Here is a 57,671-nt window from a genome sequence, read left to right on the forward strand (position 1 = left end):
AGTTCCAGTTGAAAAAGTGAGAGCTTTTGAGAAGGAATTTGCCTTGATAATGGAAAACCAAGAGAGAGAAGCACTTGATGCTTTCAAATCTGGTAAAATTAGTGACGAGCTTATCGCAGTAGTGAAGAAAGTAGCTGACGATTTATCATCAAAATATTAATAGATAATAGGAGCTTGAAATAGCAGCTCCTGATTTCATTTTTAAGATTAACTTTTTCCTTTAATATATAAAGGTCAAAATAGACATAAGGCTGTATGGCAAATCTGAAGGAAGTAAAAAATAGGATTAGTTCAGTTGTTTCAACACAACAGATCACTAAAGCCATGAAAATGGTGGCAGCTGCAAAGTTGAAGCGAGCACAGGATAGGATCACCATGATGCGTCCATATTCCCAAAAACTATCTGCTATTTTACAAAACGTAAGTGGTAGTGGAGAGGAAATGAATAATCCTTATGCGAAAGAAAGAACAGTGGAGAGCGTCTTATTAATTCTGGTCACTTCTGATAAAGGGCTTTGCGGTGCCTTTAACAGTACGGTAACTAGAAGAGTGAAGAGCTTAATGGAAGGTGAGTATGAGTCAATTGCAGAGAAAGGTAATTTACATTTCATGACTATCGGAAAAAAAGCTGCCGACTTCTTGAAAAGAAATAAGCTTTCTAATAATGCTGATTACATTGATTTATTCAACAGATTGAATTACGAAGAGGTGAGTGAAGCAGCTCAATTTGTGATGGATGAATTTGAGAAAGGTACTTATGACAAAGTTGAAATCATTTACAATGAATTCAAAAATGCTGCAACGCAATTACTTAATCAAGAGCAATTTCTTCCAATTGCTAAGGCTGATGATACAGGAGGCAAGGCTACCGATCACGATTATTCTTATGAGCCATCAAGGGATTATATTGAAAAGGAATTAATTCCAACTTCTCTAAAAACGCAATTGTTCAAGGCACTTTTAGATTCTAATGCTTCAGAGCATGGGGCTAGAATGACAGCTATGGATAAGGCTACAGAGAATGCTGGAGACCTGTTGAAGGAGTTGAGATTGACTTATAACAGAACTCGTCAAGCAGCTATTACTACAGAAATATTAGAAATTACGGCTGGAGCCGAAGCTTTAGCGGCAGAGTAATTTGAAAATAATCAATATATGTACAAAGCCGAAAATCTAAGTTTTCGGCTTTTTTAATGTTTCCAGTTCACTTCTTGGCTATCTCTTACTGCACGCATGATATCGCGTTGACTAATTTGACCAATTAATTTACCTTCCCTTATCACAGGAAATCTTCTAAAACGCATTCTTAGAAACATATTGGCTGCCTCAAAAATATTAGTCTCGGGTGCAATATGAATTACATTTGTTGCCATATAGTCTTTCACCAATCCAGGCAGTTTTGGTGAATTGTTATATTTCCCTTTGACAATTTCTTTAAGACAGTCACCTTCTGAAATTACACCGATTAAGTTATTTTCTTCATCTACTACCGGGCCACCTGAGATTTTCTTTTTCATGAGTATATCCATCGCTTCGTAAATGGTTTGATGCTCATTGAAAGTAATAAGTTTTTTAGCCATATAGTCTTCTACTGATATGCTTTGCTGCTCTTCCTGCTTAGATTCTTTTTTAATGAATGCTCCTTGATAGCTTTTTACCATGATTGAAAAATAATTTAGTGTTGTATAATATACACCTTTAAAAGATCAAATCAAACATAAGAGGCTAAAAATCAGTATTTTGATTAGAGGCTTAAGGTGGTAAGCCGTTCTTCAAATTCTAGTGATTTGAATAGAAATGATTTCTTTATCCAATCAAAAGTAAATTGATGATAGAAGAAAACATGAGTCATGTCATTTTTATAATACCAGGAATCGAATGGCGTCTTTTCGCTAAAAAGATTGGTCATAATGTACAGTTTTCCACCGGGCTTTAGCAAAGAACGGAGTCTTTGAAATTCTAAGTCTGGGGTATGAAAATGCTCAACTACCTCGCAACAAGCGATGAAATCATAGGTTTCCTTAAGAACTTCAGGCCGATTGTCAAAAAACGGATCATAAGTTTCTAGTGTATATCCCTTCTCTTTTAGCACCTTCGTAATGACAGGTCCAGTTCCCGAACCAAAATCTAAACCCTTTTGGTCTTTACTGAAGTTTTTATCTATAGCATCGGTTATTGGTGAAACAAACTTCTGATAGTTGGGGTCGGTTACATCATTATTGTGTGCTTTATAGCGATCAGCCTCAATGGCATCATTAGGTAAGAATGACTTAGCCATAAATATACCATGGCAGCGTGGACACGTGAAGTAATACCTATTTGCACTAATGGTAAACACAGGACTTAGAGTTTTGCATAATCTGCAATTTTCTAGTTCATGTATCATTATTTAAGCTGTTTTAATTAATCATTTCTCTTTGCGAATTGAACTACTCTTTCCATCAGTTCTTCTTTGTCGTTCCAAAAATTTCGACTTTTGATTTGGATATAGGGCCAATTCATTTTCGACAATAAAAAAGGGGTGTAGGCAAAGATGTCTTTTACAGATGGATTGTCATAAAATAGATTGTCATCTGAAAGCAAGAGACCTTTGTACTGATTATTGCTTTTAAAGCTTAGATCTGCAAAAGGCAGTTCTTCTTCGGCTTTGATACTTTTAACAGTACCTTCTAGTTCTTCTCTAACTTTTGTTTTTAAGAACCAACTACTTTGAAAGCTAATGGAAGGTTTTGGTTTTGGTTTAAAGTTTCCTTTTGATACATCTAATGCATAGTGCAAGTAAGCTTTTAGAAGCTTTGGACCATTGTTTTTCGCATCATCAACTTTTAATTGATCAGGATAGAGACTACTTACGATGACTACCTTTTCTCGAGCTCGAGTAATCGCTACATTCAATCGGTTTTCACCTTTTGGAGCATTGATGCTTCCAAATTGCATCCGTAGTCTGCCAGCCTTGTCTGCAGCATATCCAGTACTAAAAATGATGATGTCTTTCTCATCACCTTGAACATTCTCAATGTTTTTAACAAAAAATTTGTCAGGCAAGGTGATGTTCCCTAGAGCGATTTGATCTTCCAATATATCCCATATGAGGCCTTGTTGTGGGGCATTGAAAGTAACTACCCCAATTTCCTTTTCTGGATCATTTTTTAGGTATTCTTTAATGAGATCTACAACATTCAGCGCTTCTACTTCATTGGCATTTTGCTCCCAAATCCCGTCTACTTTTATATAATCAATTCCTGGATCTGCATTATTGATATAATGAAAATCAGGTAATAATCTTAAACGATCTTTGTAAAAATGATGATTCGAAAATTCTATCAGATCTAAAGACTTACTTCTGTAATGCCCTGAAAGCTGAAGGTTCATCACATATTTATTGGCTAAATCAAGTAACGAATCGATTTCCAAATCAGGATGATCCACTTCCTCTTCTTCCCAGCGGACCTTATATAAATCGTTCGGACTTAGTTGTTTATCGTCACCAGCTACAACAACTTGTTTTCCTCTGTACATGGCGGGTATTCCCTTTTCTACGAAACACTGAGAAGCTTCATCAAAAATGACTAAATCAAATATTTCTTCCATCGGGAAAATAGCAGAAACAGATTCAGGACTCGCCATCCAGCAGGGAATTAGATCAAACAGTTCATCTTGAAATTCTTGTATGACTTTTCTAATAGGCCAAATTTGTCGTTTTTTGGTTACTTGATGGCTAAGGTCTCTGTAGGTGATTCTATTACTTAAGCGATTGTATTCTACATTGCTAAATGTTCTTTCGCGAACCTTTAGGTTTAAAATTTCAGTACTTAATTGTAATTTATTTTCAATTGCATACTGTAAATCATCTGTTTGTTTATCGAATTTTCGAGTAGAAACTTCTCTTAATATTGGATGTTTAGTTTCGATATGATCGATCCATTCCAAGTAGATGCTGTTAAGGAAGGTGGACTTAATATTTTTATGGTCAATGGTTATGTCACTTTCATTAAGGAGCTTCACAACCTCTTTCTCATAATCTTCTAAGCTTTCATAAAGTTGATCGAAATGAACCAATTCATCAAAATATCTTTGAAAGGTTTTAATGTAACTTGAGGGTAATCGTTCTTGCTCTAGCTGGTCAATTTGTGTTCTAGTTAGGTATTTCTTCCATTTGTTTTTTTCTTCAACAGTAGCTCGAGATAGTTCAATAATGGCGCTGATTTTATCTAAGAATTCAGCCAAAGTTTTCCCTTCAATTAAGGAGAAAGCTTTAAAATTGGTGAAGGATCCGATAATTTCTTTGGCTTTAATGGCCTGTGTTTGTTCTTGAAACCAGTGATTTAATTCAATTTGGTTTTTTGTCTCCGGAATTTCTTTTAACCATGTTTGCTTCTTAAGCTTGGTCATATTATGCTCAAAATTCAGTCGATTATCGAGTCGTTTTTCTAATTCTTTTATACCGGCATTATTGACAGTTAAATTGTTAGCGACCAGCACCTTTTTTAGAAAGAATTTTTCTTTAGCAAATAGCAGCCAATGGATCCATTTTGTGGGTCTTTTTCGAGATTGTCGTCTTAACTGGATGGTTTTTTGAAGTGTTCCTAAATCTTTAGATGCTAAACTACTTTCAATTCCCCCATCTTTGAAACAGTCATTTATTACTCTTTGCACATTGCTCAACCATAAAGCATTGGTATTGTCGTCAGGGTAGTTGAACATATAAATTAAATACGGATAGGAGGTAGTATTCAACAGCTCTCCTAAGTTATTTAACTTTTCCTGATGCTCCACTACATCTTCGAATTCTTTTAAACTCATAGATGAGCCCACCAGATTCTTTGATTTTTCAGTTGTATCTTGAAAGTAGGCAGGAATCCTCTCTAATAAATGAACAATCTCAGTTTTATCCTGTAATCCGAAATCCTTGAAATTTACTCGGTCCTGCCAGATGAAATCGTCCTTACTAAAGTCATCCACATAAGTCTGAAAATTCACTAGCGTATTGGCAAACTCCTCAATCTTCTTTTTATGAAAATGTCTGTGAATTTGTTTTAGGTTGATTTTTGTTTCGTTGAAATCACAATTCAGGTACAATTCTTTGGCGGAAATACCACATTCTGATTCATCAAATAGTGCCAATCGATATTCTTCTTTTTCTTCTACGATTTGATCTATTATTCTGCTAGATTTTAAAAATTCTCTTTGAATTTGAACAGAGTCTAAACCATTATTTTTTGATTCGTATTCTTCAATTCTATCAATTTGGTTTTGTATCTGCTCAAAAATTGCTTTGCGATCATTTTTAAAATCGTGAACTAAAGCCATAAATGGTTGCATATCTATACTCTTCATCCGATCGTAGATCACATCTAATGCGGCCCTTTTTTGACATACTACCAAAACACGTTTTCCCCGTGCAATAAAGTCAGTCACTAGGTTACTGATGAGTTGAGATTTCCCAGTGCCGGGAGGCCCTTGTACCACCAAGGAGTTTCCTTTTTTCACAGCCTTTAAAGCATTCTCTTGATAGGCGTCCATTGGGAATACCGAGAAGGTTTCTTCTTCCTTGACGCTTTCGATAAAGCGATAGCGCTGGGAATAGTCTGAGGGGTCATCTGCTTGCTTGTCAGGATTTCTACTTAAAAAGAACTCTTCGATATCTTGAACTTCTTGCTCTTTATCGAGCATATAAGAATAATCTGGTACTAAGTAGGAACCACTTTGTGGAAAAATGCCAATTGCTGCTTCTGGAAAGAGCTTTAATTCGCCTTCTTTTTCAGTTTCTTCAAAATCAGTTTTCTTGAAATTTTTAAATGGATGTAAAACATCCATGAAATTATCTTGATTGAAATTTAATTCAACTGCACTTTCTTTGAAGATTTGATATAAGTCAGTTCTAAATACGCGGCTATCCTGATCGTATATCTCAAATACTTTTTCGATTAATTCATCACTTATTTTTATACCATGAAAATGAGCATAGGCCAGTAGGAAAGATTTGTTGAAAGTGATATTGACATCCTCTCGTAATTCCATCACCCATTGATCATTTACGATCTTAATTTCTATAGGAAAAAAGATAAGCGGGCAGCGAACAGATGTTCCGCCATGGAATTTACCTCTGACAAATGGCCAACCAACATAGAGGTCCTTTGCACCTCTTTCATCATAGATGAATTTTTCAATTCTTTTTAGCTTCTTTAGTTTCTGGCTCATGATATTGTTGAGCTCAAGACGAGAATCTGATACTGCGGCTAATGGTATATGTTTCTTTCTGGCAATTAAATCTTCAATTAATGAAAAGGAACTTTTATTAAGTAGAAAATCGAAATCATGTAGGTCTAAGGTTTGATCAGAAATTAATCTTAAAAGCAGTAATGACCGGTTGGTTCCGGAAAGATTTGTGAGTCGCTTTAAATAGTGCCTTAGTATGTCGTGCATGTAATAAAAATTAGCAAGGAATCAATTTAAGAAATAATTGTCTTAATTGTAAGTAATTAGTAATTGCTTATTCAAAAGAGATATAGGGTTTGACTTTATTAACCCATGAACTGTCTAAAATTTTGATAGATAACAAATCGGATACGGATTTAAATTTTCCATGTTGTTTCCTGTAATTGACTAATATGTTTGCTTTTTTATAAGAGATATAGGGATGTTTCACTAAGCTGTCGGTACTTAATTGATTAATATTTAGTTGTTTTAGGTGTAATTCCTTTGTTGACAGATGTACGTGTTTTTTGAGTGAATCAAGATTTTGTTTCTGTAGACCATATACTTCATCCAGTTGCTGAATAGAGTGAAAGCCTCCTAAATATTCTCTGTATTTGATGATCCTGCTAGAAAATGCTGGACCTATTCCGTGAATTTCTTGCAACTGTAAACTATCTGCTTTATTAATATCAATTTGAATCTGAATTAATTTTTCATTTGTTAATTTGGGAATTTTATCGAGCTGATATTGACTGGGTTTGGAGTTTTCTTCCGGTAATTCAAAATGAGACTCCGAAGGCACTTTAGTAACGCTCATATAGGGATAGATTTTAGCATAGAAGGAGCTATCGATACCATAAATTTTCAAAAGCTCTTCCTTCGATTCGAAAGGGCTTACTTTGTTTCTATATTTCACAATTCTTTCTGCCAGGTACTCTGGAAAGCCAGCTTTGATCAAATGTGGAACCTTCGATTTATTGAGGTCGAAATGTTTAAAGTTTTCTTCATTACCTATTTCCTTTTTTATAATAGTGGCATCTTCAAGCTCTGAGAGTAATGAATCTAGAAGGGCTTTATCCTGTTGTGTTGGAAGGGGGTGTGCATAAAAGGAGTATAAACTTTTTGAAATAAAAGGGATCGCTAATATTATAATCATCAGCAAGATGAGAATAATAAAGCCGTTTGTTTCGGTTCTTGAAAAGCCAAAGAAATTACGAAGCCAAATTCTAATCTTATGCTTCATTGCTTTAGTAAGGTTTCAGTTCAATACTAAAGTAATAAAGCGGAATATAATCTCCAATTTTAGAGACCCTCTAATTTTAATTCTTTAAAAATATCCCATGATTTTCCATTATGTTTAAATATTACGACAGAACGGGCAGTAAAAACTTCTCTGAATTCTCTGTTTTTTACTTCATCCCAAATATTATAGAAAGTCTGTTTTTTCAGATCACGAAATGCAACAGTTATATGAGGATTGAATCCGTTATTCTTGTGTGTACCATTGAAAACCTGAAACCCTTTCATAAAACGCTCCACTGATTCCTGGAGAGCATTCAAAGCAGTATTCTCTTGCACATTTATGTAAATTACACGGGGTTCAAAATTGCCAAAATCATCTAGTTGTACATCGAATGCTTTTTGATTTCTCAAATATGCCATCAAATCCTTCAAAAAATCTTCTTGTCGCTTAATCGGTAAATTAAAGGGCATTTGTAGTGTAATATGTGCTTTTGACCGAAATGCGCCTTGGATTCCATATTTTTGACGAAGCTCCTCTTTTATCCTATGAATCTCCTGTTCAAGCAGATGAGGAGGGCAAATACCGATAAAAAAAGAAGACTTCTCCATATATTTTAAGTTCTATATATTATAGTTATCGTTCAATTTTAAGTAGATTTGTACAAAATTAATTAATATGAAGCGAATTTCCGGAAAATCAATTTTCTATTTAGCTTTTATGGTAGTAATATCATTTGGGGGTTGCTATTCGGAATTGTCTGATATAAAATTTGAAAACTTGAAGTGGAGTCCAGAATTAGGAGTTCCGTTGGTAGATTCCAAATTTACTCTAATTGAGCTCTTGGAAGCTAATGCCGATGATATTGATTACACTACAGATTCCAACAATACAATTGTTTTATCCATCTCAGATGATAGTTTGTTCAGTCAATCCGCTTCAGATTATTACTCATTAAGCGATCAAGCTTTAGATGTTCCTCCAATATTTTTGACACAAGATGAAATTGAGGAGTTTAATTCTACAGGTCAAGTTACTGTTTCAAGAGATATATTGGTAGATTATCCTAATCAAGGCAATTTAGATGAGATTATCATAGATCAAGGTAGAGTTGAGACTCAAGTGGAAGAGAATTTTCCAGCTATAGTAGACTTGTCCTTTTCCCTAGAAGATCCAAGCAATACAGCCTTCCTAGACTACAATAATGAGTTTAACTATAGTGCTGGGAACGATCCTGTTTCGACTGATGAGTATGCTGATCAAATTAACAATATTGGCTTCAGATTTGATGGTGATCCACGTCTACGGCAAATTATGTTTTCATTTCAGATTTCATTAACTAAAGTAGATCAAAACTTGGTGTTTGGTGGAAATAGTATTGATTTGGAAGTTGGATTTCAGGATTTAGAATTTGAAGGGCTTTACGGTGATCTAAGTTCTCAAGATATCAGCACTGAAACTAATACGATTAGAACTGACTTTCTTAATGATAATGAGCTGATAAATGATATTGATTATTATTTTGAGAATCCTCAGTTTCGAATGATTTTTACTAATTCGATGGGAGTGCCTATTCGTTTTGATGTAAATAATTTCACTACCTATAAGAATGGGCAACAAACTGAACAACCTATCAATAATTCCATTGAATTAGAATCAGCCTTGGAAGGCTCAGCGACACGAACAGAAACTAATTTTGATGCTAATTTTAAGAACATCATCAACAATACTCCAGATTCCGTTTCCTTGCAAATAGATGGGGTACTGGATCCCGAAGATGTCTCTAATAATTATGTCACTAAAGATTCTGAGATAAGGGTAGGGTATGAAATCAATCTCCCATTAGAATTTAGTTTAAGTGGTTTAGAAATTAATGAAACGGTTTCTCTGGAAGGAATTGATCCGCAAGAGTTGCAGTATGCTTTATTTAAATTCACATCAGAAAATTCATTACCCATTGATTTAAATTTCAGAGCTGATTTATTGGATGAAGATAGCGCTTTAGTAATGAATTTATTTGATGGTAAGTTCTTGGCAGGCGGAACAGAAAGCCAGCCAGCAACTATTTCAGATATTATTAGATTGGAGGATAATCCAGATACAAATTCTAATGAATTAGATGAGCTGAAAGGGGTTACTAGAATTGGTATAAGAGCAACTGTTTCAACTACCAATAATGGAAGCAGTGTGGTGAGAATTACTTCGGATGCTTCGGTGCAATTCAATTTAGCGGTGCAAGCAAAATATAACGTGAATTTATGATAGAGAAGAGTATAAGAAAATTTGTTTTCGGTATCATACTTATCATTTCCTTTTTAGGTAACGAAGGATTATTGGCGCAATCAGATATGATTTCATATGGGCTAAACAAGACATTACCTCAGGCCAATAATTTGAATCCAGCGATTTTGCCAGATTATAAATTTTCATTTGGGCTTCCAGGCTTATCTGGTTTTCATATTAATACAGCTCAGAATTTTACAAACTTAGAGCTGCTCAGCTCGAAAGATGAAAATGGAAATATCAATACCGGCAGGATTATAGACAACCTTCGAAGAAATAATAGAATTAGTTCCAATAGTTCTATAAATATATTGCACTTGGGAATTCGTGGTGCTACTAGTTACACCGCATTTAGTGTCACTAACAGAATCAATGCTAGAATAAGCTTCCCAAGGGAATTCATTCAATTTATCGCCCTCGGAAACGCATCTGATCAACTAGAGGATGGGCTCCTTGATATGGGAAGATTTTCAACAAAAACAACTGCGTATACGGAAGTTGGGCTATCGCACGGGCGGGAAATTCTTAATGGAAAAATGACAGTTGGAGTTCGTGTCAAGTATTTGATAGGGCATGCTTATGCAGATATCAAATCATTTGATGCGCGACTGCAGACTTTCGGTAATGCAGACTTTCGAGGTGATTCACTCGCAATGAATGTCAATGAATTTGATATTAGAAGTGCTGGAATAGCAGGAGCATTATTCGATGAAGATTTTCAGGATGAGGATATTCGGAAGTCGGTGCTATCTAATCGGGGTTTTGGGCTAGATTTGGGAGCAACTTATGAATTTAGTAAAAAGATCAAATTTTTTGCAAGTGTGAATGACTTAGGTTTTATACGTTGGAATCAACAATATGCAAATCAACAAACTATTCCAGCTTTCCAATATGAATTTAGTGGAGTGGATGTTGTAGAACTGATAAATGGTGAAGATCTTTCAGTAATTAATGATTTTGATAGTGTTATCAACAATTTGGAAATAGCAGAGACTACCGGAGAAGCATTCTCCACTTCTTTAATAGGAAGATTGTATGCAGGAGCATCGTACCAATTAACAAGAAGACAAGCTGCTTCGGCTATTTTATATTCTGAGTTTTACAGAGGCGCCTTAATTCCTGCTTTAACAGGTATGTACAATTTTCAAGCAGGAACTTTCTTTAATTTTGCTTTTTCAGCAACCATGATGAATGGCAGAGTCAATAATTTTGGCACTGGGCTCACTTTAAACCTGATGCCATTCCAAATTGTATTGGCAACTAACGATTTATTATCCCTTGTCAACCCTATGAAAGCACGGGCTGTTGACTTTAGATTTGGAATAAATCATACTTTTGGTAATGTCGGAAATGCTAAATCAAGAGCTAAAAAGGATAGTAAGAATACAATTGAGACAATTGATTTAGGAATTGACTGATTTTTCAAAAAAAATCCCCTAATTTGGAAGAAATTAGAAACGTATTTTATAGAGATAAAAAAATCTAATTATTGATGATAGATAACATAAATGAAAATAAGATGGATTTAAATGTAAATTTCATCAAATCAGTACTAAGTCTGTTTTCTGAAATGCAGGGAAATGGAATATCACTAGTCTATTTGGGAGAATTCAATCACGAGATAACAAAAATGTTTACCTCCATGGCGGAATCCGATATGGAGCGTAAAAAGGAAGATAGATACGTAAAGAAGAGAGTATATCATGTAATGGTAGAAACTCTTCAGAACATGAACAAACATTCCGATGAGATTACGGATGCTCAAATTGGGAATGGTTTATTTGTGATCGGTAATAAAGAAGATATCTATTATGTTATTACTAGCAATAAAGTGGCAAGAGATAAAGTTGATGATTTAAGATCTGCTATTGATGAGGTTAATGCTGCGACTGCTGATGAATTAAAGCAGATGTACATGCAGCAGATTAAACACGGAAAGCTTTCCGACAAAGGGGGAGCGGGTCTTGGTTTAATCGATATTGCTAGAAAAACCGGTGAGAAGCTAGTATACAAGTTTTTACCGATTGATGAAGAGTTTGACTTATTCATCTTGAAAGTGGAAATCAATGCTGATAAAATTAAAGATGTAAAAAGTAAGTAATTTCTGTTTTAAGTAATTTATTGAAGCCTTTTCAGAAACGAAAAGGCTTTTTTTATGACCATCAATATTGAATTCCCATAATTCTCGTCCAATAAATAGTATATTTGCCTATTGTTTAATTAAGTTTTACTCATGAGTTTTAATACAGATTTAGTAGTTGGAGTTTTAGGAGGAGGTCAACTTGGGAGAATGTTGTTGCAAAGTGCGATCAATATCAACGTTGACCTAAAGATGATGGATCCTGACCCAAATGCTCCTTGTTCCACATTAGTTTCTGATTTCAAGGTTGGTGATTTGGAGGATTATGATGCGGTTTACGAATTTGGTAAACAATGTGATATATTGACAATCGAAATCGAGAAGGTAAATATTGATGCAATGAAAAAGCTTCAATCTGAAGGGGTGAAGGTTTTTCCGCAGCCTGAAATCATTGAAATGATTCAGGACAAGAGAGTTCAAAAGCAATTTTACAAAGATAATAATATACCAACTGCCGAATTTGTATTAACAGATACTAGAGTTGATCTAGAGAAGTTGATCAGTAAATTTCCTGCAGTTCATAAGATCGGAAAAGGAGGATATGATGGCAGGGGAGTCCAAGTTATAAAATCCAAAGAGGATATAGAAAAGGGTTTTGATGCTCCCGCCTTGTTAGAAGATTTTGTTCCTTTTAAAAAGGAATTGGCTGTAATAGTGAGCAGAAATGAGGAGGGAGAAGTAAGCTCTTTCCCGGTGGTAGAAATGGTTTTTCATCCAGAACATAATTTGGTAGAGTACCTGCTTTCCCCTGCAATTATTGATAAATCGGAGGAGGAAAAAGCGAAACAAGTTGCAACAGATATTATCAAGAAACTTGAGCTTGTAGGAATATTAGCAGTTGAAATGTTTCTTACAAAAGACAATGAAATTTTGGTAAATGAAATAGCGCCACGTCCGCATAATAGTGGTCACCAGAGTATTGAAGGTAATTTTGTTTCGCAGTATGATCAACATTTGAGAGCCATTTTGAATCTTCCTTTAGGAGATACGAGGACCAAAATTAGTTCGGCAATGGTAAATATTTTAGGCGAAGATGGTTTCACAGGTGATGCGAAATATGAAGGAATGGATGAGGTGATGAAAATTTCTGGTGCCTCCGTTCATTTGTATGGGAAAAAACTAACAAAACCTTTCAGGAAAATGGGGCACGTCACCATTACTGATCCTAGTTTAACCTCATTAAAAAAGAAAATTGAGGTAGTTAAGTCCACTTTAAAAGTAAAAGCATGAGTAAGGGTAAGATCGCAATCATAATGGGTAGTCAGTCTGATTTAAGAGTGATGAGTGAGGCAGCTAAGGTTCTAGAAGAGCTAGAAGTTCAATTCGAATTATCAATAGTTTCAGCCCATAGAACTCCTGAGAGAATGATGGACTTTGCCAAATCAGCAAGAAAAAATGGTTTCCATGCTATTATCGCAGGGGCTGGAGGAGCAGCGCATCTTCCAGGTATGGTAGCAGCTTATACTACTCTTCCAGTTATAGGCGTGCCTGTAAAGTCAAGCAACTCAATAGATGGCTGGGACTCAGTTTTATCAATTCTACAAATGCCTAGTGGGGTTCCAGTTGCCACGGTGGCATTAGACGGAGCAAAAAATGCGGGGATCTTAGCAGCACAAATTATTGCTAATTTTGACGATGATGCAGCAAAAAAATTAGACAATTATAAAAGTGAAATGCGTGAGAAGGTTTTGAAATCAGCGGAAGTAGTCGAAACTAATGGGTGGAAGTCTGGCAAAGTGGGATTCTGATTATTCTTCTAGGAAAGGGAAGTATAAAGTGAATTCGCTGTACTTCCCTAGTTCAGTTTGCAAATCAATTTTACCCTCGAGTCGATCCATTAAAGTTTTGACAATTGCTAAGCCTAAACCATTCGAACTTTCCCCTCCTGTGGGTTTAGCGGTTAACTTTTTAAATTTTTTGAACAAATTATTCTTATCTTCTTCTGTAAACCCTGGTCCAAAATCTTTTACACTAATCCAGAAATTATTTTTATTAACCCCTGCTCTTAAGATGACTTCTGATTCTAGATACGAAAATTTGATAGCATTTGATACTAAATTTTCAAGTATTCTATTTACATAGTTCAGGTCCGTTCTGACCAAAAGGTTAGGCTCACATTCAATTTTACATTCAATCTGCTTATTTGTTAATTCAATGACAAAATTGGAGGCAGTGTTCTCCAACAGCTGTTTAAGCTCAATTCTCTCAGATTTCAACTCTTCTTTTTCAGTTGCCATTGAATTCACGTCCAATAAATCGTTGATTAGGTAAGCACCATGTTTTGCATTATTTCTAATCATAGACACATACTGATTTTGCTCTTCTCTTAAACCTGATAATCGCAATAGCTCTGTTAGACCTGTGATTCTGTGAAAGGGTGCCTTCATATCGTGAGCAACTAAGCTCAACAAAGAATCTTTTTCGTTATTCAAATCATCTAACTCTTTGTTTCTAATTAGGAGCTCATCATTTTGACCTTTAATTTCTTTGTTCTGAAGTGTGATCTTCTCTTGTTGATCTTGAATCTTATTATTTTTGAGCTGTAATATTTTATTGTGTTTCCTTCTTCTATTTGCTGTTATCCAGATGATCACCAATAGTATGAAAGCAAGCAAGATAGTGGCTGTAAGCGCGATATTGAATGCTTTTTGTTTCTGTATTACTTGCTTGTAAGTATCTTCATTTTGTTTCAAGAGGTTATTTTCTTTTTCCTTAGCTTCAAGTAATAATCTACCCTCCAGCCTTTCAATCTCACGTGCTGCATTTACATTTTCAGTTTTTTCTTTTAAAACGGAGTACATTTTGAAGTAATCAAAGGCCTCTTGAACATTAGCTTGTTTTTCAAATATCTTAGATAGGTATAGATAAGCATCACGTTCGAAAGTGACATCATTATTACTCGCTAGATCATTTACCTTCAAGAAATAGTTTCGTGCTTGATCATACTCATTCCGGTAAAAGTGAATCTCACCTAGTAAAGAGTAGATCTGAATAATTAGATTAACATTTTTTGCCTGAGAAGCAAAACCTAGAGCCTCATTAGCATTCGTCAAGGCAATTTTCAATTGACCTCTTTTTGCGTTCATACTCGCAATAGATAATTTTATAATTGCTAAATTTGCCTCGTCATTAATCTTAGCGGCAACTTCATAAGCTTCAGTGAAATATTTAAGGCTATTATTATAGTTTTCCATCTGGCCATAAATATCAGCTATTTCTAAGTAGATAGAGATAATACCAGAGGGGTCGTCAAATGATTGCCGTATTTCGGCGGTTTTTAAAGACATTTCTAGGGCTTTTTGTAAATTATCCTGCGATTGATAAAGCTCAGCCAAGCTTTTATAGCCGTAGCTTATAGAAACATCGTCTCCGATTCCTTTGAATATCTCTAAGGCTTTGAAAAAGTTATCGTAGGCTGCCACATAGTTTCCTTGATTAAAATATAGACGACCTATATTATTAAGTGAATAACCGTATTGCAAGGAATCGCCATAAATCAAAGCGGAATCTTTTGCTTGCTGATAGTAATCAAAGGCGATGATATTTTCACCTCCATAGAAATGTCCAACCCCTTTGAAGTTTAATGATTTAACGACTTTTTCATTCAACTCAACACTTTCTGAAGCTATTTCAATTGCTTTTTGACTAAAAATAACCGTGCTGTCGGGAAATGATTTTCGATACTCCCAAGCCAGTTGATTATAGGTGTCAATTTTTTCTGAAGGTCCTGCACCTTCTAGCGTATTTTTTAAACTGTCAATCACTGCTTGGTTTTGCCCCTTTAAACTATAGGGTAGCGCAGTAATTATGAAAAAAAATATGACAGAATTTTTGAATTTCACTTTAAACAATTGTTTATGCAATTTAATGTATTTCCGCTGTATTTTTACAAATTCGTGTTACCTTATTAGTAAATTTAATTTAAATATTGTCAAGAAGTAATTAATATGTCATCTCATCATATTATAAGGGACGAGCAAGAGCCTCCGGTGCTCGTTTTTCAACTACATCAGAATTGGGGGCAATTGTCAGAGTTATTGGGTTGGTCTCCTATAGTGCTGGTTAAACCTGAGTTGGCAGATTTTTTTCATTCTAAGCAAACTAAGATTGATGGTTATTTGCTGAAAGAGGAATTATATACTGATACCCAGTATAATGACTTTGTGTACTCAGATCAACAATTAACAAACGCTTTACTAATTTGGATCAGAAGTAAGAAATATACAGCAGTTAACATTTTTTGCGATCATAAATTGATGTTGGAGCTGTTTCATGATCTAAAAGGTGAACAATTAGCTGTTCCTCTGATTTTCTTTACTGAATCAGGTAAGTGTATTTTGAAGTCAGCTTCAAATTTTAAGAAATGGTACCCTTCTCAATTTAGAATTGAAATTCTAAGTGAAGGTGTTAGAGATTTCAGAAACCTGAGAAAAGAAGGAGATATTTATAGTGTAGAAAAGGAAGGCTTTGTATATGTCGAAGTTGAAAGCGACTTGTTATTGATAAATGAGAAAGATGTTGAGTCTTGTGATTTGTAAGATTATTCGACTGGGTTAGAATTTTCTCATGACTTTATTGTTGATATTATTGGAAAGCAAGTACTTTAGCAGTTGAATGAAAATCCTTTACATCCATCAGTATTTTAAGACTCCAGATGAGGGCGGTGCAAATCGTTCTTATTTCATGGTTCAGGCTCTAAAAGCGCAAGGACATGAGGTAGAAATGCTAACTGCGCATAATGAAAAAGGTCGCATCTCTAAAAGTGTTGACGGAGTAAAAGTGCACTATTTACCTGTACTTTATGAAAATCATTTTGGTTTTTTCAGAAGAATAAGAGCCTTTCTTCTCTTTATAGTTCTTTGCAAAAGCTTCATTGTTAAGCGAAATAATTTTGATAAAATAATTGCAACAAGTACGCCTCTCACGGTTGGGTTTATTGCCTTATGGGCAAATAAAAGATTCCAAATTCCGTACGTTTTCGAAGTGCGTGATTTATGGCCAGAGGCTCCCATCCAAATGGGGGCAATTAAAAATCCGCTATTAAAAAGCTGGCTCAAACAACAAGAGTTGAAATTTTATAAGAATGCAGAAAGAGTGATTGCATTATCTCCAGGAATGCGAAATCATATTGAAAAAAGAGCACCTGAAGTAAAAGTAGAACTTATTCCAAATGTTGCGGATTGTGAATTCTTTGAGAGGGTGGAAAAAAAAGATGAAGATTTAGTGTTGCAGTATGGTGTTAAGAATAAATTTGTCGTTAGTTACTTCGGTGCTGTGGGTCCTGTTAATGATTTAATGAGCCTAATTAAATGTGCTGAATTAAGCGCAGATTTGCCAATCCGCTTTTTGATTATGGGAGAAGGGGCAAGTTTGGGAGGCATAAAAGAATATGTTGCAAAAAATCAGTTGAAAAATATCTTCTTTATTCCTTATGGAACAAAACAAGAAGTACGAAATGTGATGAATGTAACAGATGCGTGTTATGTATCTTTTTTACATAAGCCGATTCTCCGAACCAATTCACCTAATAAGTTTTTTGACGCCATTGCCTCAGGTAAATTAATTATTACCAATATACAAGGATGGATCCGAGGGTTGGTAGAAAAACGGCATATCGGATTTTTTGCTGATTCTGATTTTCCAGCTGAATTTGGAGAGAAAATTAAGCCATTTATTGAGTCAACTGAGCTATTGCAGAAGTATCAAAGAGCCTCTAGAAGTACAGCAGAGCAATTTTTCAGCAGAAAGGAGCTAAGTCATCATTTTGTACAGGCGATTGAGGGTAAAAATTACCAACATGAGGCTGAAATACGATCGATTTTTAGTCTTAGCGCTTGATTAATACTGCTCAAGACTTTCAATGATTAAGTCATGCAATCCGTCAAAAGCTTCGAGGCTTAAATCTGCTCCATTGTCATAAATATCGTGATAGGCTTTCTTACCACCCAAGGTATAAATAAATACAGCTGGAACACCAATTTGATCGAATAGACAATGGTCACTATTGCATGCTTCTCCTCTTGCTTTTATTTGGACTGTTCTCTCATTGTTTAGATTTTTGAGTAAGTCAAAATAGCGTTGATGTTTAATGGCATTTACTACAGTAATTCCTTCATCCCCGGTGCCAACCATATCTAGATTAATTAGCATCTTTACCTTACTTAGATCTAGTACTGGATTTTCTAAGAAAAAGTAACTTCCTAATAAGCCCACTTCCTCAGCTGTTGTAAAGAGAAAGTAAGTATCGAAGGGCGGTTTATTTTCGCCATAGTACTTTGCTAAAGCGAGGAGCATTGCTACTCCCGAAGCATTATCATTTGCACCTCGAAAGATTGCATTACCCATTTGTCCTAAATGGTCATAATGAGCCGAAAGCATTATCACAGAATCACTTCTTTCGCCCTCTACCTTACCGATTATATTGGAAGATTCAAAATCCGATACAAATTCAGATTCAGTTTTGGCAGCAACTAGTGCATTCTTGAATAGTTGATCTTTCACATATAAAACAGTGTTTTCAGATTGCTTTGAGGATGGAAACCAACTCCATTTACTACTGTCCTGAATAATTAATAAATTCTCTTTGGTCGTGGATTCAAATAAAAATGATTGTATTAGTTCCTCTATAGCCTTTGTGTTGTGCTTATTTTTTTCAGTATAAAAAATCTGATTTTTAGCTTTTTTAGGGAATTCAAAATCAGCTGAGATCTTTTGGATTTGCCCTTGAATATCTGTCGGTGCTGAGGCTGAGTGGAAGAGAAAGTCTTTTCCAGCAGCAAAAATTTTTACCGTCTTTTGATTTGTAATAGAAAATTGAACGCTTCCTGGAAATGTGTTAACGGAATAAGAAAGCTTTTGCTTGAATCCATTGCTGCCATTAGCCTTCACTTGGAAGCGCTTGAGTTCTTTAATGATAAAGTCTGCTGCCTTCTCCTGCCCATTTTCAGTGAATCCTCTTCCTGCTAGTGAATCTGAAGTTAATACTTCAATGTGGTGTTGGGCTAGATTGTGTTGACTTGAACAAATCGAGATATTCAGGAGGAAAAAAAGAATAAAAAGTGGGCGCATTTAATTACAGCTTAATTCGAAATTCAATTGAAGGCGAATATCCATCTTTTCTGCCTTTTTTAAAATAGTACAGGCTGCCTTTTTATTACCTAGTTTATAATAGCATTCTATTAGATATTGATAACCTATTCGTTTTTCAGGATTGAAAAAAATAACCCATTCAAGGAGTTTTGATGCTTCGATATAATTGGCATTCTTGAAATAAATATCAGCCGAATTGAAGTAGATAGACTTATAGCTTTCGGGGGTTCTTTCGGCAGAAACCAATAGTCTATAGGCATTGCCATAGATACTTTTAAATTCTGCGAGAATACTGTTTAATCCCATTTGATAATATTGCATGGCTACCTCCTGATCTTTTAATTCTTTCTTATATATTTCTGCAATGAGGGCAATCATTCTCATGCGTTTGTAGTCATTATTCATCAGACTATTGAGAATGTAAACAGCTTTGTGAGGATTATTCAGATTTCTGTAGCAAACAGCCAATCTGTACTGCATGTCTGGATTTTGGCTTTGACTATATTCCATAAAAAACAAATATCCCCATAATGCATCTTGAAATGCTTTATTTTTATAGTCAATGTCCGCTTGTTCCCGGCGGAATCGTAGATAATCTATTTCATATCGCTTAATGGCTTGGTATTCTTTGTTTGATGATTTTATGTTATCAATAAAATTTAAAGCTGCTTGGACTTTTCCAGAATAGTAAAGACTATCAGCATACTGAACTTGTTGATCGAATTGGCTAATTTTATTTTCCAATTTTCTTTCTTGAAAGTAATCTAGCAAGGATACGCCAACATACAATAGGATAGCTACTGCGGCTACAATTCCTACTGCATAAAAAGTAGCTTTTCTTTCCGCGCCTGCATCTGCAGCAGGTTTATAGACTGGTGGTTTATAAGTATAATTCCGATAAGGGTCTCGATATGCGTTTTGTTTTTGTTCCTGTGCACGAATGCTGGCTCTTTTCGCGTTTAAACGTATTTGCGCTAATTTTAGATCATATTTCTGCCTTGATTCAGTTTTGCTTAAAACTGCGTATGCTGTCGAAATTTGTTTGAATTTTTCTTCCGCAGCGGCAGATGAATTAATATCAGGATGATATGCTTTTGCTAATCTTTTGTAAGCAGACTTTATCTCTGACAAAGTAGCCATCTCACTTAATCCTAATATTTGATAATAATTTTCCATTGAAGAGAAAATAGTTTAACAATCTTTAAACAAACATAACAATTATTTATTGCTATTTTAGTTCCAATTAAAAGAGAAACTATGGCGTATTTTAGTAATGACTTCAAGAATTTTTTTGAAGAGCTAGAAAAGAATAATCATAAAGAGTGGTTTGATGAGAATAGGAAAAGATATGAGAAAGAAATTAAGAACCCTTTCAAGTCTTTTGTAGACGACTTAATTTTGGCTATTCAGAAATTTGATCCGGAAATTATGATTAAGCCAAAAGATGCCATTTTCCGCATCAATAGGGATGTGCGTTTCTCGAAAAATAAGCAACCCTACAAAAATAATGTTGCCGCTTTTATCTCAAGAGTTTCTAAGAAAGAGCAATTTCCAGGATACTATGTACACTTAGATAAGGAAGGGATTTGGTTAGGAGGGGGCCTTTACGATCTTTCAACAGAAAACATTTATAAAGTAAGACAAGAAATTCTATATAATGAATCAGGCTTAGAAAAGGCTTTGAGCATTAACGGGTTTGAAAAAGAATTTGGAGCAATTCAAGGAAAGAGAAATAAGATATTAAAACCGCCCTTCAAAGAATTCGGAGAGAGTATTCCCATTCTATTTCAAAAGCAGTTTTATTTTATGAAACAGTATCCTAATAGCAAAATAAATTCTGATCAATTGGTGGAGTTTTGTGCTGAGAAATTTCAAAAAGCGTATCCAGTAAATCAGTATTTGCGGTTAGCAATAGATCATGTAGAATAAAAAAAGGGAACCTCATTGAGGTTCCCTTTTCAACTAATTGTAACTAAAAAATTGAATTAGGCTGATGCTTTAGCTCTTTTAGTTTCGCTCATTGCAATACCATAAACTACTAAACCGAATCCGATTTTGTTGATGGCATCACCAATATTGTAAATTAAATCTAGACTTGATGGTTGTAATAATCCTAAACCGTCTTGTCCAAGCCATCCACCAGGCATTGCCATGTAACCAATTGGATAAATTGCCCAACCTACTAATACAAACCACGCTAATGCTTTGATACCTTTCTGAACTGCTTCGTTACCACTAGCTTTTGCTAATTGTGCTGCTTCTCCTGCCCATGCAGAATACAAAATGTAAACATAACCTACAGTAGAAATAACTCCCCAAAGAACTGAATGGAACATTGTACCGTCAGTGAAGGCTTCACCAATATAACCTGCAACTAGCATAACAACTGAAGCGAAGATTAACTTCCACATAAAACTTTGTTTTGCGCCTGCTGGTCTTAGCAATAAATAAAATTCCACACACATCAACGGAACTGTTAGAGTCCAATCAATATAACGTAGAACAGTTGGGTTCATTCCTGTTGCTGCGTAGTAATCGCGCATGTAATAGTAATGAACTGCCGCAATCATGGTAATTAAACCTGATACTAAAAGTGAAGTTTTCCACTTACCATCAACTTGTTGTCTTTCGAAAAAGAAGAAGACAGAAGCTGCGAACATTGCCATGTAGCCCGTAAAGAACGTAAATGCTACTGGATCGTCTGCTTTGATGTCCATGACATCTGCTAGAAATAGTGTTTCCATAGTGTTTAAAAATTAGTTATAAATGCTAAACACGATAACCTCTAAAAGGTTTTAATAACCGTATAATGTTTAAGAAAAAGTTTTATATGTTTAACAAAAATTCTTAAATACTCGAAAAAGTTAAACAAATATTTGGTTTTCAGTTAATTAGGGTATAAAATTTATTACAAGATAATCTGAGAAAATATACCCTTTAAAAAGCTTATATTTTTTACTTTTGTGATCAGATGGAAAACAGCATGGATCAATTAAAACATATCGCTATAGCCGGAAATATTGGTGCCGGTAAAACTACATTAGCTAATAAATTATCACATCATTACGGATGGAATACAGAATTTGAAGCGGTTGAGGATAATCCTTATTTAGTTGATTTTTATGATGATATGAAGAAATGGGCTTTTCATTTACAAGTTTATTTTTTAAATAGTCGATTGAAGCAGGTCAAAAGAATAAGGGAAAGCGAACATACTGTAGTTCAAGATCGATCCATCTACGAGGATTGTTATGTTTTTGCTAAAAATTTACATGAATCAGGTAATATGTCTGATCGAGATTATGCTAATTATTTAGAATTATTTGATTCTATGTCCTCTGTTATCACACCTCCAGATTTACTCATTTATTTACGAGCAGATATTCCGAAGTTAGTAGGTCAGATTGAAAAGAGAGGTAGAAATTATGAAGAGACAATCAGGATTGATTATTTGAAAAATTTGAATAAGCATTATGAGGCATGGGTGAAGCAATATGATATTGGAAAATTGGTAATTATTGATGTAAACCAGCTAGATTACCTGAATCATGTTGAAGATTTTGCTTTAATCGTGAGTAAAATCGATACTGAAGTTCATGGTCTTTTTTCTAATCAATAAGCTTCTAAATTAATGTTGCCTCCACTATTTTTAATACCTTTAGGACTTAATGGAAGTGTAGTCATTACATTTATTTTATGTTGAAAATAGGAATTATCAGAGAGGACAAGGTACCCGTTGATATGCGCTCCCCCTTAACCCCAGCGCAATGTCAAAAAGTGGCTACAGATTTTAATGTGGAAGTTAAAGTTCAAAAAAGTGATGTAAGGGTCTTCAAAACCGAAGAATTCTCCCAACATCTTATCCAAACGGTGGACGATATTAGCAATGCTGATATTTTGTTTGGCGTAAAAGAAGTCCCTGTTGACAAGTTGATCTCAGAAAAAACTTACTTCTTCTTTTCTCATACCATTAAGGAGCAAGAGTATAATAGAGAGTTGCTTCAGGCGATTATTAGAAAGAAAATCCGATTAGTAGACTATGAATGTTTAATTGATCCTGAAACAAGTCAGAGGATTGTAGCTTTTGGGCGTTTTGCTGGAATAGTTGGGGCATACAATACGATTTGGACCTTTGGTCAACGGTATAACTTGTTCAATATCAGAAGAGCACATGAATGCTATGATTTAGCTGATATGAAAACAGAATTTGCAAAAGTTGAATTACCAGCTATCAAAATTGCTATAACAGGTGGCGGAAGAGTAGCAAAAGGGGCTATGGAGGTGATGTATGGAATGGATATCTTGCAAGTTTCACCTCATGAGTTCTTAAATGAAAGATTTGATAGGCCTGTTTTTACACAACTGAGTAGTCATACCTATCATAAGAAAAAAGACGGGAGTCAATTTAATAGAAGTGAATTCTATGAGAATCCTGGCCTTTATCAGGGTGATTTCTTGAAGTATACCAAAGTTGCCGATGTTTTAATTGCAGGAGCTTTCTGGGATCCAAGAGCTCCAGTTCTTTTTACGAAAGATGATGCTATGAGTCCAGAATTTAAAACGAGAATTATTGGTGATATTACTTGTGATATTGAAGGCTCAATTCCGAGTACTAAAAAGCCTGCTACAGTTCACGAGCCAGTTTATGACTATGATCCCACTACTGATAGCATTCAGCCAGAATTTAGTGAAGAAAGTAATATTACTGTCATGGCAGTAGATAATTTACCTTGCGAGCTTCCTAGGGATGCTTCTGAAAGCTTCGGTAATGAGCTAATCAGTAATGTATTGCCCCATTTATTAGGTGATGACAAGGAGGATGTAATTAAAAATGCCACCATTGCCGAAAATGGAAGTCTAACGGAAAAATTTAGTTACTTGCAAGGATATTTGGAAGGAGAGTAGAAGCTAGTTAAAGTCATTACTCTTCTTTTATGATTGTTGAAGTTTTATGAATTTTACCAGTAGAAATACACTCGATGCAGCAATAATTGTTCTCTTCCCAGCGAATTTCTTTTACATCTTCTTGAAAGGCAGTTGCATCGGTGATACTGAACTCAGTGATCAAAGATTCTTTACTTTCTGATTCCACTGTTTTGGAAGAACTGTCATTAAATATTATAGTAAATTTCGGCATAAGCATTTGGATACTAATTGATATGAAAAAAATGCTTTGTGTAATCTTATTGTTTCGTGTTAATAGAATTATATGGTAATTATTCCATAAAACATAATAATATTTCGATTGATAAAGATTATTGAGGGGTTAATTTTGTGTTTGTAAAATCAGCTCACTATCTAAAATTGGGAGATGGAAGTATAGTGACAATCATTAATATAAGCGAATAAGCTATTCCATTTGATTTGCTAGAGCCTTAATTCCCTCTTCAAATGTATTAGGTTTGTAACCTAGTTCTCTTTTAGCTTTATCTAAAACAAAGCCTGTTTTTGGTGGCCTTTTGGCAGTTTGTGTAAATTTTGTGCTATCTGATTTTGTCATGGTCGTTTGAGGTAAATTGAAAAATTCAGCAGTTTTAACAGCCATTTCATAAGGTGTCAATAAATCATCACCTGAGATATTATAAATACCTTTTGCTTTCTTTTCGGCAATTAAAAAGCAACCCATCGCAAGATCTTCAGCAAGTGTAGGAGTTCTCCACTGATCATCTACAACCTCAATATCTTTACCTTCTTCCAAGGATTTTTTGACCCACAGAATAATATTTGAGCGACTCATATCATGGGCAATACCATATACTAACACGGTGCGAGCGATCGCCCACTGAATCTTACTTTCTGTTATGAGATTCTCTGCAGCTAATTTACTTTCCCCATAATAGCTGATGGGGTTGGCTTCTGCCTCTTCCGAGTAAGGTCCATTTTCCCCATCAAATATAAAATCGGTGGAAAGCTGTATCAAAAACGCGTTATGTTTCTCAGAAGCTTTAATGAGATGTTTTACAGCCGTTACGTTTAATTTCCAACAGTCTTGCTGCTCAAGTTCGCATTGATCAACATTGGTCATGGCAGCGGTATTAATGATAACCTCTGGCTTGTGTTTTTCAACAGTGGCCATAACTTGATGCTCATTTGTAATGTCTAGACTTTCAAAAGTATATCCTTCTTTAAATGGCAAACGGTTTTCGTTTCTGGCGGTCGCAATTAGATCATGATTGCTTTGCGCGGTTATTAACTGGACTAACTTTTGTCCTAATAGACCATTGGAACCTGTGACTAGAATTTTCATTTTTCTTCTTGTGGGTATTCGTATCCGTATTGCTCAGTAATTTTCTTTTTTGACATTTTTTCAATTTCTGCAGTCAAGAAAATATCCTTCACTGGCTTATCAGCCCCAGCAGTCCTAACTGTTGCAATTGAATCTACTACATTTAATCCTTCAACTACTCTCCCAAAAACAGTATATTCTCCGTCCAGATGCGGAGCACCCCCAATATTTTTATAGTCTTCTATCTGCGCCTCAGAAAATTCATAAACCTCTAGTTTTCCAAATTCTTTTTCAACTATAGAATCTGCTGTTGTCTCCATAAAGTTTTGCAGTCCTTCCATATCTTTGGCTTTTTGCATTTCAATTACTTCATTTCTGAGGTTTGCATATTTCTTCATACCCAAACATTCACGTAATTTCATTTGCTTCTGCTGGTAAACTCTCCCTTCTGCCATTTGCAATAGATCAGTTTTTTCAAATTTTTGTCCATGAATAATATAGAATTGTGAACCGCTTGATTTTCTTTCGGGATTAACATTGTCTCCTTGTCTAGCCGCTGCCAAAGAGCCTTTCACATGCCAAAAATCGGGATGAATTTCAGCATCAATAGTATAATTTACCTTATCTTCCTCTTCTAAACCCTCTTTTTGATTGACATCTCCACCTTGCACCATAAAGTTTTCTATTACTCTATGGAAAATAGTGCTGTCATATTTTCCTGATTCTACTAATTCAAGAAAATTTGCTTTGTGCTTAGGGGTTTCTTCATAAAGAATGGCAGTCATATCACCGTATTGAGTGTGAAATACTACTACAGAATCCTTTGATGTTTGGCAAGAAGCCAAAATCACTAATAAAGAAGCTGCTAAAATTAATGTACTCTTGTTTATCATTGCTTTATTCTTCTGAAAGTTGTTCTCTAATTTCTTTTAATATTCTGTCTCCTCCCTTTTTTAATATTTGGCGAGCAATAAGTGTCCCCAATTCTTCTGCTCGAGAGGTCTCATCTGTCAATTTCATGGAAATTCTCTCTTGACCGTCTAAGCTAATAATTCCTGCTTCCATTTCAATAGAGTTAGTGTTCAGATTAGCCAATCCGAAAACCGGAATGCTACACCCTCCTTGAAGATAGCGCAAGTAGGCTCTTTCTGCTAATAAGCAATATTCCGTATTTCTGTGGTTAAGTGCAAATCGTAGCATTTGCTTTTTCTCCTCGCCTATATTTTTATGTACCTCTATTGCAACGGAACCTTGGCCTACCGCAGGAATGAATTCTTTTGTAGAAAGTTCTAATTTTATTTTTTCATCATATTCCATTCTATGGACGCCTGCATATGCAAGCAATATAGCGTCACATAATCCTTCCTCCATCTTCCTTATACGCGTTTGCAGATTACCGCGGATATCTACTGTTTTGATATGTGGGTAAAAATGTTTTAAAGTAGCAATCCTGCGAGTAGAAGAGGTGCCAATAATTAATGGGTTGTCCTTGTTGTGAATGTCAACAGATTCTTTGTGGGAAACTAATACGTCATTTACTTTTTCTCTTTCGGTAAAAGCGATCAAATCGAAGCCTTCCGGTAATTCTGATTGCATATCTTTGGCACTGTGAACTGCAATGTCGATATTTCCTTCAGCAAGTTGAGCTTCGATTTCTTCAGTAAAAACGCCTTTACTACCAATTTTCGAAATGGCTACATCTAAAATCTTATCTCCTTTTGTCTGAATAATGTTGATCTCTGCAGTGTGACCCGCCTTTACGATTTTATCTTTTACGTACTCTGCCTGCCATAATGCTAGTTTGCTGCCTCGAGTGCCTATTCTAATGTTCATCTTAGCTTTTCTGTTATTTTTGATGGTATTCAAAAGAAAGGTTTTCTTCTGTTACATCGACCACAAATCTACCACTCAATAATTTTCTACCCAATAAAATGGGGTTTTTCATGTGGCTGCGGTCGGAAAGGGAGAACTCAGTATTATAGATTTTATTAAAAATTTTAATTTTTGTTTTTATCACATAGCGTTCTTGAACTTGACCATTAGAACTTTTAATTCGTTTTAATTTAAATTCAGAGGTTTTGAATTTTTTAGCTTTCATGCCCTGACCTAGTCGTTTCCCGCTTATGGTATAAACCAAAAAACCTGTTCCTTCCTTAGTCTTTTCTATATGAATTTTAGAACAATGGATGGCAGATGTATAGGCTCCTGTATCAATTTTAGCCTGAACTTTGGATAAACCCAATTCAGGTAAATCTAGTTTATCAATTCTACCGATGATTTTCTTACTCTTCAAATCTGAGTCTTACTTTAGCTAAATATTAAATTAAAAAAGCGCAGAAGTACTGCGCCTTTAAATATATTAAAATTTATTAGATCAATGAATCAATACCCACCACGATATTTATAAGTCTGTGCTACTTTATCGATTGCTACGATATAAGCTGCAATTCTCATAGGTACATTATATTCTTGAGAAGTTTTATAAACTGCTTCAAAAGCATCTTTCATAATCCTATCAGAACGTCTATTCACTCGCTCTCGAGTCCATTTGTATCCCAATCGGTTTTGTACCCATTCAAAATAAGAAACAGTAACCCCTCCAGCATTTGCCAAAATATCTGGTGCTACCATAATTCCCTTTTCATTTATAATATTATCGGCCTTCGCTGAGGTAGGACCATTTGCTCCTTCCACTATCAGTTTAGCTTGAATTTTACTGGCGTTATCATGTGTAATAACATCTTCTTTTGCAGCAGGAATTAAAACATCCACTTCTAAAGTCAATAAATCATTACCATCGATTTTTTCAGCACCTTCGAAACCTTCTAAGGTTCCATTATTATTGTTCCGATATTCAATAGCTTTCTTAATATCAATTCCACTATCATTAAAATATGCGCCAGAAATATCAGAAATTGATTTAATGGTTGCACCTCTTTCTTCCAATAGCAAAGCGGCAAAAGAACCTACGTTACCGAATCCCTGAACAGCCATAGTAGCCTTATAAGGATTGATTTTCAATTTTTCCATAGCAGCTAAAGCTGATACCATCACACCGCGACCCGTAGCTTCAGTCCTGCCTAGTGATCCACCTAAAACCAATGGTTTACCAGTAACTACGGCATTTACCGTCATACCTTTGGATCTAGAATAAGCATCCATCATCCAAGCCATTTCTCTCGGTCCAGTTCCCATGTCTGGTGCTGGAATATCTCTGTCTTCGCCAAAAACATCTACCATCGATTCTGTATAGGAACGAGTCAATCTTTCAATTTCTCCGGCAGACATTGCTCTTGGATTACATTTAATACCTCCTTTTGCACCGCCATAAGGAATATCAACAACTGCACATTTCCATGTCATCCAGGCTGCTAAAGCTTTAACTTCGTCAATATTCACCCCCATATCATAACGAACACCACCTTTGGATGGTCCTAAAATAGTAGAATGAATAACGCGATAGCCTTCAAAAACCTGAATGGAGCCGTCATCCATCGTGATGGGAAGATTGACAATAACCTGACGAGCAGGTGATTTCAATACATTGTAAATTTCATCGTCTAAACCTAAGTGTTGAGCTGCGATGTGAAATCGCGACATCATAGACTCAAAAGGATTTTCTAAGTCTTTAATTGGAGCCGGTTCGATATAACCCATAGTAGTATTTGTTTTTTTTAAAAACTTTGCGGTAAAATTAAGTATTTGTTAACTGATTTTTACTTTTTATGATGCTAATGTTGTAAAAATCATTCAAAAAGCATCAAAAAAGCAGAAATAAATGGTGCGGATAACAAAAGTCCATCAAATCTATCTAAAAAACCTCCATGACCAGGAATTATCGAGCCTGAATCTTTTACTTCAATGCTTCTTTTGAAAAGTGATTCGACTAAATCACCGTAAGTTCCAGCAATTACAATTATCCCTGCAATACAAAGCCATTGCCAATCTGCAATTTCATCAAAATTTGCTGCCATGATAATAGCAAAAACAAAAGCTAAAATAGTTCCGCCTAATGCTCCTTCCCAGGTTTTCTTCGGAGATATTCTTTCAAATAATTTGCGCTTTCCAAATTTCACTCCGGCAAAATATGCGCCTGTATCACTTGCCCACTGAATAAACAGGGCTCCAATTATGATTTGGAAGCTATAGGTGTCATTGTAGAAAACGGCAATATGCAAAAGAGCAAAAGGAACTGCCACGTAAATAATACCTAAAAAAGTGTAGGCAATATTGGTGAAAGGCTTTTTGTCGTTCTTTTTATAGAGTTTCACAAAATAAACAGTGGAGGCTATAGGGGCTATTGCAAAGTAAATGCGAGGATCCAAGTGCTCGGCATGAACTAAGAAGGTGATGCTATAGATGGATAAGCCAGTAATTGTACCCCAGAATTTCAGGGGCAACATTCCATCCATACCGACCAACTTATAAAACTCTAATTGTGTCATTGCACATAAGATGAAAAATACAGCGAAATAGGTCCATTCACTGTAAATGATAGCTGAAAGAATAATTGCTACTCCTAATAAAGCAGCTATTATCCTTTGTGTTAAATTATTGTATTTACTCAAATTTGATCTCATCTTCAATTAGTTTAATCGCACGCATCACTTCCTCCACAGTAACCACGATTTCGTAAAACCCTAGCTGATAAGCAGAATCCTTCTTATCTACAATAATGGCATGGAATTCCTTGTCCTGCAAATAATCTTTTACGATTTGTGCTTGATAAAGCTTTTCTGTTTTAAAGACTGTTTTCCAGTTTTTCATTCCTCAGCAGCTCCTTTCATTAATCTCATAAAGTAACGGAAAAATATTAAGCAGCTAAAAAGTCCAATGATAGATACATAGATAGGGACGGCCGTATCTACCTCAGAAGCATCAAAATCGTCTATATACTTCGGACCAACATACATTACTACAACCGCTAGACCATTATTTACAAAATGCGCTAAGATTGGATACCAAATATTGCCTGAATAAAGATAAATGTAGCCAAATAGAGCACCTAATAGAATTCTTGGAACTACTCCAAAAAACTGCATGTGGAATGCACCAAAAATAATGGCACTTATCCAGATGGCAAGATGCGCATTCTTTGTAGCTGTTTGTAATTTGGTTTGTAATAAACCTCTGAAAACGAGTTCTTCACCGACTGCAGGCAGAATACCGATAATGAATAAGGCAATCAACATTTCCCCAAAGCTTCCGTACGAGCTAAAAAGTTCTGTCAATTCCATTAATCGATCTTCCATATTTCTTGCCCATTCTCCGAAGCCTCTTAGAAACTCTGGAAATTCTACATTCATATTCCATTCAATGATAATAGAATTAAAAATCATAAAGGAGAATGTGCTCAATACAATTAATATTGAAGGTTGAACTGCAAGATTTTTCTTGTTGATATATGATTTCCAGCTCATTCGATCAATCGTTTTAATAAAAAACAGTGTGAATAAGGTGAATCCAAGGAAATGACTTAGACCTTGAGCCACATACATAAATATTTTACTTTTTGGGCTAAAGGGAGGTTCTAAGAGTTTTTGACTTTCCATAAAATCAACTCCTGTAGCCAACACAGCTATACCTGTGCCAATTAATTGACTGAAAAGATTCCATGCTAAAAACAGCAATACGAGGTAAAAAATTGAAGTCCAGGGATTTTTATGGAGAATTTGTGGGTTGTTATGCTTTAAAGAATTCATATAGTGCGTAAATTTACACCAAAATTAAGATTATCAAATTGGTAAAGATAGGAAACATATCATTAGGCGAATTTCCATTGCTTTTAGCACCCATGGAAGATGTAAGTGACCCGCCTTTCAGAGCAGTATGCAAAGAAAATGGTGCGGACTTAATGTACACTGAATTTATTTCTTCGGAAGGTTTAATTCGGGACGCCATTAAAAGCAGGCAGAAACTAGATATTTTTGATTACGAAAAACCGATCGGCATTCAAATTTTTGGTGGTGATGAGGAGGCGATGGCTATGGCAACCAGTATTGTTAATGTAACACAACCTGATTTGGTCGACATCAATTTTGGGTGTCCTGTCAAAAAAGTAGTGACCAAAGGAGCAGGCGCTGGAGTTTTGAAAGACATTGATTTAATGGTCAGGCTCACTGAATCTGTTGTAAGATCTACCGATTTGCCGGTTACGGTCAAAACGCGTTTGGGATGGGATGAAAGTTCGAAAAATATAGAGGAAGTAGCTGAAAGATTGCAAGATGTGGGAATAAAAGCCTTGTCTATTCACGGTAGAACTCGCCAGCAAATGTACAAAGGGGAGGCCGATTGGTCGTTGATTGCAAAGGTGAAAAACAATCCAAGAATTAATATTCCTATATTCGGAAATGGAGATATTGATTCTCCTCAAAAAGCATTAGAATACAGAAACAGATATGGTGTTGATGGGCTGATGATTGGACGTGCAGCCATCGGATATCCTTGGATTTTCAATGAGATTAAGCACTATTTTGAAACGGGTAAAGTATTACCTCCACCCAATTTGGATGACAGAGTAGAGACAGCTAAAAAACATCTTAAGTTTTCAGTGGAATGGAAAGGGGAAAAGTTAGGAATCTTTGAAATGAGAAGACATTATACCAACTATTTTAGAGGTATTCCTCATTTTAAACCGTATAGAACCCGTTTAGTAGAAGGTGAAAATTATCAAGCAGTATTAGATACTTTAGATGAAATAAACGAAGTTTTTGCCGATCAAATGATGGAACGGATATGAGCGAAAAAGAATCTGTAAGTCCTTTTTTAGTTTATGGCTTACTGTTTTTATTGGCACTGATTTGGGGGAGTTCATTTATCTTGATTAAGAAAGGATTACTGGTTTTTTCAGCCGGAGAAGTTGGCGCTATCCGAATATTTTCTGCTGCTTTAGTATTAACACCACTCTCTTTACCGAAGCTCAAAAGCCTAAATAGACGCCAATGGAAATGGTTATTTATTTCAGGGATGGTAGGGAGCTTTGGTCCAGCCTTTTTGTTTGCCTATGCTCAAACGCAGTTAGAAAGCGGGATTACTGGGGTGCTCAATGCTTTAACCCCTATTTTTGCGCTTTTAGTCGGAGTGTTATTTTTCAAAGGCAGTTTAAAGCTAAGAGATAGTCTTGGAATAGCCTTGGGATTTGGCGGAACAATCGTATTGATAATAGCAGGTTCAGGAGGGGAACTTGGAAACTTTAACTTTTATGCGATTTTCGTGATTTTGGCAACGCTTTGTTATGGTTTTAACTTGAATATTCTAAAAACACAATTCAGTGTTTTAACCCCGAAAATAATTACCAGTATTTCTTTGGTTCTAATAGCACCTTTAGCGGGTGGCTATTTATTTGGCTCCAGTGATTTTGTGCAAAAAATGCAATATGAGGAAGGTGCTTGGTTAGCACTGCTATATATTAGCATCTTAGGTGTAATAGGAACAGCCTTCGCTTTAATTCTTTTTAACCGACTTGTCAAACTAACTTCACCCGTTTTTACCAGTTTTGTTACTTATATAATTCCGATCGTTGCTATTATTTGGGGTTTATTGGACGGAGAAATCTTAGTTTTTGGTCATTATATCGGAATTGTATTAATTATATTAGGGGTTGCTTTTGCTAATCGTCCTAAAAAATAATATTTGGACGATTCTAATATTAAGAAAATATTCCATCGATTTAAATATAATTAACATTGAGAAAACACTTTATTTATTTAATAAATAGTTTTTGTTTTCAGTTAAAGCATTTATTTTTGCCGCAAATAAACTAATCTAGAAGTGTTATGAGTGATAATGAGAAAACCCGATACAGTGCTGATGAGTTAAAAGAATTTGAAGATTTAATCACTAGCAAAGTAGATAAAGCAAAAGAGGAGCTAAAATATATTAAATCCACCATTACTCGATCTGGAGATTCTGGTACGGACGGAACATCAGGAAATGTCAAAGTCTTGGAGGATGGAGCCGACACAATGGAAAAAGAGAGCATGAACCAGTTGGCAGCTCGCCAACAAAAATTTATCATTAATTTGGAGAATGCCTTAGTTAGAATAAAAAATGGCACCTATGGTATCTGTTCTGTGACTGGGAAGTTAATCTCAAAAGAAAGATTAAGGGCAGTTCCGCATACTACTCAGTCCATTGAAGCAAAGCTAGCTCAAGATAATTAATGGATTTTTTACTCAACCATATTGAGGCATTGATTTTCTGTGCCACTTCACCCTTGAAGATCCAGGAAATCCAAAAGTGCTTGTCAGAGATGTTTGAGGTAGATGTACCGAAAGAAGATATAGAAGGTGCTCTGGAGAAAATTCTCAAAAAATATGAATCAGATGAATATTCCTTTCAAGTAGAGCATATTGGAGGCGGGTATCAGTTTATGACCAAACCCGCCTATCAAGCCAGTATAGGTATTATGCTAAAGCAGCAGTCTAAAAAGAGATTGTCGACCTCAGCACTTGAAACGCTGTCTATCATTGCCTACAAGCAACCGATCACCAAAGGTGAAATGGAGCAGATAAGAGGAGTCAACTGCGATTATACTGTTCAGAAACTCCTAGAGAAAGAATTGGTAGAAATTAAAGGGAAGGCAGATGCTATTGGAAGACCTATTCTATATGGGACTAGCCAAAATTTCATGGAATATTTTGGGATCAATGATCTAAAGGATTTACCAACCCCTAAGGACTTTTCGCAAGAAGAAAATCAAATAGGAAAAGAAAACGAGGATTAGTCAGAATAGAAGCGTAGTTTTGTAATTGAAATAGTGATTGACCTTTGTTAATCGCTCAAAAATTTCAAGGCTATGCGTAATAAAAAGTTCCCTAAGGATCAGAAACCCAAAAAATCTCATCAAATAAAAAAGTTTTCAAATCAGAAGAAAGCAGAAACTCCTCAGTATGATATAAGTAAACTTAAATCAGCGGAGGTAAAAGAAAAGGAACTTAAAGAAGGTATACGTTTAAACAAATACATCGCTAATGCAGGTATTTGTTCCAGACGAGAAGCTGATCAGCACATTGCAGATGGTAAAGTTAAAGTCAATAACAAAGTAGTTAAAGAACTTGGCTTTAAAGTGAAGCCAATGGACGATGTCGCTTTTGAAGGCAAACCTATAAAAAGAGAAAAACTCGTTTATGTTTTGCTGAACAAACCAAAGGGGTTTATCACCACCATGGATGACCCTAAAGGAAGAAAGACTGTCATGGATTTAGTTTCTGCTGCTGGCGATGAACGTATTTATCCTGTCGGTAGGTTGGATCGAAATACCACAGGACTTTTACTTTTTACAAACGATGGAGAATTAGCTAAAAAGCTAACCCATCCTAAACATAAGATAAAGAAAATTTATCAAGCGGAATTAGACAAACCCATAACAGAAGAAGATTTTCTTAGAATTGAAGCTGGCATCACCTTAGAAGATGGAGAGGTGAAAGTAGATAACATTGCTATTCTAACGCCAGATGCCCGAAGTATAGGTATGGAAATCAAAATGGGCAGAAACCGAATTGTAAGAAGGACATTTGAGCATTTAGGTTACGAAGTAGTCAAATTAGACAGAACCACCTTTGCTGGATTGACCAAAAAAGACCTAGCAAGAGGTAAATGGAGATTTTTAAAAGAAAAAGAAGTCATTAATTTGAAGCATTTGAGGTGAGATTTAGCAATACTTTTTTGTAGAGAAAAGCTGTATTAAATAAATAACAAATAAGACTTTTGTAAGTGTGTCTTCCCCGCTCGCTGGCGGGTTAGGGGGCTAATCATCCAATTTCACCCCAGCATTTTCAATGATCACTTTAAAAATACTGCCTTTTCCCAACTCTGAAACTAAAGTGATACGAGCATTGATTTTTTCCAATGCTTGTTGTACTATAAATAGACCAAGACCAGAGCCTTCAGCCTCACTTGTAGCCCTGTAGAACATATCAAATACTTTATGCTGGCTTTCTGGAGCAATTCCGATTCCATTGTCTTCTACAGAAATGTGCACATTCCTATCTACTTTTTCAAACCGAATCGCTATAAATTGATCAGGTTTTTTCGAGTCATGATATTTTACTGCATTAGAAATCAAATTTCCCAATACTACTTTGAGTTGGTAGTAATCAGTTCGTAAAATATGGTGAATATGTTCGTCATAATCCAATCGAATACTGTCGGCACCCTGATTGAATTTTACATCAGTAATCACATCTTCTACTATTTCACCTAATCTGAAAGTTTTAAGGTGTATTTCTGTTTTGATATTCCGTGAATAATTGAGAATATCACCAAAAATTTGGTCCAGTTTTTTCACTCTTTCTTCCATCATTTTCACATACTTTTGACCTGATTCATCTTTAATATCATGTTTGGCTATGTTAATTAAGCCCAATAAAGATGCTACAGGGGCACGTAGATCATGAGAAGTACTGTACAGAAAGCTATCTAATTCCCTGTTAGTTTTTTCTAGAGCTGAACGTTCTTCCTCCAGCAACCAAATAATCATTCCAATGCCTATAAAAGATAGTAATAGAAAATCGATTACGCCTAAAGTGTTATCAATTTCCAAAATGAAACTGTCATCGAAGATCATATATATCCCTCCTAATGCGAAATTAAGATTTTCAAAGCCGTAGAGTAAAAAGGCAATCCATAATAACTTCTTACCAACTGCAGTGTCCCGTCTCCCTATTCTCATAATCTGAATACCAGCATAGATGAAGGCAGCACCCACTATTAATGATTTGATAGTAAAAGGTATAACCAAGGAGTAAATATATCCTCCATCATGCTCAAACATGAAAAACAAAGAGCTCAAGAGTGCTATAATTACGACTAGAGTGTATTGGATATACTCTTGCTTTAAGCTTAATGACTTTTTATGGATTAAATGGTTAGCTCCTTGCAGAAGCCAAACCACCTGCATCAAACCTGCTATCTGGAAAAGAAAAGTGAAAATATTTTGCCAAAAAGAACCCGCTACTTCGCTTTGAGCGATGAAAAGAGTTAAAAGAGATAAGAAGATATAAGAAGCGAAAGCAATCCAACTGAACGACCAGAGCTTCAGATGCTTTCTTTGATATAAGTTAAAGAAATACCATAAAATCAAAGCAAGAGTTAGTCCCCAAACTGCTTGACCTGAATAACTTATGAGAATACTTTCAAAATATTGATTGAAGGTAGATTGATTAATCAATGTTTAAATGGTTTATATTTACTAATGTAGTAACTAAAAGCTTATAAGTAAATAAAAGCTTATCTGTATTGATTTTAAATTGTAACAAAAATAGTATGTATGCATACTATTTTTATACTCAACTATTATTTTTAAATTTCTTGTGTAGTATATTTATATTCTAAAGTCACAAGTCATTTATATAAATCTGCTTATTCGTTGCTTGTCCTGAATACTACTGGGACCAAGTCTTCTGAATTTAAATTTAGGTCAGGTTTTGGAAGAAAATTGATAGAAAAATGGGAGTAAATAAAAATCACATATTAAACATAAAAAAAGCCTTGCTTTTGAAGGCAAGGCTTGTGGTGCTGAGTGGATTCGAACCACCGACTCACGGATTTTCAGTCCGATGCTCTACCAACTGAGCTACAGCACCGTGATTGAGTGGTGCAAAAGTAGGTGAAATATTTATCCTGCAAAAGGATTTTGAAAAAAAATGATAAAAAATTTTTAACGATTAAAGAACAACTATGGAATACATCTCACAAATAGCTTTCTTACTGGTACTTGCAGTTGCAAGTTACTTTCTAGCGCAAAGGATAGGAAGCATTAAGAAAAATATCAATCTCGGGAAAGATGTTGATAGAAGTGACAACAAAGGGCAAAGATGGAAAAACACTATGCTGATTGCTTTTGGACAAAAGAAAATGTTCAAAAAATTTATACCCGCTATTTTACACCTGATGATTTATGTAGGCTTCTTGGTCATCAACTTAGAAGTTTTGGAGTTCATCATTGACGGAATAGCAGGAACACATAGAATTTTTGCTCCAGTGTTAGGTGATGCTTACAGTGTAGCAATCAATATTTTCGAGTTTTTAGCAGTAGCAGTACTTGTTTCATGTGTGGCATTTTTATGGAGAAGAAATGTTGTGCCGGTAAAAAGATTAAAAACACTAAGTGGCTGGCCCAAATTGGATGGTAATTTAATATTAGTGATTGAAGTTATCTTAATGTTTGCCATTTTGACCATGAATGCTACTGATCAGCTTTTACAAGGAAAAGATGACCATTATGTTCAAACAGGAAGCTTCTTCTTTAGCAGTTTTTTAATGCCACTTTTCGAAGGGATGAGCGTGGATGCCCTAGTGTTTACTGAGCGTTTCGCATGGTGGTTCCATATCATAGGAATCTTAGCATTTGCAGTTTACGTAACCTATTCCAAACATTTACATATTTTCATGGCGTTCCCAAATACTTATTTTGCACGAATTACTCCTCAAGGGCAAATGAACAATATGGACGAAGTAACCACTGAAGTGAAAAGCATGTTGGGTATGGATGCTGGCAATCCGCCTGCAGAGGTAGCTAGATTGGGAGCAAAAGACGCCAATGACTTAACTTGGGTGAATCTAATGAATTCTTACGCTTGTACTGAATGCGGAAGATGTACTGCTGAATGTCCTGCCAACTTAACTGGTAAAAAACTCTCTCCTCGTAAAATCATGATGGATACCAGAGATCGAATTACTGAAATTGGAGAAAATATTAAAGCGGGCAAAGAAGCCGAAGAAGGTAGTGCATTATTCAGTGAAGATTACATTTCCGCTGAAGAACTAAATGCTTGTACGAGCTGTAATGCATGCGTAGAAGCTTGTCCTATCAATATCAACCCATTGGATATCATTTTGCAAGGACGAAGATATATGGCCATGGAAGAAAGTAGTTCTCCGCAGTCATGGAACGCCATGTTCCAAAATGTAGAGACCAGCTTTGCGCCTTGGAAATTTCCTCCAACTGACCGTTTCAAATGGGCAGATAAATTAAAAGAAGAAGAGAAATAAATTTTAGGAAACGAAAAATTATAAATCAAGATATTATGAGTGATTCAACATATAAAGTCCCAACCATGCAAGAAATGAGTGCCAAAGGAGAAGCTCCTGAGGTGTTATTTTGGGTGGGTTGTGCCGGTTCTTTCGATGACCGATATAAAGCAGTAACTATTGCTTTCACCAAGATTTTGAATAAAGTAGGAATCAATTTCGCAGTTTTAGGTCCTGAGGAAAGTTGCACTGGAGATCCTGCCAGAAGAGCCGGAAATGAATTCCTGTTCCAAATGCAAGCCATGAGCAATATCCAAGTACTGGATGGCTACAACATTAAAAAAATTGTTACGGCTTGTCCTCATTGCTTCAACACCATTAAAAACGAATATCCTGAGTTAGGGGGAAATTATGATGTAGTGCATCATTCCCAATTCTTACAAGGATTGATTAATGAAGGAAAAGTCACTTTAAAAGATGGAGGCGAATTCAAAGGAAGAAAGATCACTTTCCATGATTCATGCTATCTGGGCCGCGCCAATGGAGTGTATGAGGCGCCTAGAGACGTGATCAAAGCATTGGATGCCGAATTAGTGGAAATGAAAAGATGCAAAACCAAAGGCTTATGTTGTGGAGCCGGTGGAGCGCAGATGTTCAAAGATGCTGAGAAAGGCAATAAAGAAATTAATATTGAAAGAACCGAAGAAGCCTTAGATACAGGAGCTGAAGTAATAGCAGCAGGCTGTCCATTTTGCATGACCATGATGACGGATGGTGTGAAAAACAAGGAAAGAGAGCATAATGTAAAGGTCTTTGATTTAGCAGAGTTAATTGCTAAAAATGAAGGACTTTGATTAGTTATAGGCTTTAAGTTATAGGTAATGAGACATCAGGGCTGCACTAGCTTTGATGTCTTTTTTTTTACACGAGCCAACTTGATAACTTGTCAACATGAAAACCTCTTCACCTAGAAACTTAATCACCTAAACACTTTCTACTCCATCTCATTAATCCACTGCTTTACCAAAGCCAACCCCTCTTTATGCACCATTTTCCTGCCTAATTCAGGCATCATAATTCCAGGATCAGTAGATTCCATTCGATAAGCTAGAATAGATTGCTCAGGATGGCCTGGAACTATATCGTATTTGAGTCCCCCTGAACCTTTTCCTGCGGCTATTGGTGTTTTACCCACTCCCCAGGCGGCAGGATTATCCACTGAAGCCATTAAGTGCAAGGCAGAGTTTTTAGCAGGGCCTTCAGGACGATGACAATGCCCGCAATTGATTTCCAAATAGGCCCTGGCTCGATCTGCTAAAGCTTCAGAATCGTTTTCATAATTCACTAATTTTGGCAAGTTTTCTATCGGCAAATTCGACAATAATCCATGAGCTTGCCAATACTTCAATTGATTCATTTCACCTTTGTCTGCATAATCAAAATCTCCGTTGAGCTGTCGGGTTGATGGACCTATCGGCATTATTTTACCATCTTTTAAATGGCAGCTTCTGCATTGGTTCATATTGGGGATGCTATAATTTATTTTTTGCGTATTGCCCTCCACATCTCTCCAGCTTACGCTTTTGGTAGCTCCGGCTACTTCTAGAAATGCTTCTGTTTGTTCTTGATTCCAAACGTACGGCAAAGCTTTCCAACCTTCTTCTTCATGAATCAATAATCTGGTTTCCAAAATTCTTCTTTCACCATCTGGTTTTGAAAAATCATTCGGGTAATAGAAATTCTTAATTAAAACACTACCTATAGGGAACTCCATTACTTCTGTTGGGTGATAATCTGCAATTTTTCCTTCGGGAATTTGTACGAAGCGAGCTTTATGAGCGTAGTCTGAAAAAAGCGCTGAATTTAATTTATAGGGATGAACATCTTCTTTGGGAGATAAATCTGCTAGTTCACCTTTGAAAAAGCCATATTCTGAAAGCTTTTCCTTACCTAATGATTGACTGGAAGTAAAACTAAATGAAGATGGAGTGCTTTCCTGAGTTTCTTGTTTTTGATTTTCCTTACTTCCGCAAGACAGCAAAAAGACAACACCTATTCTAATGAGTAAAGAGTCTTTCATTTTAATCACAAACAAATTCATCTAAGTTTTCATTCATATTCTCTAAATCGTTGGGTGCATCCAAGTTCACAAAATGCACATCCTTTTGGTCAATGCATAGAACATCTTTTGGCGTTTTACCTTCCGCTATAAATCCATCGAAGATGATATCCGGAGGATTGAAAGGGTAAGTATAGTTGAATAGCAATCCAAAATCATGTTGAAAAGTAGCAAACCACTTATTGTTTTTGATCACATTGCTATGAATGCTGATTTGCCATGGAAAAGGATTGTAGTTTTCATCTAAATCATAATTACTATTGACTCTCTGAGCAGATCCTGCCTGCTCTTCATTGGCCTCTTCCGTTTCTTCCTCACTTATTGCAGCGACTAGTTCATAACTGATAATAGCTACTCCTGCGGAGCGATTATCTATTATTTCATTTTCGTAAATATCGACATTACGAGTGGCTAAGATCATTATTCCTGTGCCCGGGGGGACAACACCAACTATATTGCCTTCAGGGGCAAAATTCCTGTAATTGTTTTCGCGAACCTCATTATTATAAACTTTGATATTTTCTCCGTACTGTGTCAGTCCAGGTAAATCAAAAACCAAGATTCCACCTGTATTATTAATTGCTTTATTTCTATAGATTTCTACAAAATTGGAATTTTCGCTTTCAATACCTGCTACGTTTTGATAGGCTTCATTATTTCGGATAATCACCGAATCAGATTGACCAACATAAATGCCTGCATCCGAAGAACCGATGGCAATGCAATTCTCGATCAGCACATTTTTACAAAGCACCGGGTAAAGTGCGTAAGCACCATTCTTCTCACTTACTTTACCAGTCCATTGAGCCTTCACTTTTCTAAAAGTGATGCCGTCTGTATCGGTCACTTTAATATTATCTCCTGCAGCATCCTCAACAGTGAACCCTTCCAATAAAATATTATTACAATCTGCTATTTTCAAACCTTCGGCTCCCTCCTGTTGATTTTTAAAGGACAAAACAGTCTTATCTATTCCAGCACCTTTGAATACAATATTGGATTTTTCATCCAACAATAAGCTTTTGGTAAATTTGAAGTAGCCTTCTGGTATATTGATGGTATCTCCGTCATTTGCCATAATCAAAGCCGTTTGCAAATCTTTTTCGATGTTTTGCCAATTGGCATTACTTCTGTCTGCCACCTCAGATTCGAAGTTACAAGCTGCTAAAAGCAGAATAGGTAAAAAGTAAATTAGTCGTTGCATATCAAAAAATTTCCATCAATATACTAAATCTTGCGGATAGTGTATAAACTTTCTAAATTGAGCAGATATTTTAATGCAAAAACATGAAAAATCTAATTTTTAGCGCAATTCTGATATTCACTTTTCATTTGTCTCAAGCACAGGTTAAATTAAACCACATAGCAGTTTATGTGGAAGATTTGGCTGACAGTAAATCCTTCTATTCGGACATTATTGGACTCGAAGAAATTGAAGAGCCATTTAAAGATGGCTTGCACATCTGGTATAAACTAGGCAGTTCACAATTGCACCTGATTGAAGGAGAATGGGAAGAACCCACCATCAATAAAAACAACCATTTGTGTTTTAGCATAGAAGACATGGAGGGTTTTATAGAAAATTTAAAAGCTGAAAAAGTGCCTTTTGAAAATTGGCCTGGTGAAAGTGGGAAAATTACTAATAGAGTAGATGGAGTTCAACAAATCTACTTTCAAGACCCTAATGGTTATTGGGTGGAAGTAAATGATGACTATTAAAAAACTATACAATTATGAAAACTTTAATTTTAGGAATAAGCGTTTTTTTATTAACCGCCTTTAGCTATCAAAAATCGAATATTTTAAGGGGAGGTTGGGAGACTAAAACAGATGAAGGACTGATTGGGCAATGGATAATGGCCGAAAACCATTTTGCCGTTACCTTTTATAACGGTAATGAATTTAAATACACTTATGGAGGAAATTGGAATCTCACCGATAATAATCAAATCCAACTTCATTACGAATTTCATTCTGATGACAAAGACAAAGTAGGTCAAACAGCAAAGTTGGATTACGCTTTAAAAGGGAAGAAGCTTGAAATTGGAGGTCGAACTTGGAAAAGAACAGATAACAATAAACCAGGAGATTTGGCAGGTGCTTGGGTTATTACCGGAAGAGAACGTAACGGAGAAATGAATACCATGACTCCAGGAGCCCGCAAAACTATGAAAATCTTATCTGGCACTTATTTTCAATGGATAGCTTACAATAGTGAAACAGGGGACTTTATGGGGACAGGTGGTGGAAACTACACCACCAAAGATGGTCAATACACGGAAATCATTAAATTCTTTTCCAGAGATAGCAGCAGAGTAGGTGCTGAGCTAGTTTTTAGTTATGAATTGAAAGATGGCGAATGGCACCACAGCGGGAAAAGCAGTAAAGGTGATCCTATTTATGAGATATGGAGTGACAGGGTTGATTTGGGGATTTAACATCAACAAGAATATAAACAAAGTGCGCACATCTGTATAGTGACCCCGGCAGGAATCGAACCTGCATCTAAAGTTTAGGAAACTCCAATTCTATCCATTGAACTACGGGGTCATTTACTAGCTATCAATAAAAAACAAAGCTATATCAGTAATAAGTGTTTTTCAAATAATTAGGAAAGATTGTGAAATGTTTAGCTTCTACCAATTTTCTTAATTTGGCTTTAAGCTCTTCAATATTATCCTTATTGGTAGCCGAAATGAAAACTACATCATTTTGCTCTTTATTCCAATAAGTGTTTTTCAAGTTTTTAATTTTCTCATCTACACTTAATTCTTCTTCATCTTCTAATAGATCCACTTTATTGAAAACCAATAGGGTCGGCTTATCGCTTGCATCTATATCTGTTAAGGTTTGATTCACTACACTAATATGATCTTCCAGAGTTTGGTGACTGACATCCACCACATGAATCAATATATCGGCCTCTCTTATTTCATCTAAAGTAGATTTAAAAGATTCGATCAAGTGGGTAGGTAATTTTCGTATAAAACCTACCGTATCGGATAAAAGAAAAGGGATATCCTCAAAATTGACTTTACGAACAGTAGAATCTACAGTAGCAAATAATTTATTCTCAGCCAAAATATCTGATTTTGAAAGACGAGTCATCAAAGTGGATTTCCCGACATTGGTATAGCCTACTATAGCTACTCTCACAATTTTACCACGAGACTTCCTTTGCGTCCTGCTTTGCTTTTCAATTTTTGTAAGCTTTTCCTTTAACTTGGTGATGGTATTTCGGATCATCCTTTTATCAGTCTCAATCTCTTTTTCACCAGCACCACCACGTGTTGCGGTTCCACCTCGTTGTCTTTCTAAGTGTGTCCACATTCTAGTTAATCGTGGCAATAAATATTGATTTCTAGCTAATTCCACCTGAGTTTTGGCCTGAGCAGTTTGCGCACGACTTAAGAAAATATCTAAGATCAGTAAACTTCTATCGTAAATTTTAACATCCAACTCTTTCTCTAAATTCCTAAGTTGTGAAGGTGTTAAATCATCATCAAAAACGACCCAATCTGCATTTTCAGCTTTAACATAAGCGCTAATTTCCTCTAATTTACCTTTACCTATAAAACTTCTAACATCAGGCTTTTCCAGTCTTTGAGTAAATCTTTTTATAGTTTTCGCACCTAAAGTAGAGGTCAAAAAAGCCAATTCATCTAAATATTCATTGACTTTTACCTCGTTTTGATTTTGAGTAATGATAGCCACTAAAACGGCTCTCTTCTCATTATTTTCTTCTGCAGAATTATTTTGCATATTTTATTTTAATTCTTCCAAATAAAGGGCCACAGCTTCTATCTCTGTTTCTGAAAGTTCATTTTCATAAGCAGGCATAACTCCCTTTCCTTTCTTTATCCACGCTACTCTTTCTGAAAGGTTTAATTTGCTTTGAGTTAAATCAGGTGATTTGAATAAACCTTTTTTGCCATCCTTACCATGACATTTTTTACATTCAGCCAAATAAACTTCTTTTCCGGTTTTCAATAAATCAGCAGTACTCCCTTCAATCACTACCTGTTCAGCACCCTGAACTGGATTATTATCAGAATCAGCCACTGATTGATTTTTTGAGAAGGTAAGACTTCCAGCTTCAGAGGCGCCATAAATGTAAAAGGTTAACAATAATGCGATAATAGCCATAGCTTTGTTTTCTTTTTTAAAAGCAATAATTCCAATCGGAATTATGATCAATACTAGAACCAATTTTACCCACAAATAAGTAGGGGCGTCAGATCCATATAAAGACAATAAGTATCCGCCAGTTGCGAGCATTAACACGCCCAATATTGGATCAACCATTTTAAGTTTAGTCTTAACTTTGGTAAGTAGTTCTTTTTTATTGACCACCAATAAAACGGTTTTGAATAATAAAAATAGTAAAAATAAAGTAACCACTAATACGTGGGAGTGCAGCATTCCGATTTCCATAACTAATTGTTTTTTGTACAAAAATAATAAAGGCAATGGGAAATATTTCATATTGTCCATTATATTTGAATTTTATAGGTATTTCGAAGTAAATTAAATTAAACTAGTCCTTATTAAACTAATTCCCATCGAAATTTCCCCACCAAAAAGAACCATAAGTTTTATTATTTGTAGATTTGTTATCACAATAAGATATGAGAATACATTTTATTCATCTTTGAATGGGATCCTATTTTATTGTTTTTGAAAAAACAGTTAGAAAAACATGAAGGTTGCTATTACTTTAAATACTTCTTGGAACATCTATAACTTTAGGATGTCACTTATTCAGGCTTTGATAAAAGATGGCCATGAAGTAGTGGCTATTGCTCCTCATGATGAATTTACTGTAAAACTTATTGAAGCAGGATGTGATTTTGAAGATGTGACTATGGATAGCAGAGGTGCTAGTCCTATTCGTGATACAGGGCTGACTTTTGAATTGTATAATATTTATAGTAGGGTCAGGCCGGATGTTATTTTGCATTACACAATTAAACCTAATATCTACGGAACCTTAGCAGCTGCTATATTAGGCATCCCTGTAATTAACAATGTGAGTGGTTTGGGTACTATTTTTCTAAATGAGGATTGGATTTCAAAAATAGCCTTAAGCCTCTATAGATTTTCTTTTAGATTTCCGAAAAAAGTATTTTTCCAGAACCAAGAAGATTACCAGCTCTTCATGGATAAAAACTTAATTCAACGAAATATTTGCGAGGTAATTCCAGGGTCAGGTATCGATTTGGATCAATTTACTCCCCAACCTTTCAGAGAAAAAAAAGAGGGGGAAGCTTTTGAGTTCTTAATGATTTCCAGATTGATTATTGATAAAGGGATTCGTGAATATGTTGCTGCTGCTGCTATTTTGCAGGAAAGAGGAATGAATGCAAAATTTAATTTATTAGGTAAGTTGGATGAATTACATTCTAGAGGGATTTCTTCCGAAGAATTGAATGACTGGATAAAAGAAGGGTACATCAACTATTTAGGGAGTACAGACGATGTCCGTCCATTTATCAATAAAGTTGATTGCGTGGTTTTACCAAGCTATAGGGAAGGAACACCAAGAACATTGTTGGAAGCCGCTGCAAGCGCCAAGCCAATAGTGGCATCAAATGTTCCTGGGTGCAATAATATTGTAGATCACAGATTGAATGGTATTCTTTGCAAGGTTAAGGATGAAGATGATCTAGCTTTGAAAATGAAGGAGATGTATTATATGGCTCCAGATTTACGAAAAGAAATGGGTCTGAGAGGTAGAGAAATCGTTGAAAGGAGATTTGATCATAATCTAGTAATTGAAAGATATTTAAAAGCTATTGATCAAAACGGTAACTTAAAACCGAAATTCAAGCCCGTTTACGTAAATAATTCGTAAGCATTTCCAATAAACTATGGTCTTTTGCTTAATTGGTTATATTTTTACAAGTAGTGAATAAAGCTATCAAAAATTTCTACCTATATTCTATTATTTTTCTTGCCCTTGCAATCACCATGAGTAGTTGTAAAGTGTACAGGCAGAATATTATTCTTCAAACAGAATCAGATATTAATTCCGATAATTTTAAAGAAGAAGTATCGAAGATTGAAGGGGCTTATAAAATTCAGTCAGGGGATAAGCTGAATATAGAAGTTTATACGAATAAAGGGGAAAGAGTACTTGATCCTAACCTAGAGCTCAATGCTATTACAGGTGGAGGCGGACCTGGTGGTGGTCAATTTATGCCGGATAAAGAATTTGAAGTACTGCCCAACGGAACCTCCATTTTACCCCTTTTAGGAGAAACCAAAGTTGCAGGCTACTCCATTGCAGGTTTGCAGGATATGTTGAAAGAACAATATTCAGAGTACTACATCCAACCTTACATTCGGGTTCGTCATTTAAACAGAAGAGTAGTAGTTTTGGGAGCCTTGGGTGGTCAGGTTATTCCACTTGAAAACGAGAAAATGACTGTTTTAGAGGTTTTGGCATTGTCAGGTGGCTTAAATAGAGACTCTAAGGGTAGGAACATTCGCTTAATCAGAGGGCCGTTGGATGAGCCCTCGGTACAAGTGATCAACTTGGCCACAATTGAAGGAATGCAAAAGGCTAATCTGCAGGTTTTGCCCAATGATATTATTTATGTAGAACCAATCCGCAGAATATTTAATGAATCGATTAGGGACGCTGCACCTATCATAGGCATAGTATCAAATTTAATTACTGTATATATCGTGATTGACAATATCAGAAGAAGTAATTCTGATGATAACCAATAAGCATGAGCAATCAGCAAACACGATATCAAAGAAATCTTGAGGGGAATAATTCCCACAGGCCTCAAAACCAAGAAACTGAAGTAGTTGATTTTTTTAAGTTAAAAACCATTCTTAAAAAGAATTTACCTTGGGCCATATTGTTAATTATTATTGCTGTTTTTGTTGCTTTTCTTTATGTGAGATATACGAACGTTAAGTTTCAATCATATGCAGAATTGAAGCTAAATAAAAGAAGCGAGGCTAGCGTTTTTGGCTTTAATCCGTTAAGTGAAGAAAGTTCTAACTTGAATACACTTTCTGGTGAGGTCGAATTAATTCGATCAAAGCTTTTCTTAAAACAAGTGATAAATAAACTGCCCTTAGATGTTACTTATCATGTAATAGGACGGTTTAAAGATGATGAGCGCTACAGATTCACTCCTTTTACAGTTAGCTATGATAAATCTTGTGCTGCCTATGGAGAGAAATTCTTTGTAGACATAATCGATAAAACAAATTTTAAAATCTCAACTAATCAAGATGGAGAAGAATGGGTGTCACAGAAATTTGGACAAGAATTTATAGTTGACGGATGTAAGTATAAATTAGAAATTACTCCACATTTCTTTAATACTGAGAGCTTGACTTTTACTATTTCTACTCCGGAAAGCTTAATGAGCTATGTGGAATCAAATCTTTCAGTAGCTCCTGAAAATCTAAATGCCAATACCATAAAGATTACTTTTGAAGATTATAATCCTTACAAAGTCCAGGAAATTGTAGAAACAGTGAGTGAACTCTACACTGAATACAGTAAAGAGCAGAAGAATAAAGCAAATCAACTTAAGATTCAGTTTTTGAATAAGCAGTTGAAGCAAACTGAAAGTGAGCTTGCGAATTACGAGACTTATATCGAGGATTTTACGATAGAGAATAAAACGATTAATCCTTCGGATGATGTAAGCAGGTTAATAGCTGAAATGGTTAAAATGGATTCTATTCTTTACGGCATTAATTATCAGCTTGGAGAGATAGAAAATATTCAAAAGCAGCTTGAAAAAGATACTCTCAGCTTTGATAAAATAAATTATTTAGTACTTCCTTCCAATATGCAACCTCTGTTTGAGGAATTTTCTGAACTCAAAGAAGAGTATCAATTGTCTAAAACACGTTACAAGAAAGAAAGTCAAGTTTTACTTCAAAGAAAAATAGAGATCAATGTTTTAAAGGATCGAATTAATAATTATTTGAGCAGTAAAGTAAGTATTCTTAAAGATAGAAAAGTAACTGCCTTAGCTCGAAAGCGAAAAATCGAAAGTAATTTTAATCAGTTGCCAGCCAAAACAAATGAGCTAAATCAAAAAATGAGATTTTATTCTTTGTATGAGGAGCTCTATTTATCTCTGATGCAAAAGAAAACAGAATTTGAGATAGCTCAGGCAGGAACATTATCTGAAGTGGACATCTTAACGCCCGCTAATTTGCCGAAAAATCCAATTGGTCCCTCGACTAATCTGATATACATAGGCTCTTTTGCAGTTGGCTTTATATTAAGTTTCATATTCATAAGTTTCAGGTATCTACTTTATGATGAAATAAATAGTATTCATGAGCTAGAAAGATTAACTACTATCCCAATTATTGCAAAAATTAGTCGCCTGAGCAGGTATGTTGCTAAGAAAAGCGGTGTGATTGTTTCCGAAAAGCCAAGATCTCAGATAAGTGAAGCATTCCGGACTCTAAGAACAAGCTTGGACTTCATTGGAATTAAAGAGGGTAAGAAAGTGCTTTCTATAAGCTCTACCACTAGTGGCGAAGGGAAAACCTTTGTTTCTGTGAATCTAGCAGCTATACTGGCGATGTCTAATAAGAAAGTGATTATCCTTGATTTAGATATGAGAAAGCCAAGAGCCCAATACGCTTTTAATTTGGATCAAAATGAAATGGGTGTTAGCTCCATTTTAAGTGGGGGTATTCACTGGAAAGAATGTATCAATAATACAAAAACTGAAAATTTACATTTTATTCCTTCAGGTATTATTCCGCCTAATCCGGCCGAATTATTGGAAGGCGAGTACTTTGATCATCTGTTAAAAGAATTGAAGGAGGAATACGATATCATATTGCTAGATACTCCACCAATAGGGTTAGTCTCTGACGGAATTATTGCCTTAAAAAAGGCCGATCATTCTTTGTTCGTTGTAAGAGCAGACTATTCAAAAAGATCATTTATAGATGATTTACATAGAAGTTTGAATTTGAACAAAATTCAGAATATTTCCATCATATTTAACGCTGTTAGAAAGGAAAACAAAGGCTATGGTTACTATCAAGATTATTATAATGATAATAACAGCAAATCTATTTCTACGCTAAAAAGACTCTTCAATATTTGATTTGATGCATATTAAAACGGTTCTAGTTACTGGAGCTACAGGTCTTTTAGGAACGCAGATTTTACAAACGTTAATTGCCCAGCACTTTAAAATTTATGCCACTAAAAGAGTTCATTCCAAAATTCCTTTTGATTCGGGAGGTATAAACTGGGTGGAGATAAGCTCAGCTGAAGATAATATAGTGGAGGTTGTTCCTGAAACACTGGACTATGTAATCCATGCTGGAGCTTTAGTTTCCTATAAAAAATCTGATAAGGAGAAAATTTTCAATGTCAACACAGTTTGGACTACCAAACTAGCGGAAGATGCCCTGGAAGCAGGAGTAAAGAAATTTATTTTTATTAGCAGTATATCTGCTTTAGGTAAAAAATCATTAGATAGATTTATTGATGAAAGCACTCCCAAATCACATGATGAATTTCTGACCAACTATGGGAAAAGCAAAAGGAAAGCGGAAGAGATGCTTTGGGAAATGTCGAGCAAGGGCTTGCCGATTGTGATTTTTAATCCTTCCGTTATCCTTGGACCAGCAACTCGGTACCAAAGTAGTGCACAACTATTTGGGTATGTGGGTGACCAAAAACCCTTTTACACAAAAGGATTAATCAATTATATTGACGTGAGGGATGTGGCAGAAATAGTTGTGAGGAGTTTAGAGAATAAAATCCAAAATGAGCAGTTTATTTTAAATAGCGGAAGTACTAGTTATCGTGAATTTTTCGCTGCTATTGCCAAAGAGCTTCAGAAAAAGCCTCCTTCGATTGAAGTTCCAAAATTCATGGTAATGTTAGGAGCGGTAATCGAAAATGTAATAAGCAAATGCAGTAGAAATCCCGCTACGCTCACAATGGAAACCGCAAAAATGGCAGGAAACAGGTATACTTACGTAGCTGCAAAGGCAAATTCAGCTTTCAATCACTCCTACAAAACATTGGAACAATCAATTGAATGGACGGTGAGCGAAATGAAGAAAACAAGTGAATTATAAACTTTAAAAATTAATTCAACGTTCCTTGATTTTTACCTTTTAATAGGTAAATTTAATTAACACAATGTACTAAGGTTTAAGAGTAGTTGCGCCAATGTTCTTAAGCACGACCGGAGGCCATCAAATTTATTTAACTTAGTAGGGCAAACCACTTATTCAGTATTTATGAGCGAATTTTTCAGAAACAGGAAAGACGAAGAAAAAGAGTTGATTAAGAAATTCGAGAATCATATCCAGGGCAGAGATTTCCACTTTTTTGATGTGGAGGAATTGGAAAAAGTGGTTGAATTGTACTTAGATAATGACAAATTCATGAAGGCTCTTAAAGCCAGTGAATTTTCAGTTGAGCAATTCCCGTTTTCAGTTGAGCTTTTGATTCTTAACGCGCACGTTTTAGCCAGTAATAATAAATATGACAGTGCTCTTCAAATATTAGATAGAGCCGAAAATATTCAGCCTAATGATGTTGATTTATTATTAACGAAAGCAAATGTGCTCACCATTTCAAATCGAAACAAAGAAGCAATAGAGTGCTTAGAAAAAGCTTTGACCTTTGCAGAAGATAAAGACGAAGTGCTTTTCCAAATGGGGATGGCTTACCAACAATTGGGTAATTATGAAGAAGCCATTAAAAACTACAAAGCAGTTTTAGAAGAAAACATTGACCACGAAAGTGCGATTTATGAATTGGCTTACTGTCTAGATGTTACAGATCAATTAGAAGGAAGCATTGCGTATTATGAAAAATTTATTGATGCTGATCCATATTCCTACCATGCTTGGTATAATTTAGGAGTGGTGCTCCACAAGCTAGGGAAATATGAAAAAGCGATAGAGGCTTATGAATATGCTGTTGCAATTGATGAGAATTTCGCTTCCGCTTATTTTAATATGGGAAATACATTTTCTGCCTTAGAAAAGAACAATAAATCTTTAGATGCCTTTTCTCAGACTTTAAGAATTGAAGGTCCCAGTGCTGAGGTGTTTTGCCGAATGGCAGAAACTTATGATAAATTAGATCAAGCAGATTTAGCAGTAAAGTATTTTCAAAAAGCTGTAAAATTTGATTCGCTTTATGATGAGGCTTATTTTGGGATGTCGCTTTGCCTTATCCAGCAAGAAAAATGGATAGAAGCAGTGCACTTTTCCAAAAAAGCAATAAAAATTAATAAACATGAATCAAAGTATTGGCAAGCTTTGGCCAATTCCGAATATCAATTAGGGAATCATAATGCAGCTATCGATGCCTACGAAGAAGCAGTAGCGCTTGACCCTGAAGAAGTTAGCTTGTTTTTGGACTGGTCATTTATATACTATGAATCAGGCGATTTAGAAGTAGCCATCAATATTATAAAGGAGGGGATGGAAGATAATCCTGATGCTGCAGAGCTTTATTATCGAATGACGGCTTACTTAATTGAATACGGTAAATACAAAGAAGCCTTTATCTTTCTGGAAAATGCATTAGTTTTGGACTTTGAAATGCATACAGTGCTTTATGAATTCTTTCCAAGAGTGGAAACACAGAAGGCATTGTTTAAAATTGTAGACCAATTCAGAAAAGATAACCAGTAAAACATGAACTACGAATTAAAAGACATCCCTGAAAGACCAGCCAAACCGAGAGATGTAGGATTCACCATGGTAATGGACAAAGGACTTAGCCTTAGAGAGGTGGAGGACTTTATCGATAGCAACGGTGAGTACACTGATATAGTAAAATTAGGATGGGCGACATCCTATGTGACAACTAATTTAAAAGATAAATTAGCACTTTACAGAGAAGCAGGAATTCCTACATACTTTGGAGGAACCTTATTTGAGGCTTTTGTAATCCGCGATCAGTTCGAGGACTACCGAAAGCTTTTAGATAAGTATGATATGCCATTTGCTGAAGTTTCGGACGGCTCTATTGAGTTACCACATGATTTGAAATGTGAATACATAAGCAAACTTTCTGATCAAGTGACTGTACTTTCGGAGGTGGGTTCAAAAGATGCAGAGAAGATTATCCCTCCATACCAGTGGATAGAGCTTATGCAAACAGAACTAGATGCTGGAGCCTGGAAAGTAATAGGAGAATCAAGAGAAGCAGGTAATGTGGGGTTATTCCGTGCCAGTGGGGAAGTTCGTTCGGGTTTGGTACAGGAAATCTTAACCAAAATCCCTTTTGAAAAAATCATTTGGGAAGCACCACAAAAAGCTCAACAGGTTTATTTTATCAAATTAGTAGGCGCTAATGTAAATCTTGGGAATATTGCTCCGAATGAAGTAATTCCTTTGGAAACTATTCGTTTGGGTTTAAGAGGAGATACATTTCACCATTTTTTAAATAATAAGGATTTACTTTAAAATCAGATAATTAGTGCGTTCAATTAAAGAGTATTTTGCACTGCTATTAAAAGGTATAGCAATGGGGAGTGCCGATGTAGTGCCAGGGGTTTCAGGTGGTACCATCGCATTTATTACAGGAATTTATGATGAATTGCTGAATAGCATCAAATTAGTTGATGCGACCGCCTTTAGATTATTATTCAAATTCAAGCTTAAAGAATTCTGGAGCCATATCAATGGCTCCTTTCTTTTAACTCTTGTTCTAGGGATAGGAATTAGCGTACTGAGTTTAGCTAAGCTCATAAGTTTTCTTTTAACTACATATCCTGTATTGGTTTGGTCATTTTTCTTTGGTTTAATCATTATTTCGGCTGTTTTAGTGGCAAGAGATATAGAACATAAAGATTGGAAAGCGGTATTGGCAGGTCTGGCAGGTATTTTTATTGCATATTTTATAACATCAGCTTCTCCTGCTCAAACTCCAGAAGCTTGGTGGTTTGTCCTGATCTCGGGTGCTATAGCAATTTGTGCTATGATTTTACCAGGGATTTCGGGCGCCTTTATCCTTTTAATCTTAGGGAAATATAAATACATTATTGAAGCAGTTGAAACAGTAGACTTTGGAACATTAGCCATATTCGCAGTAGGTTGCTTAATCGGATTATTAAGTTTTGCAAGATTGATTTCTTGGTTTCTGAGGAATTATCAATCCATCACAGTTGCAGTATTAGCAGGCTTTATGGTTGGTTCACTCAATAAAGTTTGGCCTTGGAAAGTGGTGGATAGCTTCAGAATTAACAGCGATGGGGAACAGGTGCCCTTATTTGACCATAATGTTTTACCGCAAGAATTTCTAAGTGAAACTGGGCAAGACCCCCAATTAATGCAAGCTATTATGATGGCTAGTTTAGGTATTTTTATTGTAGTAGCCATTGAAAAAATTGCAGCGGTGCTTAATGTAAAGAAAGAAAGTAAATGAAAACATACGGTTTAATCGGTTATCCGCTTGAGCATTCTTTTTCCGCTAAATATTTTGCGGAAAAATTTGAAAAGGAAAATATTCCAGATTGCGAATACCGATTATTTCCACTTGAAAAAATTGGGGCGTTTGAAGAATTAAAAGAAAAGAATATTGAGGGGCTAAACGTTACAATCCCGTACAAAGAACAAATCATTCCTTTTTTAGATGAATTAGATGAGCATGCTCAAACTATTGGTGCAGTCAATGTGATTCAATTTAAGGCTGGAAAAACCAAAGGTTACAATTCAGATTACTTTGGTTTTAAAGAGTCACTTTTAAACTTCTTGCCAAAAAATTTTAATTCAAAAGCGCTGATCTTAGGAACCGGCGGAGCTTCCAAAGCCATTAAACAAGTTTTAATGGATTTATCGATCTCGTACAGAGTCGTTTCAAGAAAGGAAGGTTTTGGATTTACTTATGAGGAACTAAATTCCCAACGGGAAATTCTTCAAGAATATCATTTGCTCATTAATTCAACTCCATTAGGTACCTTTCCTAAAGTGGAGGAAAAGCCAGAGATACCTTATGAAGCCTTAGGCCAAAATCACTATTTATACGATTTGGTGTATAATCCTTCAGAAACGGCTTTCCTGAAAGCAGGGAAAAAGCAAGAAGCCAAGACTCTCAACGGATTGGAAATGCTGATAGGTCAGGCAGAGAAGTCTTGGGAGATATGGACTAAAAATTAAGACAATGAACGGCAAAGAATACCTAAACAAAAAATTTAGCTATATTAAAAAGCTAAGTATAATAGTTATTGTAAGTAACCTAGTATATTTTTACTTCAAATTTGCGATTTCTGAACCGGTTATTGATATTGAAACGATTTATATCTTTTCACTGGGAATCAATGTGCTTTGTGCAAGTTTTGTTTTAAATCATGTGAAGGATTTGATTAAATCTGTGAAATAAAGAAAAGCAAAAGTCTTATTGCATACCTAACAATTCAACACACAGCTGATTTGGGCCAGGGTATAATTCAATGAAGATCGAATCAGTAGTTATATTTTGGTTCTCTGCATATAACTTTAATTCTTCTAGCATATCTTCAGGAGTGGGCATCGCTAAAACGTTGGCCTCAATACATCCTCTTATCGAGGAGCTTCTTTTAAAAGTCTTGATTTCCCAATTTTTAGGCATCTGGTGAATGGGTTCATCACCTACTATTACGCCTATGAAGTTTTGTACTGCTCCTGTTTTTTGATGAGCTTCACCATAATATACTATTGCAATTGAGGATGCAGTTTCTTCTGACTCTACTAAATCTTTAGACTGCATAAATAATGTTTGCAAACTGTCAGAGCCCACTTTACCTAGATAATTTGTCCCAGCGATGTGGATTAAAGGATTCATCTCCACAGATTTTTCAATAGATTTAAAACCACCTAAAATGGCGTAAATAATGAGTGAAAGTACAATGATGGGTATTAGAATTAGTAGTGCCTTTTTCATATTTGGTTATTTCACATTTGAGACTCAAAATTAACATAATTCTAGTTGAAGATTGAGAAGTATTCCACTATTCTAGACGAAAATTTGTAATTGATATAAGTAGGGTATACTTATTTAGTAGATAAAATCATTTAGTATTATCCTTTAATGGTTCTCATTTTTCCACTCATGGAAAAGAATGGATAATTTTAAACTTAATAATCCTGTATTGTTAGATTAGCAGGAAATTAAATGTACATACAATGAAAAAAATAATACTAAGTCTTGCTTTGATGGGGTTTATTGGGCTTTCTGCTCAAGAAAGCCATGCCCAATTATTTGGTAAAAAGAAGAAGGACGAGAAAAAAGAGAAGAGTAGCTCCGATACAAGCTATAAAGGGTACTCGAAAGTAATCACCTCAAAAGCAGAATCTGATGAGGGCTTGTTTACTTTTCATAAAGTGGACGATAAGTACTATTTTGAAATTCCTGAAGATCTATTGGAAAGAGAAATTTTGATTGTATCAAGAATATCTGGACATGTTAAGGGATTGAATTTTGGTGGAGCTGGAATGAAATCACGACCACAGCAGGTGATCAGATTCCAAAAGAAAGATAATCAATTATTATTGCGTTCTGTTTCTTATAATTCAGTAGCGGATGAAGAGGATCCTATTTACGAGTCTGTTAAGAACAATAACTTTGAGCCAATAATCCATACTTTTAAGATTGAAGCTTTGGGTAAAGACTCCGCTTCTTATGTGATCGATGTAGAGGACTTTTTTACATCAGATGTTCCGATGATTGGTGCTTTATATGACTATCAAAGAAAAGCATTTAAGATTTCTACTGTAGACAAAAGTAGATCTGTAATTGTTCGTGGAAAAGCATTTCCAGAGAATGTTGAAATCAGACATATCTTAACATATAAAGGCAGTGAAATACCTGATAATCAGTTAACAGGAGCACTATCAATTGAAATGAATCAATCGATGATATTACTTCCTGAAGATCCAATTGTTCCCAGAAATTATGATGATAGAGTAGGATACTTTTCAATTCGCCAATTAGATTATTCTAAAGATTCCCATAAAGCTGATGATAATCGTTTCATCACTAGATGGAGATTAGAACCTTCAGATTGGGAAGCATATAATAAAGGGGAATTGGTAGAACCAGTGAAGCCAATTGAATATTATATTGATCCTGCTACCCCTCTAGAATGGAGAAAATTTATCAAAAAAGGAATTGAAGATTGGCAACCTGCTTTTGAAGCGGCTGGTTTTAAAAATGCTATTGTAGCGAAAGATGCCCCCACTAAGGAAGAAGATCCAGATTGGAGCCCTGAAGATGTGCGTTACTCAGTAATAAGATATATAGCAACTGACATCCAAAATGCTCAAGGCCCACATGTGCACGATCCTAGAACAGGTGAGATACTTGAAAGTGATATTTTATGGTATCATAATGTGATGAACCTTTTAAGAAACTGGTATTTCATCCAAACGGCTGCAGTTAATCCAGAAGCTCAAAAAGTGAAATTTGAAGAAGAATTAATGGGCGAATTAATCAGATTCGTAGCCGCACATGAAGTAGGACATACTTTAGGATTACCTCATAATATGGGTTCAAGTGTTGCCTACCCAATCGATTCATTGCGTTCTGCTGAATTCATGAAAACACATGGTGTAGCTCCTTCAATTATGGATTATGCACGTTTCAATTATGTTGCTCAACCTGAGGATAATGTTGAAAACTTCTTTCCTATGGTAGGCGAATACGATAAGTGGGCTATTGAATACGGCTATAGAGCCATTCCGAACATAGATACAGCTGAAGAAGAAGAGTCCATACTGAATGGATGGATTTTAGAAAAGGCAGATGAGCCTGTGTATAGATATGGTCGTCAGCAGCGAGGTGTTGTTGATCATACTGCTCAAACAGAAGATATAGGTGATGATTCAATGATTGCTTCTGCATTAGGGATCAAGAATTTAAAAAGAATTGCGGAAAGGCTAATAGAATGGAGTTCTGAGGAGGGAGAAAATTACGATGAACTAGCTGAATTATACGGGAATGTATTAGGTCAATACAATCGTTATATGGGCCATGTTACAGGTAATGTTGGAGGAATCAGTGAATATTACAAAACCTCTGATCAAGAAGGAGCTATTTATACACACGCTTCTTTAGATAAGCAAAAAAGAGCGATTGCGTTTTTAAATGAACAATTATTCGAAACCCCAGAATGGTTAATTGACACTGAAATTTTAGGTAGAATTCAATCTGCTGGTATCATTGACAGAATCAAAGCTTTACAAACCAGAACACTGAGTAGTTTGTTTAGCGGTTCTAGAGTGAAAAGAGTTTTAGAAAACGAAGCATTGAATGGCAATGATGCTTACAAAGCGACTCAAATGATGAGTGATTTGCGGACAGGAATTTTCTCTGAACTGAGAACTGGCAGAACTATTGACACTTATAGAAGAAACTTACAAAAAGCTTTTGTTGAGCAATTAG

The 57,671-nt window shown here is 35.5% G+C and carries 55 protein-coding genes and 2 tRNA genes (2 of these 57 running past the window's edge); 31 read left to right on the plus strand and 26 right to left on the minus strand.

The features are described 5' to 3' along the window. Nucleotides 1-160: the end of a F0F1 ATP synthase subunit alpha gene (gene atpA / locus B9Y84_RS05680; RefSeq protein WP_085516139.1), read on the plus strand. 1,415 nt of this gene lie to the left of the window's left edge; only the last 160 of its 1,575 coding nucleotides appear in the window; the start codon falls outside the window, past its left edge; the stop codon is at nucleotides 158-160. 95 nt (nucleotides 161-255) lie between these two features. After that, a complete protein-coding gene (gene atpG, locus B9Y84_RS05685) occupies nucleotides 256-1,137 on the plus strand; it encodes an ATP synthase F1 subunit gamma (RefSeq protein WP_085516140.1) in 882 nt (293 codons plus the stop codon). Nucleotides 1,138-1,190: 53 nt separating this feature from the next. Here atpG and B9Y84_RS05690 read toward each other — a convergent pair whose 3' ends face one another. From B9Y84_RS05690 to B9Y84_RS05710, 5 genes are all read right to left on the minus strand, one after another. Beyond that, nucleotides 1,191-1,661, minus strand: a complete 471-nt coding sequence (locus B9Y84_RS05690) for a CBS domain-containing protein (protein WP_085516141.1) — start codon at nucleotides 1,659-1,661, stop codon at nucleotides 1,191-1,193. An 83-nt stretch (nucleotides 1,662-1,744) separates the two neighbouring features. Beyond that, entirely contained in the window at nucleotides 1,745-2,278 is a 534-nt protein-coding gene (locus tag B9Y84_RS05695; RefSeq protein ID WP_245830827.1) for a class I SAM-dependent methyltransferase, read from the minus strand. Nucleotides 2,279-2,403: 125 nt separating this feature from the next. Further along, complete coding sequence (locus B9Y84_RS05700; RefSeq protein WP_085516142.1) at nucleotides 2,404-6,426, minus strand: DEAD/DEAH box helicase; 4,023 nt, start codon at nucleotides 6,424-6,426, stop codon at nucleotides 2,404-2,406. Between the two features lie 67 nt (nucleotides 6,427-6,493). Continuing rightward, the gene (locus B9Y84_RS05705; RefSeq protein ID WP_085516143.1) at nucleotides 6,494-7,441 is read right to left on the minus strand and encodes a ComEA family DNA-binding protein; all 948 of its coding nucleotides are present in this window, start codon (nucleotides 7,439-7,441) and stop codon (nucleotides 6,494-6,496) included. A 59-nt stretch (nucleotides 7,442-7,500) separates the two neighbouring features. After that, complete coding sequence (locus B9Y84_RS05710; protein ID WP_085516144.1) at nucleotides 7,501-8,049, minus strand: 2'-5' RNA ligase family protein; 549 nt, start codon at nucleotides 8,047-8,049, stop codon at nucleotides 7,501-7,503. 67 nt (nucleotides 8,050-8,116) lie between these two features. Between B9Y84_RS05710 and B9Y84_RS05715 the strand changes: the two genes are divergently transcribed. The 5 genes from B9Y84_RS05715 to purE all read left to right on the plus strand — a co-directional run bounded on the left by B9Y84_RS05715 (nucleotide 8,117) and on the right by purE (nucleotide 13,609). Further along, nucleotides 8,117-9,700, plus strand: a complete 1,584-nt coding sequence (locus B9Y84_RS05715; protein ID WP_085516145.1) for a hypothetical protein — start codon at nucleotides 8,117-8,119, stop codon at nucleotides 9,698-9,700. Further along, nucleotides 9,697-11,139 (plus strand): DUF5723 family protein, encoded by a 1,443-nt coding sequence (locus B9Y84_RS05720; RefSeq protein WP_085516146.1) that lies wholly within the window; start codon nucleotides 9,697-9,699, stop codon nucleotides 11,137-11,139. The genes B9Y84_RS05715 and B9Y84_RS05720 overlap by 4 nt, the downstream gene beginning before the upstream one ends. A 74-nt stretch (nucleotides 11,140-11,213) precedes the next feature. Further along, nucleotides 11,214-11,822 carry a SiaB family protein kinase gene (locus tag B9Y84_RS05725; RefSeq protein ID WP_085516147.1) on the plus strand — a complete coding sequence of 203 codons (609 nt, stop codon included), beginning with the start codon at nucleotides 11,214-11,216 and terminating at the stop codon, nucleotides 11,820-11,822. A 132-nt stretch (nucleotides 11,823-11,954) separates the two neighbouring features. After that, entirely contained in the window at nucleotides 11,955-13,091 is a 1,137-nt protein-coding gene (locus B9Y84_RS05730; protein ID WP_085516148.1) for a 5-(carboxyamino)imidazole ribonucleotide synthase, read from the plus strand. Continuing rightward, nucleotides 13,088-13,609 carry a 5-(carboxyamino)imidazole ribonucleotide mutase gene (gene purE / locus B9Y84_RS05735; RefSeq protein ID WP_085516149.1) on the plus strand — a complete coding sequence of 174 codons (522 nt, stop codon included), beginning with the start codon at nucleotides 13,088-13,090 and terminating at the stop codon, nucleotides 13,607-13,609. Before B9Y84_RS05730 ends, purE begins: the two co-directional genes overlap by 4 nt. Here purE and B9Y84_RS05740 read toward each other — a convergent pair whose 3' ends face one another. Further along, a complete protein-coding gene (locus B9Y84_RS05740) occupies nucleotides 13,610-15,703 on the minus strand; it encodes a tetratricopeptide repeat protein (RefSeq protein WP_139827953.1) in 2,094 nt (697 codons plus the stop codon). A gap of 105 nt (nucleotides 15,704-15,808) precedes the next feature. Between B9Y84_RS05740 and B9Y84_RS05745 the strand changes: the two genes are divergently transcribed. Next, entirely contained in the window at nucleotides 15,809-16,399 is a 591-nt protein-coding gene (locus B9Y84_RS05745; RefSeq protein ID WP_085516151.1) for a hypothetical protein, read from the plus strand. A gap of 76 nt (nucleotides 16,400-16,475) precedes the next feature. Continuing rightward, on the plus strand, nucleotides 16,476-17,699 hold the full coding sequence (locus B9Y84_RS05750; RefSeq protein ID WP_085516152.1) for a glycosyltransferase family 4 protein: 1,224 nt from the start codon (nucleotides 16,476-16,478) through the stop codon (nucleotides 17,697-17,699). On the opposite strand, the gene B9Y84_RS05755 is transcribed toward B9Y84_RS05750, so the two are convergent. Both B9Y84_RS05755 and B9Y84_RS05760 read right to left on the minus strand, forming a co-directional pair. Next, a complete protein-coding gene (locus B9Y84_RS05755; protein ID WP_085516153.1) occupies nucleotides 17,700-18,929 on the minus strand; it encodes a M28 family metallopeptidase in 1,230 nt (409 codons plus the stop codon). Continuing rightward, nucleotides 18,930-20,126 (minus strand): J domain-containing protein, encoded by a 1,197-nt coding sequence (locus tag B9Y84_RS05760; protein WP_085516154.1) that lies wholly within the window; start codon nucleotides 20,124-20,126, stop codon nucleotides 18,930-18,932. 81 nt (nucleotides 20,127-20,207) lie between these two features. Between B9Y84_RS05760 and B9Y84_RS05765 the strand changes: the two genes are divergently transcribed. Continuing rightward, on the plus strand, nucleotides 20,208-20,879 hold the full coding sequence (locus tag B9Y84_RS05765; protein ID WP_085516155.1) for a DUF2461 domain-containing protein: 672 nt from the start codon (nucleotides 20,208-20,210) through the stop codon (nucleotides 20,877-20,879). Nucleotides 20,880-20,935: 56 nt separating this feature from the next. Here B9Y84_RS05765 and B9Y84_RS05770 read toward each other — a convergent pair whose 3' ends face one another. Next, nucleotides 20,936-21,694 (minus strand): bacteriorhodopsin-like, encoded by a 759-nt coding sequence (locus tag B9Y84_RS05770; protein WP_085516156.1) that lies wholly within the window; start codon nucleotides 21,692-21,694, stop codon nucleotides 20,936-20,938. Nucleotides 21,695-21,933: 239 nt separating this feature from the next. On the opposite strand from B9Y84_RS05770, the gene B9Y84_RS05775 reads away from it, so the two are divergent. Both B9Y84_RS05775 and B9Y84_RS05780 read left to right on the plus strand, forming a co-directional pair. Then, nucleotides 21,934-22,569 carry a deoxynucleoside kinase gene (locus tag B9Y84_RS05775; protein ID WP_085516490.1) on the plus strand — a complete coding sequence of 212 codons (636 nt, stop codon included), beginning with the start codon at nucleotides 21,934-21,936 and terminating at the stop codon, nucleotides 22,567-22,569. A 77-nt stretch (nucleotides 22,570-22,646) separates the two neighbouring features. Continuing rightward, complete coding sequence (locus tag B9Y84_RS05780; protein ID WP_085516157.1) at nucleotides 22,647-23,855, plus strand: NAD(P)-dependent oxidoreductase; 1,209 nt, start codon at nucleotides 22,647-22,649, stop codon at nucleotides 23,853-23,855. 16 nt (nucleotides 23,856-23,871) lie between these two features. Here the strand turns inward: B9Y84_RS05780 and B9Y84_RS05785 are convergent, their stop codons facing one another. The 9 genes from B9Y84_RS05785 to B9Y84_RS05825 form a co-directional block, all read right to left on the minus strand. Then, nucleotides 23,872-24,087, minus strand: a complete 216-nt coding sequence (locus B9Y84_RS05785) for a hypothetical protein (RefSeq protein ID WP_085516158.1) — start codon at nucleotides 24,085-24,087, stop codon at nucleotides 23,872-23,874. A gap of 213 nt (nucleotides 24,088-24,300) precedes the next feature. Beyond that, the gene (locus B9Y84_RS05790; RefSeq protein WP_085516159.1) at nucleotides 24,301-25,197 is read right to left on the minus strand and encodes an SDR family oxidoreductase; all 897 of its coding nucleotides are present in this window, start codon (nucleotides 25,195-25,197) and stop codon (nucleotides 24,301-24,303) included. Next, nucleotides 25,194-26,069, minus strand: coding sequence for a peptidylprolyl isomerase (locus tag B9Y84_RS05795; RefSeq protein WP_085516160.1), 876 nt, complete (start codon nucleotides 26,067-26,069; stop codon nucleotides 25,194-25,196). Before B9Y84_RS05795 ends, B9Y84_RS05790 begins: the two co-directional genes overlap by 4 nt. A gap of 4 nt (nucleotides 26,070-26,073) precedes the next feature. Continuing rightward, nucleotides 26,074-27,009, minus strand: a complete 936-nt coding sequence (hemC, locus tag B9Y84_RS05800) for a hydroxymethylbilane synthase (protein ID WP_085516491.1) — start codon at nucleotides 27,007-27,009, stop codon at nucleotides 26,074-26,076. A 13-nt stretch (nucleotides 27,010-27,022) separates the two neighbouring features. Continuing rightward, a complete protein-coding gene (locus B9Y84_RS05805; RefSeq protein WP_085516161.1) occupies nucleotides 27,023-27,469 on the minus strand; it encodes an ATP-dependent zinc protease family protein in 447 nt (148 codons plus the stop codon). An 89-nt stretch (nucleotides 27,470-27,558) separates the two neighbouring features. After that, nucleotides 27,559-28,833, minus strand: a complete 1,275-nt coding sequence (locus tag B9Y84_RS05810) for a Glu/Leu/Phe/Val family dehydrogenase (protein ID WP_085516162.1) — start codon at nucleotides 28,831-28,833, stop codon at nucleotides 27,559-27,561. An 89-nt stretch (nucleotides 28,834-28,922) separates the two neighbouring features. Beyond that, nucleotides 28,923-29,756 (minus strand): phosphatidate cytidylyltransferase, encoded by an 834-nt coding sequence (locus tag B9Y84_RS05815; protein WP_085516163.1) that lies wholly within the window; start codon nucleotides 29,754-29,756, stop codon nucleotides 28,923-28,925. Further along, complete coding sequence (locus B9Y84_RS05820; protein WP_085516164.1) at nucleotides 29,737-29,943, minus strand: putative signal transducing protein; 207 nt, start codon at nucleotides 29,941-29,943, stop codon at nucleotides 29,737-29,739. The genes B9Y84_RS05815 and B9Y84_RS05820 overlap by 20 nt, the downstream gene beginning before the upstream one ends. After that, nucleotides 29,940-30,878, minus strand: coding sequence for a CPBP family intramembrane glutamic endopeptidase (locus B9Y84_RS05825; protein WP_085516165.1), 939 nt, complete (start codon nucleotides 30,876-30,878; stop codon nucleotides 29,940-29,942). Before B9Y84_RS05825 ends, B9Y84_RS05820 begins: the two co-directional genes overlap by 4 nt. 38 nt (nucleotides 30,879-30,916) lie before the next feature. On the opposite strand from B9Y84_RS05825, the gene dusB reads away from it, so the two are divergent. The 5 genes from dusB (at nucleotide 30,917) to B9Y84_RS05850 (ending at nucleotide 34,825) form a co-directional block, all read left to right on the plus strand. Then, the gene (dusB, locus tag B9Y84_RS05830; protein ID WP_085516166.1) at nucleotides 30,917-31,915 is read left to right on the plus strand and encodes a tRNA dihydrouridine synthase DusB; all 999 of its coding nucleotides are present in this window, start codon (nucleotides 30,917-30,919) and stop codon (nucleotides 31,913-31,915) included. Continuing rightward, nucleotides 31,912-32,805, plus strand: coding sequence for a DMT family transporter (locus B9Y84_RS05835; RefSeq protein WP_085516167.1), 894 nt, complete (start codon nucleotides 31,912-31,914; stop codon nucleotides 32,803-32,805). Before dusB ends, B9Y84_RS05835 begins: the two co-directional genes overlap by 4 nt. A gap of 146 nt (nucleotides 32,806-32,951) precedes the next feature. Beyond that, nucleotides 32,952-33,338: a TraR/DksA family transcriptional regulator gene (locus B9Y84_RS05840; protein ID WP_085516168.1), complete on the plus strand. Its 387-nt coding sequence runs from the start codon at nucleotides 32,952-32,954 to the stop codon at nucleotides 33,336-33,338. Next, complete coding sequence (gene scpB / locus B9Y84_RS05845; RefSeq protein ID WP_085516169.1) at nucleotides 33,338-33,901, plus strand: SMC-Scp complex subunit ScpB; 564 nt, start codon at nucleotides 33,338-33,340, stop codon at nucleotides 33,899-33,901. The genes B9Y84_RS05840 and scpB overlap by 1 nt, the downstream gene beginning before the upstream one ends. Nucleotides 33,902-33,973: 72 nt before the next feature. Beyond that, on the plus strand, nucleotides 33,974-34,825 hold the full coding sequence (locus B9Y84_RS05850; RefSeq protein ID WP_085516170.1) for a pseudouridine synthase: 852 nt from the start codon (nucleotides 33,974-33,976) through the stop codon (nucleotides 34,823-34,825). A 99-nt stretch (nucleotides 34,826-34,924) separates the two neighbouring features. Here the strand turns inward: B9Y84_RS05850 and B9Y84_RS05855 are convergent, their stop codons facing one another. Both B9Y84_RS05855 and B9Y84_RS05860 read right to left on the minus strand, forming a co-directional pair. Then, nucleotides 34,925-36,346: a sensor histidine kinase gene (locus B9Y84_RS05855; protein ID WP_085516171.1), complete on the minus strand. Its 1,422-nt coding sequence runs from the start codon at nucleotides 36,344-36,346 to the stop codon at nucleotides 34,925-34,927. A 342-nt stretch (nucleotides 36,347-36,688) separates the two neighbouring features. Beyond that, nucleotides 36,689-36,761, minus strand: a tRNA-Phe gene (locus tag B9Y84_RS05860). A gap of 94 nt (nucleotides 36,762-36,855) precedes the next feature. Between B9Y84_RS05860 and B9Y84_RS05865 the strand changes: the two genes are divergently transcribed. Together B9Y84_RS05865 and B9Y84_RS05870 are read left to right on the plus strand one after the other, a co-directional pair. Then, entirely contained in the window at nucleotides 36,856-38,169 is a 1,314-nt protein-coding gene (locus tag B9Y84_RS05865) for a 4Fe-4S dicluster domain-containing protein (protein WP_085516172.1), read from the plus strand. A gap of 35 nt (nucleotides 38,170-38,204) precedes the next feature. After that, nucleotides 38,205-39,002: a (Fe-S)-binding protein gene (locus tag B9Y84_RS05870; protein ID WP_013454874.1), complete on the plus strand. Its 798-nt coding sequence runs from the start codon at nucleotides 38,205-38,207 to the stop codon at nucleotides 39,000-39,002. 140 nt (nucleotides 39,003-39,142) lie between these two features. Here the strand turns inward: B9Y84_RS05870 and B9Y84_RS05875 are convergent, their stop codons facing one another. Continuing rightward, nucleotides 39,143-40,228, minus strand: coding sequence for an SO2930 family diheme c-type cytochrome (locus B9Y84_RS05875; RefSeq protein WP_245830828.1), 1,086 nt, complete (start codon nucleotides 40,226-40,228; stop codon nucleotides 39,143-39,145). 1 nt (nucleotide 40,229) lies between these two features. Beyond that, complete coding sequence (locus B9Y84_RS05880; protein ID WP_085516174.1) at nucleotides 40,230-41,471, minus strand: parallel beta-helix domain-containing protein; 1,242 nt, start codon at nucleotides 41,469-41,471, stop codon at nucleotides 40,230-40,232. An 83-nt stretch (nucleotides 41,472-41,554) separates the two neighbouring features. On the opposite strand from B9Y84_RS05880, the gene B9Y84_RS05885 reads away from it, so the two are divergent. Next, the gene (locus B9Y84_RS05885; protein ID WP_085516175.1) at nucleotides 41,555-41,986 is read left to right on the plus strand and encodes a VOC family protein; all 432 of its coding nucleotides are present in this window, start codon (nucleotides 41,555-41,557) and stop codon (nucleotides 41,984-41,986) included. Between the two features lie 14 nt (nucleotides 41,987-42,000). After that, entirely contained in the window at nucleotides 42,001-42,705 is a 705-nt protein-coding gene (locus tag B9Y84_RS05890) for a membrane or secreted protein (RefSeq protein ID WP_085516176.1), read from the plus strand. 40 nt (nucleotides 42,706-42,745) lie between these two features. Here the strand turns inward: B9Y84_RS05890 and B9Y84_RS05895 are convergent. From B9Y84_RS05895 to B9Y84_RS05905, 3 genes are all read right to left on the minus strand, one after another. After that, nucleotides 42,746-42,817, minus strand: a tRNA-Arg gene (locus B9Y84_RS05895). Nucleotides 42,818-42,850: 33 nt separating this feature from the next. Next, nucleotides 42,851-44,029, minus strand: a complete 1,179-nt coding sequence (hflX, locus tag B9Y84_RS05900; protein ID WP_085516177.1) for a GTPase HflX — start codon at nucleotides 44,027-44,029, stop codon at nucleotides 42,851-42,853. A 3-nt stretch (nucleotides 44,030-44,032) separates the two neighbouring features. Further along, nucleotides 44,033-44,761 (minus strand): c-type cytochrome, encoded by a 729-nt coding sequence (locus tag B9Y84_RS05905; RefSeq protein WP_085516178.1) that lies wholly within the window; start codon nucleotides 44,759-44,761, stop codon nucleotides 44,033-44,035. 205 nt (nucleotides 44,762-44,966) lie between these two features. Here B9Y84_RS05905 and B9Y84_RS05910 point away from each other — a divergent pair, with 205 nt between their 5' ends. The 9 genes from B9Y84_RS05910 to B9Y84_RS05950 all read left to right on the plus strand — a co-directional run bounded on the left by B9Y84_RS05910 (nucleotide 44,967) and on the right by B9Y84_RS05950 (nucleotide 54,632). Beyond that, the gene (locus tag B9Y84_RS05910) at nucleotides 44,967-46,121 is read left to right on the plus strand and encodes a glycosyltransferase family 4 protein (protein ID WP_085516179.1); all 1,155 of its coding nucleotides are present in this window, start codon (nucleotides 44,967-44,969) and stop codon (nucleotides 46,119-46,121) included. 116 nt (nucleotides 46,122-46,237) lie between these two features. Continuing rightward, nucleotides 46,238-47,002: a polysaccharide biosynthesis/export family protein gene (locus tag B9Y84_RS05915; RefSeq protein WP_139827979.1), complete on the plus strand. Its 765-nt coding sequence runs from the start codon at nucleotides 46,238-46,240 to the stop codon at nucleotides 47,000-47,002. Between the two features lie 2 nt (nucleotides 47,003-47,004). Beyond that, a complete protein-coding gene (locus B9Y84_RS05920; RefSeq protein ID WP_085516181.1) occupies nucleotides 47,005-49,377 on the plus strand; it encodes a GumC family protein in 2,373 nt (790 codons plus the stop codon). A 4-nt stretch (nucleotides 49,378-49,381) separates the two neighbouring features. Beyond that, nucleotides 49,382-50,365: an NAD-dependent epimerase/dehydratase family protein gene (locus tag B9Y84_RS05925; RefSeq protein ID WP_085516182.1), complete on the plus strand. Its 984-nt coding sequence runs from the start codon at nucleotides 49,382-49,384 to the stop codon at nucleotides 50,363-50,365. A 165-nt stretch (nucleotides 50,366-50,530) separates the two neighbouring features. Beyond that, complete coding sequence (locus tag B9Y84_RS05930; RefSeq protein ID WP_085516183.1) at nucleotides 50,531-51,940, plus strand: tetratricopeptide repeat protein; 1,410 nt, start codon at nucleotides 50,531-50,533, stop codon at nucleotides 51,938-51,940. A gap of 3 nt (nucleotides 51,941-51,943) precedes the next feature. After that, on the plus strand, nucleotides 51,944-52,717 hold the full coding sequence (locus B9Y84_RS05935; RefSeq protein WP_085516184.1) for a phosphosulfolactate synthase: 774 nt from the start codon (nucleotides 51,944-51,946) through the stop codon (nucleotides 52,715-52,717). A 13-nt stretch (nucleotides 52,718-52,730) separates the two neighbouring features. Next, entirely contained in the window at nucleotides 52,731-53,678 is a 948-nt protein-coding gene (locus tag B9Y84_RS05940; protein ID WP_085516185.1) for a polyprenyl-phosphate transporter, read from the plus strand. Then, a complete protein-coding gene (locus tag B9Y84_RS05945; protein WP_085516186.1) occupies nucleotides 53,675-54,409 on the plus strand; it encodes a shikimate dehydrogenase family protein in 735 nt (244 codons plus the stop codon). The genes B9Y84_RS05940 and B9Y84_RS05945 overlap by 4 nt, the downstream gene beginning before the upstream one ends. Before the next feature lie 4 nt (nucleotides 54,410-54,413). Then, nucleotides 54,414-54,632: a hypothetical protein gene (locus B9Y84_RS05950; protein ID WP_085516187.1), complete on the plus strand. Its 219-nt coding sequence runs from the start codon at nucleotides 54,414-54,416 to the stop codon at nucleotides 54,630-54,632. A gap of 15 nt (nucleotides 54,633-54,647) precedes the next feature. Here B9Y84_RS05950 and B9Y84_RS05955 read toward each other — a convergent pair whose 3' ends face one another. Further along, nucleotides 54,648-55,172 (minus strand): hypothetical protein, encoded by a 525-nt coding sequence (locus tag B9Y84_RS05955; RefSeq protein ID WP_085516188.1) that lies wholly within the window; start codon nucleotides 55,170-55,172, stop codon nucleotides 54,648-54,650. Between the two features lie 242 nt (nucleotides 55,173-55,414). On the opposite strand from B9Y84_RS05955, the gene B9Y84_RS05960 reads away from it, so the two are divergent. Further along, nucleotides 55,415-57,671, plus strand: partial view of a zinc-dependent metalloprotease gene (locus B9Y84_RS05960; RefSeq protein ID WP_085516189.1) — the 5' portion only. It continues 188 nt past the right edge of the window; the window shows 2,257 of its 2,445 coding nt (coding positions 1-2,257); it begins with the start codon at nucleotides 55,415-55,417; its stop codon lies off the right edge, out of view.

The organism is Marivirga sericea (genome assembly GCF_900177665.1).
Classification (GTDB): Bacteria; Bacteroidota; Bacteroidia; order Cytophagales; family Cyclobacteriaceae; genus Marivirga; species Marivirga sericea.

Coding starts and splice junctions, on each gene's coding strand:
- atpG (WP_085516140.1), top strand. CDS start 256: ATGGCAAATCTGAAGGAAGTAAAAAATAGGATTAGTTCAGTTGTTTCA.
- B9Y84_RS05690 (WP_085516141.1), bottom strand. CDS start 1,661: ATGGTAAAAAGCTATCAAGGAGCATTCATTAAAAAAGAATCTAAGCAG.
- B9Y84_RS05695 (WP_245830827.1), bottom strand. CDS start 2,278: ATGGCTAAGTCATTCTTACCTAATGATGCCATTGAGGCTGATCGCTAT.
- B9Y84_RS05700 (WP_085516142.1), bottom strand. CDS start 6,426: ATGCACGACATACTAAGGCACTATTTAAAGCGACTCACAAATCTTTCC.
- B9Y84_RS05705 (WP_085516143.1), bottom strand. CDS start 7,441: ATGAAGCATAAGATTAGAATTTGGCTTCGTAATTTCTTTGGCTTTTCA.
- B9Y84_RS05710 (WP_085516144.1), bottom strand. CDS start 8,049: ATGGAGAAGTCTTCTTTTTTTATCGGTATTTGCCCTCCTCATCTGCTT.
- B9Y84_RS05715 (WP_085516145.1), top strand. CDS start 8,117: ATGAAGCGAATTTCCGGAAAATCAATTTTCTATTTAGCTTTTATGGTA.
- B9Y84_RS05720 (WP_085516146.1), top strand. CDS start 9,697: ATGATAGAGAAGAGTATAAGAAAATTTGTTTTCGGTATCATACTTATC.
- B9Y84_RS05725 (WP_085516147.1), top strand. CDS start 11,214: ATGATAGATAACATAAATGAAAATAAGATGGATTTAAATGTAAATTTC.
- B9Y84_RS05730 (WP_085516148.1), top strand. CDS start 11,955: ATGAGTTTTAATACAGATTTAGTAGTTGGAGTTTTAGGAGGAGGTCAA.
- purE (WP_085516149.1), top strand. CDS start 13,088: ATGAGTAAGGGTAAGATCGCAATCATAATGGGTAGTCAGTCTGATTTA.
- B9Y84_RS05745 (WP_085516151.1), top strand. CDS start 15,809: ATGTCATCTCATCATATTATAAGGGACGAGCAAGAGCCTCCGGTGCTC.
- B9Y84_RS05750 (WP_085516152.1), top strand. CDS start 16,476: ATGAAAATCCTTTACATCCATCAGTATTTTAAGACTCCAGATGAGGGC.
- B9Y84_RS05755 (WP_085516153.1), bottom strand. CDS start 18,929: ATGCGCCCACTTTTTATTCTTTTTTTCCTCCTGAATATCTCGATTTGT.
- B9Y84_RS05760 (WP_085516154.1), bottom strand. CDS start 20,126: ATGGAAAATTATTATCAAATATTAGGATTAAGTGAGATGGCTACTTTG.
- B9Y84_RS05765 (WP_085516155.1), top strand. CDS start 20,208: ATGGCGTATTTTAGTAATGACTTCAAGAATTTTTTTGAAGAGCTAGAA.
- B9Y84_RS05770 (WP_085516156.1), bottom strand. CDS start 21,694: ATGGAAACACTATTTCTAGCAGATGTCATGGACATCAAAGCAGACGAT.
- B9Y84_RS05775 (WP_085516490.1), top strand. CDS start 21,934: ATGGATCAATTAAAACATATCGCTATAGCCGGAAATATTGGTGCCGGT.
- B9Y84_RS05780 (WP_085516157.1), top strand. CDS start 22,647: ATGTTGAAAATAGGAATTATCAGAGAGGACAAGGTACCCGTTGATATG.
- B9Y84_RS05785 (WP_085516158.1), bottom strand. CDS start 24,087: ATGCCGAAATTTACTATAATATTTAATGACAGTTCTTCCAAAACAGTG.
- B9Y84_RS05790 (WP_085516159.1), bottom strand. CDS start 25,197: ATGAAAATTCTAGTCACAGGTTCCAATGGTCTATTAGGACAAAAGTTA.
- B9Y84_RS05795 (WP_085516160.1), bottom strand. CDS start 26,069: ATGATAAACAAGAGTACATTAATTTTAGCAGCTTCTTTATTAGTGATT.
- hemC (WP_085516491.1), bottom strand. CDS start 27,009: ATGAACATTAGAATAGGCACTCGAGGCAGCAAACTAGCATTATGGCAG.
- B9Y84_RS05810 (WP_085516162.1), bottom strand. CDS start 28,833: ATGGGTTATATCGAACCGGCTCCAATTAAAGACTTAGAAAATCCTTTT.
- B9Y84_RS05815 (WP_085516163.1), bottom strand. CDS start 29,756: ATGAGATCAAATTTGAGTAAATACAATAATTTAACACAAAGGATAATA.
- B9Y84_RS05820 (WP_085516164.1), bottom strand. CDS start 29,943: ATGAAAAACTGGAAAACAGTCTTTAAAACAGAAAAGCTTTATCAAGCA.
- B9Y84_RS05825 (WP_085516165.1), bottom strand. CDS start 30,878: ATGAATTCTTTAAAGCATAACAACCCACAAATTCTCCATAAAAATCCC.
- B9Y84_RS05835 (WP_085516167.1), top strand. CDS start 31,912: ATGAGCGAAAAAGAATCTGTAAGTCCTTTTTTAGTTTATGGCTTACTG.
- B9Y84_RS05840 (WP_085516168.1), top strand. CDS start 32,952: ATGAGTGATAATGAGAAAACCCGATACAGTGCTGATGAGTTAAAAGAA.
- scpB (WP_085516169.1), top strand. CDS start 33,338: ATGGATTTTTTACTCAACCATATTGAGGCATTGATTTTCTGTGCCACT.
- B9Y84_RS05850 (WP_085516170.1), top strand. CDS start 33,974: ATGCGTAATAAAAAGTTCCCTAAGGATCAGAAACCCAAAAAATCTCAT.
- B9Y84_RS05865 (WP_085516172.1), top strand. CDS start 36,856: ATGGAATACATCTCACAAATAGCTTTCTTACTGGTACTTGCAGTTGCA.
- B9Y84_RS05870 (WP_013454874.1), top strand. CDS start 38,205: ATGAGTGATTCAACATATAAAGTCCCAACCATGCAAGAAATGAGTGCC.
- B9Y84_RS05875 (WP_245830828.1), bottom strand. CDS start 40,228: ATGAAAGACTCTTTACTCATTAGAATAGGTGTTGTCTTTTTGCTGTCT.
- B9Y84_RS05880 (WP_085516174.1), bottom strand. CDS start 41,471: ATGCAACGACTAATTTACTTTTTACCTATTCTGCTTTTAGCAGCTTGT.
- B9Y84_RS05885 (WP_085516175.1), top strand. CDS start 41,555: ATGAAAAATCTAATTTTTAGCGCAATTCTGATATTCACTTTTCATTTG.
- B9Y84_RS05890 (WP_085516176.1), top strand. CDS start 42,001: ATGAAAACTTTAATTTTAGGAATAAGCGTTTTTTTATTAACCGCCTTT.
- hflX (WP_085516177.1), bottom strand. CDS start 44,029: ATGCAAAATAATTCTGCAGAAGAAAATAATGAGAAGAGAGCCGTTTTA.
- B9Y84_RS05905 (WP_085516178.1), bottom strand. CDS start 44,761: ATGGACAATATGAAATATTTCCCATTGCCTTTATTATTTTTGTACAAA.
- B9Y84_RS05910 (WP_085516179.1), top strand. CDS start 44,967: ATGAAGGTTGCTATTACTTTAAATACTTCTTGGAACATCTATAACTTT.
- B9Y84_RS05915 (WP_139827979.1), top strand. CDS start 46,238: ATGAGTAGTTGTAAAGTGTACAGGCAGAATATTATTCTTCAAACAGAA.
- B9Y84_RS05920 (WP_085516181.1), top strand. CDS start 47,005: ATGAGCAATCAGCAAACACGATATCAAAGAAATCTTGAGGGGAATAAT.
- B9Y84_RS05925 (WP_085516182.1), top strand. CDS start 49,382: ATGCATATTAAAACGGTTCTAGTTACTGGAGCTACAGGTCTTTTAGGA.
- B9Y84_RS05930 (WP_085516183.1), top strand. CDS start 50,531: ATGAGCGAATTTTTCAGAAACAGGAAAGACGAAGAAAAAGAGTTGATT.
- B9Y84_RS05935 (WP_085516184.1), top strand. CDS start 51,944: ATGAACTACGAATTAAAAGACATCCCTGAAAGACCAGCCAAACCGAGA.
- B9Y84_RS05945 (WP_085516186.1), top strand. CDS start 53,675: ATGAAAACATACGGTTTAATCGGTTATCCGCTTGAGCATTCTTTTTCC.
- B9Y84_RS05950 (WP_085516187.1), top strand. CDS start 54,414: ATGAACGGCAAAGAATACCTAAACAAAAAATTTAGCTATATTAAAAAG.
- B9Y84_RS05955 (WP_085516188.1), bottom strand. CDS start 55,172: ATGAAAAAGGCACTACTAATTCTAATACCCATCATTGTACTTTCACTC.